At 69.2% G+C, this 55,520-nt stretch carries 56 protein-coding genes, 1 tRNA gene and 3 pseudogenes (1 of these 60 running past the window's edge); 27 read left to right on the forward strand and 33 right to left on the reverse strand.

The genetic code is table 11. The features are described from left to right. Positions 1-175 precede the first annotated feature (175 nt). The 4 genes from ACWDR4_RS06455 to ACWDR4_RS06470 all read left to right on the forward strand — a co-directional run bounded on the left by ACWDR4_RS06455 (position 176) and on the right by ACWDR4_RS06470 (position 5,710). The gene (locus ACWDR4_RS06455; RefSeq protein WP_450404669.1) at positions 176-1,573 is read left to right on the forward strand and encodes an FG-GAP and VCBS repeat-containing protein; all 1,398 of its coding nucleotides are present in this window, start codon (positions 176-178) and stop codon (positions 1,571-1,573) included. A 126-nt stretch (positions 1,574-1,699) separates the two neighbouring features. Further along, entirely contained in the window at positions 1,700-3,007 is a 1,308-nt protein-coding gene (locus tag ACWDR4_RS06460; protein WP_450404671.1) for an FG-GAP repeat domain-containing protein, read from the forward strand. A gap of 173 nt (positions 3,008-3,180) precedes the next feature. Then, positions 3,181-4,566, forward strand: coding sequence for an FG-GAP and VCBS repeat-containing protein (locus tag ACWDR4_RS06465; protein ID WP_450404673.1), 1,386 nt, complete (start codon positions 3,181-3,183; stop codon positions 4,564-4,566). Positions 4,567-4,630: 64 nt separating this feature from the next. Further along, positions 4,631-5,710, forward strand: a complete 1,080-nt coding sequence (locus ACWDR4_RS06470) for a Yip1 family protein (protein WP_450404675.1) — start codon at positions 4,631-4,633, stop codon at positions 5,708-5,710. 48 nt (positions 5,711-5,758) lie between these two features. On the opposite strand, the gene ACWDR4_RS06475 is transcribed toward ACWDR4_RS06470, so the two are convergent. The 3 genes from ACWDR4_RS06475 to ACWDR4_RS06485 form a co-directional block, all read right to left on the reverse strand. After that, the gene (locus ACWDR4_RS06475; protein WP_450404678.1) at positions 5,759-6,256 is read right to left on the reverse strand and encodes a phosphoribosyltransferase; all 498 of its coding nucleotides are present in this window, start codon (positions 6,254-6,256) and stop codon (positions 5,759-5,761) included. A gap of 5 nt (positions 6,257-6,261) precedes the next feature. Further along, a complete protein-coding gene (dcd, locus tag ACWDR4_RS06480) occupies positions 6,262-6,837 on the reverse strand; it encodes a dCTP deaminase (RefSeq protein WP_450404680.1) in 576 nt (191 codons plus the stop codon). A gap of 109 nt (positions 6,838-6,946) precedes the next feature. Then, the gene (locus ACWDR4_RS06485; protein ID WP_450405152.1) at positions 6,947-7,138 is read right to left on the reverse strand and encodes a hypothetical protein; all 192 of its coding nucleotides are present in this window, start codon (positions 7,136-7,138) and stop codon (positions 6,947-6,949) included. A gap of 317 nt (positions 7,139-7,455) precedes the next feature. Between ACWDR4_RS06485 and ACWDR4_RS06490 the strand changes: the two genes are divergently transcribed. Then, positions 7,456-7,529: transfer RNA gene (locus ACWDR4_RS06490), tRNA-Gly, on the forward strand. A gap of 265 nt (positions 7,530-7,794) precedes the next feature. Here the strand turns inward: ACWDR4_RS06490 and ACWDR4_RS06495 are convergent. The 5 genes and pseudogenes from ACWDR4_RS06495 to ACWDR4_RS06515 all read right to left on the reverse strand — a co-directional run bounded on the left by ACWDR4_RS06495 (position 7,795) and on the right by ACWDR4_RS06515 (position 12,012). Beyond that, entirely contained in the window at positions 7,795-9,093 is a 1,299-nt protein-coding gene (locus tag ACWDR4_RS06495; RefSeq protein ID WP_450404682.1) for an MDR family MFS transporter, read from the reverse strand. Beyond that, positions 9,090-10,199: a PLP-dependent cysteine synthase family protein gene (locus ACWDR4_RS06500; protein ID WP_450404683.1), complete on the reverse strand. Its 1,110-nt coding sequence runs from the start codon at positions 10,197-10,199 to the stop codon at positions 9,090-9,092. The genes ACWDR4_RS06495 and ACWDR4_RS06500 overlap by 4 nt, the downstream gene beginning before the upstream one ends. A 107-nt stretch (positions 10,200-10,306) precedes the next feature. Further along, a complete protein-coding gene (locus tag ACWDR4_RS06505; protein ID WP_450404686.1) occupies positions 10,307-10,753 on the reverse strand; it encodes a hypothetical protein in 447 nt (148 codons plus the stop codon). Positions 10,754-10,900: 147 nt separating this feature from the next. Further along, the gene (locus ACWDR4_RS06510) at positions 10,901-11,380 is read right to left on the reverse strand and encodes a hypothetical protein (RefSeq protein WP_450404688.1); all 480 of its coding nucleotides are present in this window, start codon (positions 11,378-11,380) and stop codon (positions 10,901-10,903) included. Positions 11,381-11,603: 223 nt separating this feature from the next. Beyond that, positions 11,604-12,012 (reverse strand): annotated as a pseudogene (locus ACWDR4_RS06515) (DUF305 domain-containing protein). On the opposite strand from ACWDR4_RS06515, the gene ACWDR4_RS06520 reads away from it, so the two are divergent. Beyond that, positions 11,903-12,148, forward strand: coding sequence for a hypothetical protein (locus tag ACWDR4_RS06520; RefSeq protein ID WP_450405189.1), 246 nt, complete (start codon positions 11,903-11,905; stop codon positions 12,146-12,148). The pseudogene ACWDR4_RS06515 and the gene ACWDR4_RS06520 sit on opposite strands and share 110 nt — an antisense overlap. A gap of 179 nt (positions 12,149-12,327) precedes the next feature. On the opposite strand, the gene ACWDR4_RS06525 is transcribed toward ACWDR4_RS06520, so the two are convergent. Beyond that, positions 12,328-12,750, reverse strand: coding sequence for a DUF6153 family protein (locus ACWDR4_RS06525; RefSeq protein WP_450404691.1), 423 nt, complete (start codon positions 12,748-12,750; stop codon positions 12,328-12,330). A gap of 172 nt (positions 12,751-12,922) precedes the next feature. Here ACWDR4_RS06525 and ACWDR4_RS06530 point away from each other — a divergent pair, with 172 nt between their 5' ends. The 5 genes from ACWDR4_RS06530 to ACWDR4_RS06550 all read left to right on the forward strand — a co-directional run bounded on the left by ACWDR4_RS06530 (position 12,923) and on the right by ACWDR4_RS06550 (position 16,409). After that, on the forward strand, positions 12,923-13,291 hold the full coding sequence (locus ACWDR4_RS06530; protein ID WP_450404693.1) for a BlaI/MecI/CopY family transcriptional regulator: 369 nt from the start codon (positions 12,923-12,925) through the stop codon (positions 13,289-13,291). Next, the gene (locus ACWDR4_RS06535; protein ID WP_450404696.1) at positions 13,288-14,199 is read left to right on the forward strand and encodes a M56 family metallopeptidase; all 912 of its coding nucleotides are present in this window, start codon (positions 13,288-13,290) and stop codon (positions 14,197-14,199) included. Before ACWDR4_RS06530 ends, ACWDR4_RS06535 begins: the two co-directional genes overlap by 4 nt. Before the next feature lie 162 nt (positions 14,200-14,361). After that, on the forward strand, positions 14,362-15,387 hold the full coding sequence (locus tag ACWDR4_RS06540; protein ID WP_450404699.1) for an NlpC/P60 family protein: 1,026 nt from the start codon (positions 14,362-14,364) through the stop codon (positions 15,385-15,387). 71 nt (positions 15,388-15,458) lie between these two features. Beyond that, entirely contained in the window at positions 15,459-15,734 is a 276-nt protein-coding gene (locus ACWDR4_RS06545; protein ID WP_450404701.1) for a hypothetical protein, read from the forward strand. 417 nt (positions 15,735-16,151) lie between these two features. Continuing rightward, on the forward strand, positions 16,152-16,409 hold the full coding sequence (locus tag ACWDR4_RS06550; RefSeq protein WP_450404702.1) for a hypothetical protein: 258 nt from the start codon (positions 16,152-16,154) through the stop codon (positions 16,407-16,409). A 71-nt stretch (positions 16,410-16,480) separates the two neighbouring features. Here the strand turns inward: ACWDR4_RS06550 and ACWDR4_RS06555 are convergent, their stop codons facing one another. The 4 genes from ACWDR4_RS06555 to ACWDR4_RS06570 form a co-directional block, all read right to left on the reverse strand. Further along, the gene (locus ACWDR4_RS06555; protein ID WP_450404704.1) at positions 16,481-18,097 is read right to left on the reverse strand and encodes a multicopper oxidase family protein; all 1,617 of its coding nucleotides are present in this window, start codon (positions 18,095-18,097) and stop codon (positions 16,481-16,483) included. A 75-nt stretch (positions 18,098-18,172) separates the two neighbouring features. Beyond that, the gene (locus ACWDR4_RS06560) at positions 18,173-18,604 is read right to left on the reverse strand and encodes a DUF6153 family protein (RefSeq protein ID WP_450404707.1); all 432 of its coding nucleotides are present in this window, start codon (positions 18,602-18,604) and stop codon (positions 18,173-18,175) included. 734 nt (positions 18,605-19,338) lie between these two features. Further along, positions 19,339-20,646 carry an MFS transporter gene (locus tag ACWDR4_RS06565; protein ID WP_450404709.1) on the reverse strand — a complete coding sequence of 436 codons (1,308 nt, stop codon included), beginning with the start codon at positions 20,644-20,646 and terminating at the stop codon, positions 19,339-19,341. Beyond that, the gene (locus ACWDR4_RS06570) at positions 20,643-22,001 is read right to left on the reverse strand and encodes an MBL fold metallo-hydrolase (protein ID WP_450404711.1); all 1,359 of its coding nucleotides are present in this window, start codon (positions 21,999-22,001) and stop codon (positions 20,643-20,645) included. Before ACWDR4_RS06570 ends, ACWDR4_RS06565 begins: the two co-directional genes overlap by 4 nt. A gap of 97 nt (positions 22,002-22,098) precedes the next feature. Between ACWDR4_RS06570 and ACWDR4_RS06575 the strand changes: the two genes are divergently transcribed. From ACWDR4_RS06575 to ACWDR4_RS06585, 3 genes are all read left to right on the forward strand, one after another. Beyond that, positions 22,099-22,767, forward strand: a complete 669-nt coding sequence (locus tag ACWDR4_RS06575) for an ArsR/SmtB family transcription factor (protein WP_450404713.1) — start codon at positions 22,099-22,101, stop codon at positions 22,765-22,767. Then, positions 22,764-23,927: a cysteine desulfurase family protein gene (locus tag ACWDR4_RS06580; RefSeq protein ID WP_450404714.1), complete on the forward strand. Its 1,164-nt coding sequence runs from the start codon at positions 22,764-22,766 to the stop codon at positions 23,925-23,927. Before ACWDR4_RS06575 ends, ACWDR4_RS06580 begins: the two co-directional genes overlap by 4 nt. Before the next feature lie 81 nt (positions 23,928-24,008). Beyond that, positions 24,009-24,311, forward strand: coding sequence for a sulfurtransferase TusA family protein (locus ACWDR4_RS06585; protein WP_450404717.1), 303 nt, complete (start codon positions 24,009-24,011; stop codon positions 24,309-24,311). Between the two features lie 24 nt (positions 24,312-24,335). Here the strand turns inward: ACWDR4_RS06585 and ACWDR4_RS06590 are convergent, their stop codons facing one another. After that, positions 24,336-24,776, reverse strand: a complete 441-nt coding sequence (locus tag ACWDR4_RS06590; RefSeq protein WP_450404718.1) for a MarR family winged helix-turn-helix transcriptional regulator — start codon at positions 24,774-24,776, stop codon at positions 24,336-24,338. Between the two features lie 84 nt (positions 24,777-24,860). On the opposite strand from ACWDR4_RS06590, the gene ACWDR4_RS06595 reads away from it, so the two are divergent. The 3 genes from ACWDR4_RS06595 (at position 24,861) to ACWDR4_RS06605 (ending at position 29,417) form a co-directional block, all read left to right on the forward strand. Continuing rightward, positions 24,861-25,535, forward strand: a complete 675-nt coding sequence (locus tag ACWDR4_RS06595) for a class I SAM-dependent methyltransferase (protein ID WP_450404720.1) — start codon at positions 24,861-24,863, stop codon at positions 25,533-25,535. A 1,035-nt stretch (positions 25,536-26,570) separates the two neighbouring features. After that, entirely contained in the window at positions 26,571-28,865 is a 2,295-nt protein-coding gene (locus ACWDR4_RS06600) for a hypothetical protein (protein WP_450404721.1), read from the forward strand. A 105-nt stretch (positions 28,866-28,970) separates the two neighbouring features. Further along, complete coding sequence (locus tag ACWDR4_RS06605; protein ID WP_450404723.1) at positions 28,971-29,417, forward strand: hypothetical protein; 447 nt, start codon at positions 28,971-28,973, stop codon at positions 29,415-29,417. 221 nt (positions 29,418-29,638) lie between these two features. Here the strand turns inward: ACWDR4_RS06605 and ACWDR4_RS06610 are convergent, their stop codons facing one another. The 3 genes from ACWDR4_RS06610 to ACWDR4_RS06620 form a co-directional block, all read right to left on the reverse strand. Then, positions 29,639-30,049 carry a PIN domain-containing protein gene (locus ACWDR4_RS06610; protein ID WP_450404726.1) on the reverse strand — a complete coding sequence of 137 codons (411 nt, stop codon included), beginning with the start codon at positions 30,047-30,049 and terminating at the stop codon, positions 29,639-29,641. Then, positions 30,046-30,267, reverse strand: coding sequence for a type II toxin-antitoxin system VapB family antitoxin (locus ACWDR4_RS06615; RefSeq protein WP_450404727.1), 222 nt, complete (start codon positions 30,265-30,267; stop codon positions 30,046-30,048). Before ACWDR4_RS06615 ends, ACWDR4_RS06610 begins: the two co-directional genes overlap by 4 nt. 405 nt (positions 30,268-30,672) lie before the next feature. Continuing rightward, entirely contained in the window at positions 30,673-31,557 is an 885-nt protein-coding gene (locus ACWDR4_RS06620) for a helix-turn-helix transcriptional regulator (RefSeq protein WP_450404730.1), read from the reverse strand. A gap of 249 nt (positions 31,558-31,806) precedes the next feature. Between ACWDR4_RS06620 and ACWDR4_RS06625 the strand changes: the two genes are divergently transcribed. Then, on the forward strand, positions 31,807-33,255 hold the full coding sequence (locus ACWDR4_RS06625; protein WP_450404733.1) for an MFS transporter: 1,449 nt from the start codon (positions 31,807-31,809) through the stop codon (positions 33,253-33,255). Between the two features lie 290 nt (positions 33,256-33,545). On the opposite strand, the gene ACWDR4_RS06630 is transcribed toward ACWDR4_RS06625, so the two are convergent. Then, positions 33,546-34,265, reverse strand: a complete 720-nt coding sequence (locus ACWDR4_RS06630) for a GntR family transcriptional regulator (RefSeq protein ID WP_450405155.1) — start codon at positions 34,263-34,265, stop codon at positions 33,546-33,548. Here ACWDR4_RS06630 and ACWDR4_RS06635 point away from each other — a divergent pair. From ACWDR4_RS06635 to ACWDR4_RS06650, 4 genes are all read left to right on the forward strand, one after another. Then, positions 34,179-34,370, forward strand: a complete 192-nt coding sequence (locus ACWDR4_RS06635; RefSeq protein WP_450404734.1) for a hypothetical protein — start codon at positions 34,179-34,181, stop codon at positions 34,368-34,370. The genes ACWDR4_RS06630 and ACWDR4_RS06635 overlap by 87 nt on opposite strands. An 81-nt stretch (positions 34,371-34,451) precedes the next feature. Then, positions 34,452-34,859: an NUDIX hydrolase gene (locus ACWDR4_RS06640; protein WP_450405156.1), complete on the forward strand. Its 408-nt coding sequence runs from the start codon at positions 34,452-34,454 to the stop codon at positions 34,857-34,859. A gap of 16 nt (positions 34,860-34,875) precedes the next feature. Then, on the forward strand, positions 34,876-35,334 hold the full coding sequence (locus ACWDR4_RS06645) for an ATP-binding protein (RefSeq protein ID WP_450404737.1): 459 nt from the start codon (positions 34,876-34,878) through the stop codon (positions 35,332-35,334). Beyond that, positions 35,328-35,723, forward strand: coding sequence for a hypothetical protein (locus ACWDR4_RS06650; protein ID WP_450404739.1), 396 nt, complete (start codon positions 35,328-35,330; stop codon positions 35,721-35,723). The genes ACWDR4_RS06645 and ACWDR4_RS06650 overlap by 7 nt, the downstream gene beginning before the upstream one ends. Positions 35,724-36,098: 375 nt before the next feature. Here ACWDR4_RS06650 and ACWDR4_RS06655 read toward each other — a convergent pair whose 3' ends face one another. The 3 genes from ACWDR4_RS06655 to ACWDR4_RS06665 all read right to left on the reverse strand — a co-directional run bounded on the left by ACWDR4_RS06655 (position 36,099) and on the right by ACWDR4_RS06665 (position 39,742). Then, a complete protein-coding gene (locus tag ACWDR4_RS06655; protein ID WP_450404740.1) occupies positions 36,099-38,312 on the reverse strand; it encodes a hypothetical protein in 2,214 nt (737 codons plus the stop codon). Positions 38,313-39,035: 723 nt separating this feature from the next. Continuing rightward, a complete protein-coding gene (locus ACWDR4_RS06660) occupies positions 39,036-39,479 on the reverse strand; it encodes a PIN domain-containing protein (protein WP_450404743.1) in 444 nt (147 codons plus the stop codon). Next, a complete protein-coding gene (locus ACWDR4_RS06665; protein WP_450404745.1) occupies positions 39,476-39,742 on the reverse strand; it encodes a ribbon-helix-helix domain-containing protein in 267 nt (88 codons plus the stop codon). The genes ACWDR4_RS06660 and ACWDR4_RS06665 overlap by 4 nt, the downstream gene beginning before the upstream one ends. An 85-nt stretch (positions 39,743-39,827) precedes the next feature. Between ACWDR4_RS06665 and ACWDR4_RS06670 the strand changes: the two are divergent. After that, positions 39,828-40,125, forward strand: a pseudogene (locus ACWDR4_RS06670) (IS5/IS1182 family transposase); the annotation flags it as partial. On the opposite strand, the gene ACWDR4_RS06675 reads toward ACWDR4_RS06670, so the two are convergent. Then, positions 40,088-40,957 carry an alpha/beta fold hydrolase gene (locus ACWDR4_RS06675; protein WP_450404747.1) on the reverse strand — a complete coding sequence of 290 codons (870 nt, stop codon included), beginning with the start codon at positions 40,955-40,957 and terminating at the stop codon, positions 40,088-40,090. The pseudogene ACWDR4_RS06670 and the gene ACWDR4_RS06675 sit on opposite strands and share 38 nt — an antisense overlap. 28 nt (positions 40,958-40,985) lie before the next feature. Continuing rightward, positions 40,986-41,687, reverse strand: coding sequence for an SDR family oxidoreductase (locus ACWDR4_RS06680; RefSeq protein ID WP_450404748.1), 702 nt, complete (start codon positions 41,685-41,687; stop codon positions 40,986-40,988). Positions 41,688-41,822: 135 nt separating this feature from the next. Between ACWDR4_RS06680 and ACWDR4_RS06685 the strand changes: the two are divergent. Next, positions 41,823-42,230: pseudogene (locus tag ACWDR4_RS06685) on the forward strand (transposase); the annotation flags it as partial. 681 nt (positions 42,231-42,911) lie between these two features. Here the strand turns inward: ACWDR4_RS06685 and ACWDR4_RS06690 are convergent. Continuing rightward, the gene (locus tag ACWDR4_RS06690) at positions 42,912-43,775 is read right to left on the reverse strand and encodes a helix-turn-helix transcriptional regulator (protein WP_450404749.1); all 864 of its coding nucleotides are present in this window, start codon (positions 43,773-43,775) and stop codon (positions 42,912-42,914) included. Positions 43,776-43,905: 130 nt separating this feature from the next. Here ACWDR4_RS06690 and ACWDR4_RS06695 point away from each other — a divergent pair, with 130 nt between their 5' ends. Then, positions 43,906-44,865: an NADP-dependent oxidoreductase gene (locus tag ACWDR4_RS06695; RefSeq protein ID WP_450404751.1), complete on the forward strand. Its 960-nt coding sequence runs from the start codon at positions 43,906-43,908 to the stop codon at positions 44,863-44,865. Positions 44,866-44,875: 10 nt separating this feature from the next. Here the strand turns inward: ACWDR4_RS06695 and ACWDR4_RS06700 are convergent, their stop codons facing one another. After that, the gene (locus ACWDR4_RS06700; protein ID WP_450404754.1) at positions 44,876-45,373 is read right to left on the reverse strand and encodes a MarR family winged helix-turn-helix transcriptional regulator; all 498 of its coding nucleotides are present in this window, start codon (positions 45,371-45,373) and stop codon (positions 44,876-44,878) included. A gap of 99 nt (positions 45,374-45,472) precedes the next feature. On the opposite strand from ACWDR4_RS06700, the gene ACWDR4_RS06705 reads away from it, so the two are divergent. Continuing rightward, entirely contained in the window at positions 45,473-46,438 is a 966-nt protein-coding gene (locus ACWDR4_RS06705) for a zinc-binding dehydrogenase (RefSeq protein WP_450404756.1), read from the forward strand. 55 nt (positions 46,439-46,493) lie between these two features. Continuing rightward, entirely contained in the window at positions 46,494-48,302 is a 1,809-nt protein-coding gene (locus ACWDR4_RS06710; RefSeq protein WP_450404757.1) for an FAD-dependent oxidoreductase, read from the forward strand. A gap of 658 nt (positions 48,303-48,960) precedes the next feature. Here the strand turns inward: ACWDR4_RS06710 and ACWDR4_RS06715 are convergent. From ACWDR4_RS06715 to ACWDR4_RS06750, 8 genes are all read right to left on the reverse strand, one after another. Then, positions 48,961-49,422, reverse strand: coding sequence for a nuclear transport factor 2 family protein (locus ACWDR4_RS06715; protein WP_450404759.1), 462 nt, complete (start codon positions 49,420-49,422; stop codon positions 48,961-48,963). A 42-nt stretch (positions 49,423-49,464) separates the two neighbouring features. Then, complete coding sequence (locus ACWDR4_RS06720; RefSeq protein ID WP_450404762.1) at positions 49,465-49,755, reverse strand: GNAT family N-acetyltransferase; 291 nt, start codon at positions 49,753-49,755, stop codon at positions 49,465-49,467. 40 nt (positions 49,756-49,795) lie between these two features. Next, positions 49,796-50,959 (reverse strand): M24 family metallopeptidase, encoded by a 1,164-nt coding sequence (locus tag ACWDR4_RS06725; protein WP_450404764.1) that lies wholly within the window; start codon positions 50,957-50,959, stop codon positions 49,796-49,798. A 232-nt stretch (positions 50,960-51,191) separates the two neighbouring features. Further along, positions 51,192-52,142, reverse strand: coding sequence for an oligopeptide/dipeptide ABC transporter ATP-binding protein (locus ACWDR4_RS06730; protein WP_450404766.1), 951 nt, complete (start codon positions 52,140-52,142; stop codon positions 51,192-51,194). Beyond that, positions 52,139-52,933, reverse strand: a complete 795-nt coding sequence (locus ACWDR4_RS06735; protein ID WP_450404767.1) for an ABC transporter ATP-binding protein — start codon at positions 52,931-52,933, stop codon at positions 52,139-52,141. The genes ACWDR4_RS06730 and ACWDR4_RS06735 overlap by 4 nt, the downstream gene beginning before the upstream one ends. Next, the gene (locus ACWDR4_RS06740) at positions 52,930-53,796 is read right to left on the reverse strand and encodes an ABC transporter permease (protein ID WP_450404770.1); all 867 of its coding nucleotides are present in this window, start codon (positions 53,794-53,796) and stop codon (positions 52,930-52,932) included. The genes ACWDR4_RS06735 and ACWDR4_RS06740 overlap by 4 nt, the downstream gene beginning before the upstream one ends. A 32-nt stretch (positions 53,797-53,828) precedes the next feature. Beyond that, positions 53,829-54,890 (reverse strand): ABC transporter permease, encoded by a 1,062-nt coding sequence (locus tag ACWDR4_RS06745; RefSeq protein ID WP_450404772.1) that lies wholly within the window; start codon positions 54,888-54,890, stop codon positions 53,829-53,831. A gap of 4 nt (positions 54,891-54,894) precedes the next feature. Beyond that, positions 54,895-55,520: the end of an ABC transporter substrate-binding protein gene (locus ACWDR4_RS06750; RefSeq protein WP_450404775.1), read on the reverse strand. It continues 940 nt past the right edge of the window; the window shows 626 of its 1,566 coding nt (coding positions 941-1,566); its start codon lies beyond the right edge, outside the window; the stop codon is at positions 54,895-54,897.

Here is a 55,520-nt window from a genome sequence, read left to right on the forward strand (position 1 = left end):
GCACAAGGGCCCGCACTCAACGTCGGGAGTGACCCAGATGCCGGCCCACCGCGGGTGGCGGTCGGTGACGGGTTTGCCGCAATCCGCGCAGAGCATACCGAACTCCCGTACAACCATTGCCACTTGTCATAGGTCTCCTCATCGCCCCGGTGATCACCGCAAACTTGGAGACCCCTTGCGCTCCCGTGCCTCCCTCCTGGCCACAGCTCTCGTCGCCGCCACCCTGAGTCCGCTGGTCCTCGGCGCCCCGGCCTCGGCCGCCGCGGCGAAGCACGTGGACGACTTCAACGGCGACGGTTACCGCGACCTGCTTCTCGGTGACCGGACCGCCACCGTGGCCGGGAAGAAGAACGCGGGCGCCGTCGTCGTCATCTGGGGCTCGGCGACAGGGCTGAACACCGCCAAGCGCTCGGTCATCACCCAGAACAGCCCCGGCATCGCGGGCGTGGCCGAGGCGAAGGACGGCTTCGGCGCGAAGGTCACCTCGGCCGACCTGAACAAGGACGGCTACGCGGACGTCGTCGCAAGCTCCCCCGGCGAACTGCACGCCGGCCGCCACGGCACGCTCACTGTCCTCTGGGGCTCCAAGTCGGGCCTGACGAAGGGCAGTACGTACGCGTCCCCGGGCAGCAAGAAGGAGCCCTTCGGCCTGGACGCCGCCATCGGCGACTTCAACGCCGACGGCCATCTGGACATCGTGTCCGTGGACGGCGAGTTCGTTTGGTTCCTGCGCGGCCCGTTCACCAAGGCCGGCGGGCGCGGCAAGGCCACCAACCTCGACCCGTGGGACGGCGAGGACATCAGGGCCGAGATGGTGGTGGCCGGCAAGGTCACCAAGGACGGCACGGCCGACTTCGCGCTCATCGGCTACGACCTGGACACTTACACCAACCGCGTCTGGTTCTACAAGGGCGGCAAGAACGGCCCCGCCAAGCCCTGGAAGCGCACCCTGCCCGCCTCCGCCGACCTCAGCGGCTCCAGCGCCGTGATCGCCGACTTCGACCGCAACGGCTACGGCGACCTCGCGATCGGCGTCTCCCGCTCGGGCCGGGGCGGCGCGGTCCGTGTCCTGCCCGGCACGGCCACCGGCCCCGCGGGCAAGCTCCTCACCCTCACCCAGAACACCGCGGGCGTCCCCGGCAGCGTGGAGGACGGTGACCTCTTCGGGTACGACATCTCGGCCGCCGACATCAACGGCGACGGCTACCAGGACCTGGCCGTCGGCGCCGCCTACGAGGCGCTCGGCAGCAGCTACTGGGCCGACGGCTCGATCACCGTCCTGCGTGGCGGCTCGACCGGCCTCACCGGCCGGAACGCCCGCCAGTACGACCGTACGACCCCCGGCCTGCCGAACGTCTCCCCGGACAACGCCTGGCTCGGCGCCTCTCTCCTCCTGCGCGACTTCAACCGCGACGGCCGCGCCGAGCTGATCGCCACGGCCAACGAGGGGGGCCGACTCCATCTCCTCCCCGGCACCTCGTCCGGCCCGACAGGCACCGGATCCCGGACGCTCGCCGTCCCCCAACTGGGCCTGGGGGCAAGGGCGTTCATGGCGGCGGAGCTGGCGGACTGACCGCCGTACCAGCCGGGCACCCCTGTGTCGTGTTCCGCACCGGCACAGGGGTGTCTTCACCTCTCGAACACGTGCATCATTACTGAGTCGTTGCCAATGGGGTCAATGGTCCGGACGAGGTGCAGGGTGCGCGTGCGAAGAGGCGGCTGGGGTACGACGGCCGGCAGCGGGTTGGCAGCCATCGGCGCCCTGGTGGCACTCACCGCCTGCGGCCCCGCGACAGGGGACGCCGGCGCAGCCTCCCAGACCCCCGTCCAGGCCGCCAAGGCCCCCGCCCAGCGCCCGATACCGCAGGGCGACGGCAGCGAGGTCGCCGACGACTTCAACGGCGACGGTCACCGTGACCTGGTCCTCAACGACCTCGTCAAGGACCAGCTCCACACGGACGACGCCGGAATCGGCATCGTCTACGGCTCACCGACCGGACTCGTCCCCGGCGCCCGGCAGTTGCTGAGCCCGGCCCGCCAAGCGGCGCGTACGAAGGGCCAGTTGCCGGCGGTCTTCGACGCGGAGGCGGCCTGCGACCTCGACGGCGACGGCTTCACCGACCTGGTCGTGTCCACGGACCCGCCCTACGACGGCCAGGGCCAGCCCCCCGTGCCTCTCCAGCTCCTCTTCGGCTCCCCGGACGGCCTCACCGGCCGCGCGGTCGCCCTCGCGATCCCGGGGCGGGCCCGGGCCGGCAACGACTGGCCCGACCAGCCGGTGTGCGGCGACTTCGACGGGGACGGCGCCCAGGACCTCGTCGTCCACGCCTCCGACGAGCAACTCAGCTATCTGCGCGGCCCGTTCACCCGCAAGGGCGCCCCGGGCAAGGCCGGCACCCCCATCGCCGCCCCCGGCAACGTCCCGACGGGCCCGGCGGCCGACGTGAACCATGACGGATACGACGACCTGGTCGTCCGTACGGCGGAGGGCACCGCCAAGTCGGCGGTCGTGCTGGGCGGTCCGGACGGTCCGACGCGCACCGGGACGGCACTGCCCGAGGGCATCGACGTCGCCCTCGGCCGCTTCGGCAAGGGGCGCGACCTGGACGCGGCGGTGGGCGCGATGGGCGAAACGTCCCTGCGGTACGACCTCCCCGACGCCGCCTCCGGCACCCTCGCCTCCCCCGGCTCGATGCTCGACACCGGCGACTTCGACGGCGACGGCCGCGACGAACTCGTCTCCAGCGGCTCCCGGTTGAGGGTGTTCCGGGCGCCCAGCGCGGCGGCGGGCATCTCGGCGAAGGGCATGGTCACCGTCGCGCCACCGGCGAAGGGCACGACGCGGGTACTGACGGTCGGCGACTTCGACGGCGACGGCCGGGCGGACCTGGCGGTACGGACGTACCGGGGAGAGACCTGGGACGAGGTGGCCGTGTACGCCGGGGTCAAGGGTGACCTGGTGGCGGCGGAGCCGTCGGTCACGTTCTCCAGCTCGGAGTTCCTGTAGGAAGTGGAGTGTCGTACTCCCGTAACACCTATAACACGTGTAGTGAAGTGCCGTACTCCACACAACCATTGGTCACGACCGTGGGTCTCCCACGTGCTCACGGACGCGGACTGACCACCGCGCCGAACGAGCCGATGTAGACGATTCAGACAAAGCAAACGGGGAGATCAACCATGCGCAGACGCACCACCACCGCGGCCGTCGCCACCGCCCTGCTCGCCACGGCCCTGACGCCGCTGGCCCTCGGCACACCCGCCGCCGCTGCCGCCGCCAAGTACGCCGACGACTTCAACGGCGACGGCTACCGCGACTACGCCGAGTACTCCTACGGCGCCGACTACGAGTTCCCGGGCGGCGCCGTCAAGGTCACCTTCGGCACGGCGAACGGGCCGGGTACGAAGGTCCAGTACGTCAGCCAGAACAGCGCCGGTGTCCCCGGCTCCGACGAGGCCGACGACTACTTCGGCGAGGTCCGGGCCGCCGCCGACTTCAACGCCGACGGGTACGGCGACCTGGCCGTCGCCGCCACCGGCGAGGACCTGGCCGGACGGGTCAACGAGGGCACGGTCACCATCCTGTGGGGCAGCCGCACCGGCCTGTCCGGCGGTACGGACATCCCGGCGCGCACGCACACCGCGTACGGCCGCATGGGCGCGGACCTCGCGGTCGGCGACTTCAACGGGGACGGCAAGAAGGACCTGGCCGTCGTCGCGGGCGGCAAGGCGTGGGTCTACCGGGGCACCATCTCCCGCTCGGGCGTGGCCGGTTCGGTCACGTCGTACGACAAGGACGGGATCTACTACGAGGTCACGGCACTGATCGCGGGCAATGTGACCGGCGACAACAAGACCGACCTCGTCGTCATCGGCGACGTCGTCACCGACACGTACATCGCCTCCGACGCCTGGTTCATCAAGGGCGGCGCCACCAAGCTCGTCCCCGGCCGCACCCTCCGGCTGGAGAGCAAGAACGGCAGCGGCGGCGAGAGCGAGCGCGGCGGCGACGGCGTCATCGCCGACTTCAACAAGGACGGCAAGGGCGACATCGCCATCGGCACCCCGCTCTTCTCGTCCTACCGGGGCGAGGTCAGCGTCTGGTACGGCGCGGCGGCCGGCCCCGCCAAGTCCGCCCGCTTCACCCAGAACACGGCGGGCATCGCGGACAGCGCGGAGACGTACGACCACTTCGGCGGCAGCCTCGCCGCCGGCGACATCAACGGCGACGGCTACCGCGACCTCGCGATCGGCGCGTACGGCGAGCGGATCGCCGGCAAGCCGTACGCGGGCGGGTTCCACGTGCTGTACGGCCGCGCCGGGGGCCTCACGACCGCCGGCTCGCAGTGGCTCGCCCGCAGCTCGGCGGGCATCCCGGGCGATGTCACCGACGGCGACATGTTCGGCGCGAAGCTCCGCCTGCGCGACGGCAACCGCGACGGCAAGGCCGACCTGTACGTGTCGGGCGGCACGGGCTCACTGCGGCTGCTGGGCTCGGCGACGGGGATCAGGACGACGGGGGCCACGTCGGTGCCGGAGAGCCTGATCGACGGGATGCTTCCGTAGCTCTCAGGTTCAGCCCTCAGGTTCTCCAGGTTCCCTAGGGGAAGTGTGAAGAGCCCCTTAAGGGATGTCACAGGTCGGCAGCAAAGGGGGCCGCAAAAGCCCGGGCCCCACCCGTCACTCTCCGGGACCAGGTACGTTCGATGACGTGGCTGGATTCAGGATCGGACGCGGCGGCCGGGACAACCGCCCCCCGCAAGCGCGACCGCAACAAAACCCGCGGCAGCAGCCGTACGGCCAGCAGCCCCCGCAGGGCGGCCCGTCGTACGGCTACCCGTCCGCGCCTCAGCAGCAGCCGTACGGCGGCGGACAGCCGTCGTACGGCGGCCCGGGCGGCGCGGGACGGCAATGGCCCCCGCAGGCGACCGCGGCGAGCGGCGGTTACAACGGACCCGGGGGACACGGCGAGCCGGAGTACTTCGGCGACGACGGACACGACGGGCACGGCGGGCAGCACGGGCACGGCCCGCAGGGGCATCCCAACGCCCCCGTGGACCCGTACGCGGCCAACAACCCTGGTCACACACAGGCGTTCACGGTCGGCGACGACGGGTACCACCAGGGCGACACCTACCGCGCCGGCGCCGCCTCGTCCCCGCCGACCGGTCCGCGACTGCGCTGGAAGGAACTGCTGCGGGGCATCGTCACCTCCCCCGACCGCACGTTTCTCCAGATGCGCGACTACCAGGTGTGGGTGCCGGCCCTCGTCGTCACGTTCCTGTACGGCCTGATCGCCGTCTTCGGGTTCGACGACACGCGCGAGGACACGATAAACGCGACGCTCAACAACGCGATCCCGATCGTGCTGACGACGGGCGTGGCGATGGTCCTGAGCGCCTTCGTCCTGGGCGTGGTCACCCACACCCTGGCCCGCCAGCTCGGCGGCGACGGCGCCTGGCAGCCGACGGTGGGCCTGTCGATGCTGATCATGTCGATCACGGACGCCCCCCGCCTGCTCGTCGCGATGTTCGCGGGCGGCGACGCACCCTTCGTACAGATCCTGGGCTGGGCGACCTGGGTGGCGGCAGGCGTCCTGCTGACCCTGATGGTCCGCCGCTCCCACGACCTGCCGTGGCCGAAGGCACTGGGGGCGTCGGCGATCCAGCTGATCGCACTGCTGTCGATCGTGAAGCTGGGGACGTTCTAAGAGAAGCAACTGGGATACGAGGGCGTGCGTGTGCCCCCGTATCCCAGCTCAGGCGTCGAGAACCTGGCCCGCGCGACGGACGACCGGGGGCTCGACGGACCACGGGAAGTTGATCCACTCGTCGGTGCGCTTCCACACGTACTCGCACTTCACAAGGGACTGCGTCTTCTCGTAGATGACGGCGCTGCGCACCTCGGCGACGGCGTCCAGACAGAAGTCCCGCACCAGCTTGAGCGTCTTGCCGGTGTCGGCGACGTCGTCGGTGATGAGGACCTTCTTCTCGGAGAAGTCGATGGTGTTGGGGACGGGCGCGAGCATGACGGGCATGGGGAGTGTGGTCCCGACGCCGGTATAGAACTCGACGTTCACAAGGTGAATGTTCTTGCAGTCGAGGGCATAGGCAAGCCCGCCAGCCACGAACACACCCCCGCGCGCGATGCTGAGCACGACGTCGGGCTCGTACCCGTCGTCGGCGATGGTTTGTGCGAGTTCGCGAACGGCGACGCCGAACGCCTCGTAGGTCAGGTTCTCCCGTATGCCGCTCACGGCGCTCAGACCTGCGTCCGGTGGAAGTTGAGGAAGGACCGGGAGGCGGTGGGCCCGCGCTGCCCCTGATACCGGGAGCCGTACCGGTCGCTGCCGTACGGGAACTCGGCGGGCGAGCTGAGCCGGAACATGCACAGCTGGCCGATCTTCATACCGGGCCAGAGCTTGATGGGCAGCGTCGCGAGGTTGGAGAGTTCGAGCGTCACATGCCCGCTGAACCCCGGGTCGATGAACCCGGCGGTGGAGTGGGTGACGAGCCCGAGCCGCCCGAGCGAACTCTTGCCTTCGAGCCGGGAGGCGAGGTCGTCAGGAAGCGAGATGACCTCATAGGTGGAGGCGAGCACGAACTCCCCGGGATGGAGGATGAACGGCTCGTCGCCCTCGGGCTCGACGAGCCGCGTGAGATCCGCCTGTTCGATCGACGGGTCGATGTGCGGATACCGGTGGTTCTCGAACACCCGGAAGAAGCGGTCGAGGCGCACGTCGACGCTCGACGGCTGCACCATGGATTCGTCGTAGGGATCGATCCGTACTCGCCCGGCGTCGATCTCGGCCCGGATGTCCTTGTCTGAGAGAAGCACGCCCCGAGGATACGCAAGGCGCGCGGACCCGCCACAATCGGACGGCCCCGCGCGCCTACACCTGCTTCTACTTCTGCTTCTACTTCTGCTTCTACATCACTACTTACTGCTACTTACTGCTACCGCTGCGATGCGGCTGATGTTGCCGCTGCTCCAACGTCACCGGCACCACACTGCGCAGCCGCGCGCAGCGGGGACACCGGACCAGCCGGCCGGGGCCAAGCCGCTCGGCCTGCTGCATCGGGAACGAAGCGGTGCTGAACACGTGCCCTTCGGCACAACGGACGACGGTGCGCTCGATCAAGTCCTCAGAGTCCCTTCCCCAAGAGCCGTCGCCGGTCACTGTCGAGACCAACGAGGAAAGCCACATTACGGGACGAAAAGGGCGGTCTCCAGACGGCACTCCGATCCCGCCGGACCCCTCTTCCGCGCCCCCACCGTACGCCCCAACTCCGGCCGCCCGCAGCCCGGCCACCCCGCGAAAACCCACCCGGCCGACACTTGGAACACCCCCGGAATCCTCCGGAAACGGGGGCAGGCCCCACGGCTCGGCGCCGGGGGCCTGGCATGCGGTAGAGTGACTGAGCGTTCCGACACCGGCTCAGACCGGCGTCTTACGCGGGTGTAGTTTAGTGGTAGAACATCAGCTTCCCAAGCTGAGAGTGCGAGTTCGATTCTCGTCACCCGCTCCATATGAAACCCCCAGGTCATCGACCCGGGGGTTCTTTGTTGTCCAGGCCGGTGGGCTGGTGCCGCACCACCGTCGCACCATTGGCTCTCGGCGGCGACCTCCCGCTGCCGCTCCTCGTCGACCGGCAAGGTGCGAAGGACCCGACGATCGTGGCCCGCCGCAGTACGACCGGTGAGCCGAGAGAGGCCCGTGCCGCAGAGGCATTCGGGGAGGGGCGGGGCGAGCGGCGTCGGGCCCCTCGCCCCGCCCCGAGGACGGGTTCTGGGTCAGACCACCGTCGGCTGAGGCTCGGGAGCCTCACGGGTCAGGTGGCCGGCCCTGTTCAGTCCGTAGAGGGACCCGGCGCAGGCCAGTCCCAGGACGAGCAGCGCCAGCCAGGGCAGTGCGGACATGCCGGCCGACCGCGCGGCGTCGAGGGCGGCCCCGGTGAGGAGGTTGCCCAGGGTGATGCCGACCCCGCAGATGGTGTTGTAGAGGCCGTAGTGCGTGGCGACCAGGCGGTCGCCGGAGAGCCGGACGATGGTGTCCATCTCGAAGGGGTACGCGATCATCGTGCCCAGTGCCAGCAGCAGCGCGGCCAGTGTCGGCGGGACGGCGGCGAGCAGCAGGCGCCCCAGTCCTTCGTCCGGGACGGGCAGGGCCGTCGCCGCGAGCAGCGGTACGAAGGCCACGCCCATGGTCAACAGCCCCCAGGCCAGGGCCTGTCCGGGCTCCAGTCGGGCCTTGCACCAGGCGGTCACCCGGGTCTGGCCGAAGATCGTGGCCAGACCCGAGACCGCGAAGAGCACCGCGACGGCCGCGGTCGTGAACTCACCGTCGCCGCCCAGGCGTCGGACCTCCAGGGGCAACGCCAGGTAGACCTGGAAGGACAGGACGTACGAGCCGATCATGGCCGTGGAGAAGAGCAGGAACGCGCGGTTGCGCAGGATCCCCGCCCACTGGGCCAGTACGCGCTCGCGCCCGTCGGGTTTCGCGTCCGCCGCGTCGTCGGCCCGCCGGGTGGGCAGTGAGCGGATCTGTACGACGCTCAGCAGCGCGAAGACCGCCGCCGCGACGAGGCAGGTGATCCGGAAGTCGAAGCCGGTCAACAGCATCCCCACCAGCGGGCCGAGCAGGATGCCGGCCTGGTAGAAGACGTTGAAGAGGGCGAACGCCTCGATCCTGCGCTCCCCCGCGTCGGCCGCCAGATAGGCGCGTACGGCCGGGTTGAACAACGCCCCCGCGAAGCCGGTGGCCGCCGAGGCGGCGAGCAGCGCGGGAACCGAGTCGACCAGGCCGAGGGTGGCGAAGCCGACGGTGCGCAGGACGCATCCCGCGACTATCAGCGGCTTGTAGCCGAACCGGTCGGCAAGGGTGCCGCCGATGAGGAACATGCCCTGCTGGCTGAAGTTCCGTACGCCCAGGATGAGTCCGACGAGCCAGCCGGCCAGGCCGAGGGAGCCGGACAGGTGGGCGGCCAGGTACGGCATCAGCATGTAGAAGCCGAGGTTGATGGTGAACTGGTTCACCAGGAGGAGTTGGACGCTGCGCTCGTAGGAACGGACCTGGGTGAGCGTCGTCTTCACTGTGCCCCGCCTTCGGCTCCGGTTGCGTCCGCCATCAGGGAGACGGGGTCGCTGACCGTCGTGCAGCGGGTCCAGCGGGTGACTTCCTTCTCGTTCGGCCTGCCCACCACTTCCGGTTCTGGTGCGGGTGTCACCCCCAACAGCCCCTGTTCGGCGCAGTATTCGTCGTCATAGACGGTCTCCAGGTACCGCTGGGGTCCGTCGGGGAAGACCGCCACGATGCGGGTGCTCGCAGGAGTCGTACGGGCGAGCCAGCCGGCCACCAGGGCGACCGCGCCGACACTCCACCCGCCCGTGGCGTAGTGCGAGGAGGCCAACTGCCTGCACGCCCAGACGGATTCGGCCGGTGCCACCCAGTGCACCTCGCTGAAGTTCTCGTACGCGACGTTGCGCGGGTAGATGCTGGAGCCGAGACCGCGCATCAGGCGGGGCCGGGCGGGCTGGCCGAAGATGGTCGAGCCGACGGTGTCCACGCCGACCAGACTCATCCCGGGGTACAGCTGGCGCAGGACACGCGAGATGCCCGCGGAGTGGCCTCCTGTCCCGACGCTGCAGACCAGGGTGTCGATGTGGCCCACCTGCGACGCGAGTTCGAGGGCGAGCGGAGTGTACGCGGACACGTTGTCCGGGTTGCCGTACTGGTCGGGACACCAGGCTCCGGGGCTTCGTGCCAGCAGTTCGGCGACCCGGTCACGGCGGGCCTGTTGCCAGCCACCGGAGGGGTGCGGCTCGGGGACCATGTCGACAGTGGCCCCGTAGGCCGTGAGCAGCCGGGTCATGGACGGTTCCAGGCCAGGGTCGGTGACCAGGGTGACGGGGTGCCCGTAGACCATTCCGGCCAGTGCCAGGCCGAGGCCGAGCGTGCCGCTGGTCGACTCGATGATCGGGCATCCCGGGCGCAGGGCACCGCGGGCTCGGGCCCGTTCGGCCATGTGCAGTGCGGGACGGTCCTTGATGCCGCCGGGGTTGAAGCCCTCCAGCTTCGCCCAGAAGCCACGGTCGGGCGGGGAGAAGGGCTGGGACACACGCAGAACAGGGGTGTTGCCGACCAGCCCGGGGAGGGTGGAGACGGCGGGGGTGAAGTCACTCGTGGTCAGGGAGTGCATCTCTTTCGCTCTCGTTCGATGCGGACGTGCGCGGATGCTCGTCTCGCGCGCCGGCGGATGCGCGGCACGCGGCGGGTCCGGCCTGAGCCGACCTGCCAGGGCGACGCCTATATGCGCCACTGGCAGAGGGAGATGAGAGCGGACCGGCCGCCGCTCGGCGGGAGTCTTCGCGCGGCGTCACGCGGATCGTGCGAGGGGCGGTTCGCCGCGTCCGTCAGCGACACCGCGTCGGCGGTCGCAGGCGATGAGACGGGAGCCGAGGACTTCGAGAACGCGGCTGCCTCGGAAGGGGCGTCGTGACAACGGTCGGGAATGTCCGATGAGTCGAGGATCCCGCCCTCGGAGCCGTCCGGGGGCGACGGGGCTTCACTCGACGCGGCGGCCAAGTGACCGTACGGCTGCTCCGACGTATGGAGCTGATCGCTGAGACACGTCAGCATCGCGAGCAGCAGGGCGTACAGCGTGGCCCAGACGAATCGGTTCTTCCGGAGCGAACACGCCGGGTGGGCATGCGGGTGGGCGTGGATGGGGACGGTGGCAGGCGTGGGGGGCACAAGTCCTCCGTGCGGCACTGTCCTGGCCGGAAGGATCACGGCAGGGACAGAGATCAGGGGGGTGGTGGTGGAAACGGTCGTCGACCATCCCCGCACCGCGCCGAAGAACGACAGGCGGAGGAGGTCAGACGCCAGGAAGGCGCTGACCTAGATACGCAGAACCGCGGAGTCAGCAGCACACGCCATCGGGGCTGCGAAGTCCCGGGCCGCGGCATGGCCAACGTCCACCAGCCGGGGCAGGCCGTCGCCATCGCTCTCCGAGCTCAGCGAAGACAGGCAGGGCACACCGACACCGGGCCCCTGCGGAGGCTGCCCCAGCGCGCACTCCCCACCGGCATGGTGCTGCCCGTGACCGTCGTGATGGTCGTCCGACGGATCGTCGGGCGTCACGCCCACAGACACCGCCGACGTGGCAGTCGCAACCTTCTTACGGTCCGCGATGGGCTCGAAATGAACGTCGGCCACTGCGGCGCCTTCGCCGGAAGCGACGTGACGCACCGTGGCATCGGGGCTGACGGCGTGCGTATACAGCAGACCGAAGAGGAACAGACCCAGGCCCAGCACACGCCACAGAACCGCTGTCGAGCGGCTCCGCTGCACACCGGAAGGCGACCAGGCCGTAATCACGCCGTGATCCTAACCCGCCTCAGGAGCCCTTGCGCTTTGAGCGGTGGGAACGCTGCGTGAACAAGCCATGTGCGCCTGAATCTGCCGCCCCGTGAGACCAATCACAGGGACAGGGAAGGCACTTCACCGACTGCAAACAGTCGGTACGGTGCCTCGCGACAAACACGAAAGCGGTGGGCCGCCGGGGTGAGTCCTCGACGGCCCACCGCTTGTTGGCGATGTGTCAGCTCTCGCCGAGCATCTTGTTCATCTGCTCGATCTCGGCAGTCTGGGCCGTGATGACGTCGTCCGCGAGCTTCGTCGCGGGGCCGTACTTGCCGTCGGCCTTCTCCGTCCTGGCCATCTCGATGGCGCCCTCGTGGTGCTGGACCATCATGTCGAGGAACATCTTGTCGAACTCGGTGCCGGAGGTCTTCCCCAGCTTGTCCATGTCCTCGCTGCTCATCATTCCGGGCATGCCGGACGACATGTCGTGGCCCTCCATGCCGGACATGTCGGCGGGGACCTCCTCGCCCCCACGAGGTGAGCCAGCCGGACATCGTCCTGATCTCCGGGTCCTGTGCCGCCTTGACCTTCGCGGCGAGGTCCTTGACCTCCTGCGAGGAGGCGCGGTCGGCGGCCAGTTCGGCCATGTCGACGGCCTGGCGGTGGTGCTGGATCATCTCTGTCGCGAAGGAGACGTCCGCGTCGCTGCGCTCGCCCGCCTTGGCCGAGGCGGACGCGGACGCGGACGGGCTGGAACCGGTCTTCATGGAGCCCATGTCGTGACCGCCGCCACCACAGGCGGCGAGCACGAGGGCAGCCACTCCCGCGGCGGCGGCGAGGGCGGTACGGCGGATGAGCTTGCGGCGTGCGGTCATGGTCGAACTCCTGGGATCGGATCTGTGAAGGGCATGCCGATGCGCGGCGCCGCGCCCTCTTGGGCATGCGGCGTCGCGCGGGCCGCTCTAGATCCGCAGGAGCTGGAGTTCGGAGAGTGAAGGCGGCGCCCGGCCGCCGTCGGGGCCCCTGCCGCCCGGAGAAGTGACCACGCGCGGCACTCCGGCGCAGGCCACCACGTCGGGCAGCAGTACGGGCACCACACCGGGTGCCCCGCTCACCGACGCGGAGGCACAGGTCGGGTCCGCATGCGTCGCGTGGCCCTGGCAGTCACCGCCGTGATCGCAGCCGGCGGGCATGGACACCGTGGCCCCCATGTCCGTGCCTGCGGGCGCCACCGTCCGGTCGTGAACGCGCACAACAGCCGCGGGGTCCGGCACCGGTCCGAGACCGTGCATGCCGAGCAGGCCCAGCATCAGAGCACCCACGAGCAGCCCACAGGACCGCAATACCGATTGCGGTCGAGGGGCGAACTGTACGAGGCGCGTCACGGCGCCATCGTAGGCACGGGCCATTGATCCCCTGCATCTCGGACGTACGCGAGTGCTACGAACAGACCGGGCGGGTGCGCATGTCCGCCACCGAGGAAGTCCGAGAGACCAGCCGTCTACTATGGCCCTGCGTACTCACTTGCGCATTCGGTGGCGAAGAGGAGTCAGGGCCATGCGACGGCTGGGGGATCTCGAGGCGGAGATCATGGATCGCCTCTGGACATGGAACCGTCCGGCCACGGTGCGTGAGGTCGTCGACGACATAAACAGGACCCGCCCCGTCGCGTACACGACGGTGATGACCGTCACCAACATCCTTTACAACAAGGGCTGGCTGCTGCGCGGCAAACAGGGACGCGCCTGGCTGTACAGCCCGGTCCGCAGCCGTGAGGCGTACGCCGCCGCGCTCATGGAGGACGGCCTGGGAGCGAGCAAGGACCGTCCGGCCGCGCTGGTCCACTTCGTCGAGAACATGTCCGAGGAAGAGGTGGCCGCCCTGCGCAAGGCCCTGCGAAACGCCGGACGGCAGGCGAAGGCATGAACGCGGCCCCCGTCCTGGCCGGCTACACGGTCGCGGTGGGTTTCGTCGCTCCGCAGTTGATGCTCCGCAGCAGCTGGCCGCACCGGGCTCCGGCCCTGGCTGCGGCGGTGTGGCACGCACTCGCGGTCTCGTTCTCGATCGGGGCGGCACTCTTCGCATACAACCTCGCCATGCCGACCGAGCACCTGCACGCCGGCATTGTCGGCCTGCTGCACTCCTGCGGGCTCGATGTCGGTGCGAGCGGGCCCGACCCCGACACGGCGAACCGGCTGGCTGACGGCGTGCCCGCCGCCATCGGGATCGCTCTCGCGGCCGGCTTCGTCTTCCACATCGTGCGGGCCCGGCGGGCGCGCACGCGGCACCGGGAGGCCCTCGACCTGGTGGGCCGCCACTCGGCACGCCTTTGCGCCACCGTCCTGCCCTACGACATCCCCGCCGCGTACTGCCTGCCCGGCCGTCGCCCCCGGATCGTGATCAGCGACGCCGCTGTCCGTCAGCTCACACCGGAACAGCTCGGCGCCGTACTGGAGCACGAGCAGGCGCACATCGCGGGCCGCCACCACCTCGCCCTTGCCGCCATGGAGGCATTCCACTCCGTGTTCCGCCGACTCCCGCTGGCCCACCACGCCCGGGAGCAGACGGCACTGCTGCTGGAGATGATCGCGGACGACCGCGCCCTGCGCAGTCACTCCCACGAGGCGCTGGCCACCGCGATGTACGAGATGGCCGCGGCCCGCGCTCCCAAGGGCGCGTTCGCCGCGGGTGGCCACGCCGTCCTCATCCGCGTGAAGCGGGTTCTCGGTCCGCGCAAGGCGCCCCACCCGACCCTGTGGGGTTGCGTCGCCGCCGCGGCCGTGGCGGTTCCGCTGCTGCCACTGCTGGTTGCCTGCCTGCCCGCGCTCGGCTGACCGGTTTCGTGTGAGACACCTGCGACTCGGACTCGCTTGCGATACCGGCTACTAAGCTACTAAGTTTTATCTTGCTTGACGGGTCGGCGCACTGTGCGCCGGTACGACGGCCGCCGCAGCCCGTCGCCTGGTACACAGACCGCGTAGAGGAGCCACCCCACGATGGGAACCCACCGTCGGCCGAAGCCCCCCAGCCGTGCCCGGATAGCCACCCTCGGCATGGCCGCCGGCGCAGTCAGCCTCCTGCCGACGCAGAGCCAGGCGGCTCCCGAGCCCACGGTGGACGAGGTGCGCAAGCAGGTCGAGAAGCTCTACGAGGAGGCCGAGGCTCCCACGGAGGAGTTCAACGCCGTCAGCGAGAAGCAGGAGAAGCTGCAGCGCGAGGTGGACGGCGCGCAGGACCGGCTGGCCCGCAAGCAGCAGGAGGTCAACGAACTGCGGGAGAAGATCGGCCCGTTGGCAGCCGCGCAGTACCGCAGCGGCGGCATGGAACCGAGTGTGCAGTTGTTCTTGTCCGGCGACCCGGACAACTACCTCGACCAGGCCGAGATGCTCGACCGTACGACCAGCCGGCAGGCCGACGCCCTGCGGGCGATGCGGACCAGGCAACGCGAACTCACCCAGGAGCGGGAGGACGCCCAGAAGCGTCTGAAGTCCCTCGATGAGACGCGCGCCGAGGCCACCGCGAAGAAGGACGAGGTCCAGAGCAAGCTCACGGAGGCCCGCAAGCTCCTGAACAGCCTGACCGCCGAGCAGCGCGCCAGGATGGAGGCCGCCCAGGAGCGCGACGACGCCTCCGCGGGCGCCAGCGACTCCCCCTCCTCCTACAACGGCCCCGCCAGCGGTCGCGCCAAGACCGCCATCGAGTTCGCGTACGCCCAGCTCGGCAAGCCGTACGAATGGGGTTCGACCGGCCCCGACTCCTACGACTGCTCAGGACTCGTGGGAGCGGCCTGGCGCTCGGCGGGCGTCTCCCTGCCCCGCACCGTCCAGCAGATGTACGACGCGGGCCGCAAGGTGTCCAGGTCGGACCTGCAGCCGGGCGACGTCATCTACTGGTACAACAGCACCCAGCACAACGGCATGTACGTCGGCGACGGCAAGGCCATCCACGCGCCGCGCACCGGCAAGAACATCGAGATCGTCCCCCTGGACTCCATGCCGTTCTTCGCCGCGTCCCGGCCCTGAGCACCAACACCCGTATCGCTCAAGGAACTTCAGCGACCGCACGCCCGGCCGTCCGTAAGCTGCTCGCCGTCGTGGGCGCCTCGATCGCCTCCCTGGCCCTCGCCGGCTGCGGTGGCGGCTCCGCGGGCACAGGCACGGCGGCAGACACTTCGGACCCGTCCGGGAGACTCAGCGGCAGCGCGGACGGCGGCAAGACGTGGAAGCAGCTCACGACCGTGCCCGGCGGACAGCCCCAGGCCCTGACCGCGGTTGACGCCGAACATGTTCTCGCCGCGACGCAGACCGCCGTCTGCGAATCCCTCGACGGCGGAAAGACCTTCACCGAACTCACGCCCCTCGCCTCCTGAAAAGCTCCAGCCCTTGCAGCCCGTTACCGACGGGCCCCCAGACCGGCCGCCCGGTCGTCCAGGACCGCCGAACGCTCCCCCCACTCGCGACTCCTGCTGCTTGTGTCATCCGTAGTGGGTCAGCCCTCTCGGCTTGAACACCGAGAGCGCCACGGCCACGAGCAGCCGAACAGCCCCCACGTGGTCCAGAGCGCCTGGACGAGCCCGGCACCGAGGAGAAGCCCTCCGCGCCCGCTTCCGAGTCCCAGCACCGGAATCCAGTGCCACCACCGAGGAGAAGTCCGGCCAGGCCGAGGACGGCCACAGCCACTGACGGCCAAACGACGCCAGAACCAATCATCTACTAAGACGCTTAGCTTTGTTCGGCTAGCGTAGACGTCGTCCGCCCCCTTTCAACGGGGAAGAACCGGAGGGGATATGACCGGATTCACCGACACCTACGCGTCGAGTAGCATCCTCGGCGCCATTCAGGTCGCCTCCGACACCAAGGAGGACCAGAGCGGATTCCTGTCGGGGGTATCCACTCTCGGCACCATCGCAACGGTGGTGATCATCGCCTTCGCCGTGGCCCTGGTAGCGGAGCTGGCATGGCGGGAGAGGCGGCAGCGCAGGCGGGAAGAGGCGACGGCATCCGCCCTTGAACCCGCTCCCCATGAGGGGGACATCTCGTCGTAACCGCCTGCACGCCGCGTCCGGACACACCCACCGTCGGCCGATGGGTCCGCCCGGACGGCGCGAGGAGAACGTCAGGCCCGATAGGCCACGTTCGCCATCATCCCGGCCTCGCCGTGGTACGCGTTGTGGCAGTGCAGCATCCACTGACCCGGGTTGTCGGCCTCGAAGAAGACGGACAACTTCTTCCTGGGCAGCACGATCACCGTGTCCTTGCGCGGCCCGGAGTCGCCCAGTTGGTACGTGTGCCCGTGCAGGTGCATCGGATGCCACATGTCGGTGCCGTTGACGAAGTCCAGCCGCACGCGCTGGCCCTCCTCGATGAGGATCGGATCCGCCCCGGGGTCCTTCATGTCGAACGGCCTGCCGTTGATGGCCCAGTTGTACTTGCCCATGCCGCCGGTCAGCTTGATCTGGTGCGTGACGTCGGTCTTGCCGGACCCCAGCCGTACGTCGTCGGCGGCACGCAACTGCGGCGCACTCATGATCATGCCGTCGAGTTCCTTCGGGCGGACGGTCGCCTTCGGGGCACTCCCCGAGCCGGTGCGGACGAGGGCGAGACCGTTCGCGTTCTTGCCCTCGGCCAGCGCTACGAGCGGGAAGACCCCGTCGCCGAGGGTGACGAGGACGTCGTACCGCTCGCCCATGCCGACCAGCAGGGCGTCCACGTCCTGGTGCTGGACCGGGAAGCCGTCGGTGTGGGTGATGGTCAGCCTGTGGTCGCCGAGAGCCACCCGGTAGGCGGTGTCCCCGCCCGCGTTGATGATCCGCAGGCGCACCTTCCTGCCGGGCTTTCCGGTGTAGACGTCCGGGTCGGCCGACACCCTGCCGTTGATCAGGTGGTGCGGGTACTTCACGTCGCCGGCGTCACCGCCGAGCAGGTCGCTCTCCGCACCCATGAGCATGAACCTCATCGACATACCGTTGGACGAGGCTGAGGGGGACTCCGAGTCGCCGCCCATGTCCATCCCGCCCATGTCCCCCATGTCGTGGCCCTCCATACCACTGGAGCCGGGACTGGCGCTCTCCCCCATGCCCATGCCGCCCATGCCCTGCTTCAGCTCGGCGAAGACCTCGTCGGGGGTGCCGGAGACGCCGTCGACCCAGTCGTCGAGGAGGACGACCCACTCGTCGTCGTAGGCGAGGGTCTCCTTGGGGTCCTCGACGATCAGCGGCGCGTACAGGCCTCGGTCGAGCTGGACGCCGACGTGCGGGTGGAAGAAGTACGTGCCCGGCGCGTCGGCGACGAACTCGTAGGTGAACGTGGAGCCGGCCCGGACAGCGGCCTGGGTGGCGGGCGGCATGCCGTCCATGTCATTGCGCAGCGCGATGCCGTGCCAGTGGATCGACGTGGCCGTCCTGTTCGGGAGCTGGTTGGACAACTCGGCGACCAGGGTGTCGCCGACGGAGAGGCGGACCTCCTTGCCGGGGGTGCGGCCGTCGAACGCCCAGGTCCTGGGCATGACACCGCCGCCCAGGTCGATCATGGCGGGCGCCGCGGTCAGGGTGAGCTTCTGCCGGCGTCCGGTGCCCTTGCGCTTCTTCTCGGCGGCGGCGACCGCCGAGCCGGAAGGGTTCACCAGTGCGTTGCTGCCACCGGAGCCGGAGCCGCTGCTGCACGCGGCGAGCGCACCCGCCCCGGCGGCTCCCAGTCCGGCGAGCAGGACGGAGCGGCGGTTGATGCTGTTCATTGTGTTGTGTCCTCTGGATCGAAACTGCCGATGTGGTCGCGGAGGGACGGCACATCGCGCGCCGTCCGGCGCGGCCTATATGCGCAGTTGCGAGAGGACGGACAGATCTGGCGGGGCTCGGCCGAGCGTGGCGCCGGGTGCACGTCCGGCTACGGCCTGACTCAGGTGCGCCAGCGGGTCGAACGCGGCCCGAGCGGGAGCGGCGAGCTGCACGGAGTCGATGCTCGCCGTGGCGCAGTGCTGCATGCCGGGCGCGGCACACGTGCCGTTGTCGTGGGCGCTGTGGGAGGAGTCGTCCGAGACCGACGGTGCCGTCTCATCCGGCATCACGTGAGCGGCATGGGCCATGCCCGGCATGACGGCATGTGCCGCGCTCGGCATGGACGAGACGCCCATCGCGGACGTCTCGTGGTGAACGAGCACGGCCAGCGCGACGCACACGGTGAGGAACACCCCGTACGCCCAGCGGACGGCTATGCCGCCGCTGCGAGCCGTTCGTGCCGTCATGAGATCCACTCGTCCTCACCGGTGACCGGAGTCCACATACTACCCCCAGGGGGTACCTGAGCAACCCGACCGATGCCGCCCGGCCAGGTCACCCCTGGGGAGGACCTCGCGGTTGTTCCGGAGACACGGCCGTGGACGGCGCCAGCACCACGTGCTGCTTCCTGTTGCACCGCCCACGACCACACCCGTCGCCCGGTCGCGCACAAGCGCGACCGGAGCCCGCCCGCCGCCAAAGAAGGCGACGGTGAACCGGGGCGACGAGACTACGAAAATTACTAGTAGACACACAGAGCCTGACACAAGGAAACTCCCATGCGTGAGACCTCACTTGAATCAGGAACTCCATTCACTTGCCACACGTCTACTAATACACTTAGATCTTTAGGAAATGGAGACGGCCCCATGGGACAGCGCCCGACACCACGGCTCACGCGCCGGATCGTGCAGCCGCTCGCACTCGCCTCGGCCGCCGCCGTCCTGCTCGGCGCGTGCAGTTCCGGCGGCAAGGCGGACAGCGGTGCCGACACAGCGGCCGACGCCGGCAAGAACGGCGGGGCGTCCGCGATTGAACCGCTCCGGGATCGGTGGAGGCTCGATGAAACTCGGGGCAGCTCAGGGCAACCCCTCACGAGTTCGAATCTCGTATCCTCCGCCAGTGCCTCACCGGGCACGATGTCGAAGGGCCCCACCGTTCGCGGTGGGGCCCTTCTTCGTGCGTGGTCTCAGTTTTGGTCTCAGTTGTCCGCCGGAGCGGGTCGCGGGTGGGTTTCGTACATGCGGACCGCGACGACGAGGCCGGAGGCGGCGGTGAGGGCAGCGACTGTCCAGATGGCGGTGGTGAGGCCGTAGGCGTCGGCGAGGACTCCGGCGAGCAGGGCCCCGACGGCGAAGCCGCCATCGCGCCACAGGCGGTAGACGCCGACGGCGCGGGCGCGCCAGGCGGGGTGGGCGACGTCGCCGATGACGGCGAGGAGGGTCGGGTAGACCAGCGCGGTGCCGATGCCGAGCAGGATCTGGGCGGTGGCCCACACGGAGAAGGTGGTTCCGGCTGCGACGAGGGCGATGGCGGCGGCCTGCAGCAGCATGCCCGCGGTGATGAGGTGTTTGCGGCCGATGTGGTCGGACCACCAGCCGGTGAGCATCTGGCCCGCGCCCCACACGGCGGGATAGAGCGCGGCGAGAACGCCGATCTGGGCGATGGACAGGCCGTGGGCGGCGAAGAGCAGGGGAAAGATGCCCCAGGCGAGGGCGTCGTTGAGGTTGTTGACCATGCCGGCCTGGCTGGCGGCGGACAGTGCCTTGTCGCGGAGGCTGGTGAGGCGGGCGATCTGGCCGGTGGTCAACTCGGCTTCCGAACCCGTTTGTGGGGGGTGCTGGGCGGCCTCGGCGCGGGCGTGGTCGCGGGTCTCGCGGACGAAGATGGTGGACAGGCCCAGGGCCAGGACGACATAGGCGGCGCCGAGGAGGAACGGCTCCGGCCGCAGTCCGGTGTGTTCGGCGATGGCGCCGGTGGCCATGGCGGTGGCGGCGACCGCCACGTAGCCGGCGGCCTCGTTGAAGCCCATGGCCAGGCCGCGGCGTTCCGGGCCGACCAGGTCGATCTTCATGATGACGGTGGTGGACCAGGTCAGGCCCTGGTTCATGCCGAGCAGGATGTTGGCGGCGATGATCCAGGCCCAGGTCGGGCCCCAGGCGAGCATGGCGGGTACGGGCAGGGCGATCAGCCAGCCGGCGATCAGGACGGGCTTGCGGCCGTAGCGGTCGGACCAGGTGCCGGCGAAGAAGTTGGTGACCGCTTTGGTGGCGCCGAAGGCCAGGATGTAGGTGAGGCCGGCGGTGTAGGCGGACAGGTGGAAGACGTCGTCGGCGAGCAGCGGCAGCACGGTGCGCTCCTGGCCGAGCATGCCGCCGACCAGGGCGTTGACCGCGACGAGCAGGGTGAACTGGGCGAGGTTGGCGCGCAGTCCGAACCGTATGGCGCCGGGGGTGGCAGATGGGGGTCCCCCCTGTTCGAGCGGAGCCGAGAACTTGGGGGAGGTCACGCGCCATCCTCCAGCGTGCGGCCGGTGGCCTTGGCCCAGTCGCCCGGTCCGCCGTCCAGGACGGCGAGGTCGTCGTGTCCGGCACGCGCGAGGAGGCTGGCGGCGGTCATGGCGCGCTCGCCATGCCCGCAGGCGACCACGACGCCGGCCGGAGCTTCGTCGGCGTGCCCGGCGAGGTCGCCGAGTTCGATGTGGATCGCGTCCGCGATGTGTCCGGCGATGTGCTCGGCCCGCTGCCGGATGTCGAGGACCGGGCGGTCGGCGATGCGGTCGGCGGTGAGCAGATCGATGGTCTGCTGCTTTCCGCCGTCCGCCTGCCACGCGGGCCACTCCAGGTGTCCGGCCAGTCGCTCGTACCCGATCTTCAGGGCCTGCCAGGTGAGTTCGGCGAGGTCCTGCCCCGGCGCGGTGACGAAGACGAGCGGGGTGGCGTCGGGCAGCAGCCAGCCGAGCCAGGTGGCGAACTGGTCGCGCAGCGGGATGGAGATCGCGCCGGGGATGTGGCCGTGGGCGAAGTCCGTGACGGGGCGTACGTCGATGGTCTGCGCGCCTTGGCCCAGCAGTTGGCGCGTCTCGGCCGCCGTGAGCGTGGCGAGGGTGGGGGCGGTGCCGAGGACCGTGGGACCGCGCCGGTTGATCTCGCCCAAGCGGTCGAAGTAGGCAGGGTAGGAGCCGAGGCTGTCCAGCAGTTGCCGTACGAAGGTGTCCTCGTCCGGCGCGGTGAGCAGGGCGTTGGCCTGTTTCTGGGCGCCGATGGTGGTGGTGCGTTCGGCGCCGGGCGGGGCGGAGCAGAAGGAGCCGGCGCCGTGGGTGGGCCATACCGCAGTTTCGTCCGGGAGTTGAGCCAGCCGCCGCAGCGACTGGTACTGGGCGCGGGCCAGTTCCTCCGCGCGGTCGGCGCCAAGCAGGTCGGTGCGGGCGGCGGAGCCGACGATGAGGGATCCGCCGGTGAAGACGCCCAACTCCCTTGTGCCGTCAAGGAGCAGGAAGGACAGGTGCTCGTCGGTGTGGCCGGGAGTGGCCAGGGCGCGCAGTGTCAGTCCGCCCAGGTCGGTCTCGTCGCCGTCGGCGAGCGCGGTGTGCGGGAAGGCGCGATGTCCGGCGGCGGAGGCCAGGACCGTCGCGCCGTCGTCGGCGGCGAGTTGGAGTGCGCCGGTGAGGAAGTCGGCGTGCAGGTGGGTGTCGGCGGCGTAGGCGACGCTCAGCCCGCGCCGCTCGGCGGCGGTGCGCAGGGCACGCAGATCCCGGCTCGCGTCCACCGCCAAGGCGTGTCCGTCGCCCAGGTCGACGAGGTAGGCGCTGTTGCCCAGCCCCTCGTCGACCAGCGGTATCAGGTGATCGTCGGCGAAGCCCATCAGGTCCTCCTGGTGTCACGGTAGGTGCTGGATGGCCGCTGGGTGGTCACAGCACCCGCCTACAGATACAATATTCCATGGATTTATGGAGGATGCCATGGGAGACCCCGCGCGCAAGTCGGCGCTGTACGACGCCTTCGCCCACACCGGTAAGGCACTGAGTAGTGGGAAGCGTCTGGAACTGCTCGATCTGCTGGCCCAGGGCGAGCGCACCGTCGACGCCCTCGCCAAGGCCGCCGGACTGAACCTGACCACCGCCTCGGCCCACCTGCAGACCCTCAAACAGGCCGGACTCGTGGCCACCCGCCGCGAGGGCGTACGCATCCACTACCGGCTGGCCGGAGACGACGTCGCCGCCCTGTACGCCCTGCTGCGCCGGGTCGCCCAGAGCCACCAGGCAGGCGTCGAGGCCGCCCGCGCGGCCTACCTCGGGCACGACCACTCGGAGGGAGTCGGGCGCGAGGAGCTGCTGGCCCGCGCGCAGGCCGGCGAGGTCGTCGTCCTGGACGTGCGTCCGGCCGAGGAGTACGCCGCCGGTCACATCCCCGGCGCCATCTCCATCCCGGTCGGGGAACTCGCCGACCGGATCGCCGAGTTGCCCGTCGGCACCGAGGTCGTCGCCTACTGCCGCGGCGAGTACTGCGTCCTGGCCCACGACGCCGTACGGCTGCTCAACGCCCGCGGGCGGCGAGCCGTACGGATGTCCGACGGCATGCTGGAGTGGCGCCTCGCCGACCTGCCGGTGGCCACCGGAGAAGCCGCGTGATCCCCGCGCACCCGGGGCTGCGGGGCGGGCCGATCTATCTGGACTACAACGCCACCACTCCCGTCGACCCCCGGGTGGTCGACACGATGCTGCCTCACCTGGGGCATCACTTCGGCAACCCCTCCAGCGGCCATTCCTACGGCGACCAGCCCCGCCACGCACTCGATCAGGCACGCGCGCAGGTCGCGGCCCTGATCGGGGCCCGGCCCGACGAAATCGTCTTCACCGGCTCCGGCTCCGAGGCCGACAACCTCGCCCTGCGCGGCACCGTGCTGACCGCCAGGACCGACCGCCCGCATGTGATCACCCAGGTCACCGAGCACCCGGCTGTCCTTGAGACCTGCCAGGCCCTGGAACGCCTCCACGGCACCGAGGTGACGTACCTGCCCGTCGACGGCGACGGCCTGGTCGACCCGGTGGCGCTCGCCGCTGCCCTCACCGAGCACACCGTCCTGGTCTCGCTCATGGCTGCGAACAACGAGACCGGCGCCCTCCAGCCCATCGCCGAACTGGCCCGCATCACCCGCGCCCACGGGGCGCTCTTCCACTGCGACGCCGCCCAGGCGGCCGGGAAGATCCCCTTGGACGTACGGGAGTTGGGCGTTGACCTGCTGACGGTCGTCGGCCACAAGATGTACGCGCCGAAGGGCATCGCCGCCCTGTACATCCGCCAGGGCGTCGCCCTCGAACCGCTCGTCTACGGCGGAGGGCAGGAAGGCGGCCTGCGCGCCGGAACGGAGAACGTCGCGCTCGCCGTCGCGCTGGGCACGGCCGCCGAACTCGCCGCCGGAGAACTCGCCGATGGGACACCGGGCCGTATCGCGGCACTCCGGGACGGCCTGCACCGGCGCCTGGCCGGCGCCCTGCCCAGGCGCGTCCACCTCAACGGACCCGACACGGGACGCCTGCCCAACACGCTGAATGTCAGCATCGACGGCACGCTCGGGCACGAACTCCTCGCCGCCTCACCCGGCCTGGCGGCCTCCACCGGCTCGGCCTGCCACAGCGGCACCCACACCCCCTCCCCCGTCCTGACCGCCATGGGCCTCGACGCGGACCGAGCGCTCGGGGCCCTTCGGCTGTCCTTGGGCCGCTGGAGCACGCCCGAGGAGATCGAAACGGCGGCGACCGCGCTGCTCAAGGCGGTTGTCGCGCTGTGAGAACGGGGCCACCGCCCCCTGCGGGAGCAACGAGAAGGGGCCGACGGCCTCACCGTGAGAACGACGACGAGCAGGAGAGGCATGACCGACACCGCCGAAATCACGGTGGACGGCACCGGTCTGCTCTGCGTCACCCTCCTGCTGAAGCTGCGGGCCCGTATCGACGGGGCCGAGCCCGGCTCGGTCGTCCACCTCATCGCCACCGACCCCGCCGCCCCGCTCGACCTGCCCGCCTGGTGCCACATGACCGGCCACACCTACCTCGGGCTCGTCCCCGACCCCGACCGGGATGTGTACGCGCTCCGCCTGACGGGCGGCGCCCTGGATACCCGGCCCGACGCGCCATGGCACCCGGGCGGCCGACAGGAGCAGACCCGGGGCTGAACGCGGCGACGGCATCCGGCACGTTCACCCCATCGCCCGCAACCGCTCGATCACGACCTCCAACCCACCCTGGAACGCCTCCAGTTGCGTGGCGGGCATGTCGCCGAACAGCTCCGCGGCCATGGAGTTGCGGCCACCCCGCAGGGCAGCCGTGACCGTACGACCCTTCGCGGTCAGGGACACCAGGGTCGCGCGCCGATCGGTCGGGTGTGCCTCGCGGGCCACCAGCCCGTCGGCCTGCAGAGCGTCCAGCAGTCCGGTGACATTGCGCGGAGTGACCCCCAGCCGTGCGGCCAGCGCCCGCTGGGTCATCGGCCCGTCGTGCAGCAGGGCCCACAGCAGGCCCGCCCGGGCCGTCGTCAGCCCGCGCTCGGCGACGCCGCGCGCCATCATCGCGCCAAGCACCTCGGCCAGTTCGAAGAGCCGGTCCAGCGAGACACTGGCGGACGCGTCACCCTCGGGCATATCGTGAAGTGACTTCACTATGTAGTACCTCCGCAAAATATCGTAGTCCCGAGGCACTGATGTCGAGCAGGACGGTGACAAGCCATGACCCAACAGATCTCTGCGCCGGCCAGGCGCCATCCGGTCTTCGCCCGCTTCTACGCGAAGGTCGCAGGACCCGCCCTGGACAAGGCCGGCATCACGGAGCACCGCAAGCGCCTGCTGTCCGGCCTGACCGGCGAGGCCGTCGAGATCGGCGCGGGCAACGGGCTGAACTTCGCCCACTACCCGCCGGAAGTGAAGCGGGTGCTGGCCGTCGAACCCGAGCCGCGCCTGCGCGCCCTGGCCGAGCAGAGCGCCCGCACGACATCGGTCCAGGTGGACGTGATCGACGGGATCGCCGAGCAACTGCCGCTCCCAGACGGCTCGTTCGACGCCGCGGTCGTCTGCCTCACCCTGTGCTCGGTGGCCGACCCGCACGCCGCCCTCGCCGAACTCCACCGCGTCCTGCGGCCCGGCGGACAGCTCCGCTTCTTCGAGCACGTACGCGCCGATTCGCCCGCGACGCGGCGTGTGCAGCGCGTCGTGGACGCCACCGTCTGGCCCCTGTTGATGGGAGGCTGCCACACCGGCCGCGACACCCAAGCGGCCATCAGCGCCGCCGGGTTCACACTCACCTCGCTGGAGAAATTCGCCTTCCCCGAGACCCGCGTGCCCTCGCCTGCCGCCACCCACATCCTCGGCACCGCCGAGCGCCCCCGACCGGGCGGCACCTCGTGACCGCCCCTGCAATGGCGCCCTTCCGCCCAGCGCTCGCTTCCAGAGTTCGGCAACTCCTCAGCACCAAGAGGGGCTCCCGGCGACCCCGATCGGACGGCGTGCCCATAGCGTGCCCGTAAGACCGGTCAACCACGGTGCGATCCTGCACCTTCGGGCGCCACGCCCGGCGACATGTGCGCAGGTCAGAAGCCATCCGGCCGCCCAAGCGCCGTAGCTTCCCAAGCTGAGAGTGCGAGTTCGATTCTCGTCACCCGCTCCAACACGAACCCCCAGGTCGATCACCCGGGGGTTGTTTGTTGTCCAGACCGGTGGCCGAGAGGCACCGCGCCAGAAGTCCTTCGCACATTCGGCGCGGCCGTCTGTGCCCAGGAAGACCGGACTTCGCAAGCAGTCGCGTCCCTGAGTGTCGTGCCCGACCGTTTGGGCAAGGCATGTCCGACTTCAAGGCGGCTGCGTGAGCCCGGCACCGCGGCTCCGCGGACTGCCGTCCCCACCGGGAAAACGGGCCACCACTGAGTCACTCACTTACCGGTACGGTGCTCAGCGCCCAGGGATGCCGTGACATCTGCGGATCTCCCCCTCGTACCCCGGAGTGTTGCAGTGGCGCAGTACGCGTCGGCCTCGGACTTCGCGCGCATCGTGCAAGCAGGCGGAGATGTGGTGCTGCACGGTGAGCGCGCGCCGTACGAGCTCAGGATGTGGCCGTCGTCCTCGCAGACGTTGTCGGCCGAGGAGGCGTGCGCTCAGCCCAGCCGGTTGCTCCGAGCCGGGCATGAGATCGTCGATTTCGTCGGCCGGGAGACCGAATTGGACACCCTGCGCTCTTGGCGGGACAGCTGTCGAGGACGCCCGCACGCCGCGTTGCGGCTCATTCATGGGCCAGGGGGGCAGGGCAAGACGCGACTGGCCGCTCAGGCCGCCCGGATATGGCGGCAGGAAGGGTGGAGCGTCTTTCGCGCGGTCCCGCGGCCTTACTCCTCGACTGGTCCCGTACCGGAGATCGCGCCGGTTGGAACCACCTCAGGGGCGCTGATCGTGGTCGACTACGCCCAGGAGTGGGACACCGATGATCTGCTCCGGCTCATCCACGACATGTCCTCCCCCGCAGCAGCACCGGTGCTGATATTGCTGCTGGCGCGGTCAGCAGGTACGTGGTGGCAGATGCTCGAATCTCGTGTCACCAGAAATTTCGACATGGCGCCGGAAGCGCTCCGGCTCGAACCTCTCGTCAGTCGGCCGTCGGACCGAGCGCCCCTCTTCTCCGAGGCCTTCCGTCATTTCGCCGCCGCTCTCGAGGCCCCCGCCGCGCTCCTCCCCCGCCCCCCTTCCGGCCTCCAGGACCACAGCGCCTACGACCAGGCACTGACGTTGCACATGTCCGCCCTCGCCAACGTCCTCGCGGCCGTGCAGGACAGCACCGCGCCCGACGACCCCGACAAGCTCTCGGCCTACCTCCTGGCACGCGAGCGCGACCATTGGGCGCGCCTGCACGAACGTGGCCTGCTCAAGGCCGACCCGAACGCGATGTCCCAGGTCATGTACATCGCGGCACTGACGGGGCCGTCGTCGTACGCGGATGGGACAGCAGCTCTCCGGGCTGCTCCCGTCGAGTCGTGGGAGCATCCGGGAAGGCTCATCAAGGATCACGCGGTGTGCTACGCACCGAGCCGAGCGGACTCCGTGCTCGAACCCCTCTACCCGGACCGGCTCAACGAGGACTTCCTGGCGCTGATGACCCCAGGGCACGACTGCGCGTTCCCGGCGGACCCGTGGAGCGCTCAGGCACTCGGTCTTCTCCTGAAACCAGGCGGCACCCCCTGGACACGTACCGCACTCACCACATTGGCCGAGACGGCCAAGCGATGGCCCCATGTCGCACGCGAACACCTCATCCCCCTGTTACGCGAGCACCCCGGGATCTGTCTGGAAGCGGGAAGCGCCGCGATCGTCGCCCTCACCGAACTGCACGACCTCGACGGCGTGCTGGTACTCGACTTGTACGAGCTTCTCGCACAGCGTCGTCCCGTCGACCTCAATGCCGGCTACGTCGCCCTCCTCACCTGGCTGTCGAACAAGGCGCACCTCTTCCCTGACGACCAACGGGCGCTCGTGAATGCCGCGTTGGGCACAGCACTCGGTGAGAACGGCCGCTATGCGGAAGCTGTCGACCATGGTGCGGCGGCCGTCGCTCTTCTGCGACGGCTCATGGCAGACGGTGCGGAGGACTGCCGCACTCCTCTCGCCGGCGCTCTGTCCAATCTCTCCGAACACCTCTCCTTGACCGGGGCGAGCCAGGCGGCTCTGGATGCCGCACGGGAGGCGGTCTCCCACTATCGGAGCCTCGCTCGCCATACTCCTGGCGAGTTCGAACTCCGGCTGGCCGTCGCACTCAGCAACGTCGGAAACTGTCTGGCCGTACACCTGGACAGAGGGTCGGAAGCACTGGCTCCCGCCGACGAAGCAGTCCGCATCCTGAGGGACCTCGACGAGACCGACCCGAACACCCATACCGAGGCACTCGCCACGGCGCTGGCGACCCTCAGCCGAGCAGCCGCCGCCTGGGGCAACGACACTCTCGCTCTCGATGCTGCGGAGGAGTCCCTCAACCTCCGCAGACGCCTGGCCGAGGCCCACGGAGCCGTTTACTCTCCAGTCCTCGCCAATGCCCTTGACACCTTCGGCAGGGCCCTGTGGAGAACAGGCCGGACGGACGAGGCACTTGCATCCCTGGAGGAATCCGCCGCGATCGCAAGGAAACTCGCCAGGATCGTGCCCGACCGCTTTGAACCCCTGCTGAAAGGCCAACTCCACTACCTCTTCGCGCGCTACCGGGAGTTGCGACATCGCAAGAAGCTGGTACCCATCGCCGAGGAACTGGTCGCGCTGGACCAACGCCGGGTCGACAGAGGCCGTCAGGAATACCGGCCCGCTCTGGCCATCGCGACGTACACCCTCGCAGTCGCACGGGGCGGAGCCGAGCAATGGGACGAGGCATGCTCGACGGCAGACCTTGCGGCCGACCTGATCCGTCCCCGGGCCACCCTCGGTGTCGTGGCTGCGGAGGTCGCACTCGTCCGTTTCCTCTGCGGAGCCGCCCTGATACGCGTGGAAGGACGGAGGAATCCGGGTGGGGTGCCGGACAGGATCAACGAAGCGCTCGCGGTCTATTCAAGGCTCCCCGTCATCCTCCCGGCGTACCTGCGGCGTGAATGCCTCGACGCTTTCGAGGTGTTGGAGGAATCGCTGGAGGCCGCAGGAGACCGTGGCTCGGCACTCGAACTGAGGAGACGACGCATGCGCCGCACTCCGAATGATCAGGTCAACTTGTAAGTGTGACGGTGAATATGAGGGGAGAAGCCATAGAATTTTCCCTGAGCGCACGGGTGTTCAGCCACATGCCTGTCGCAGGGGGGAACGTCGCGACCGGGGGAGCACATGGATCCACAGTTTGTGCAGTTCACGCAGACCGCTGGCACGACCGTGGTCGCGCTGATGGCCACAGAGGCGTGGAGCGCGACGCGCGACCGGGTTGTCACGCTGTGGCGGCGTTTCCGGCCGGCCGACGCCGAGGCCGTCGAGGCCGCTCTCGACGAGACGCGGGAGCAGGTCGTCCTTTCGCGTGAGGGTGAAGGCGAGGCAGAGGACAGGTTGGCCGACGAGTGGCAAGGGCGGATGATGCTTCTGCTGGCGACCGACCCCGCCGCGGCACCCGCCCTGGAGCAGGTTCTGCGTGAGGCTCGTGAGCTCCTTCCTCCCGGTGAGCAGTCGTCCATCGGCTCGGTGCGCATCTCGGCCCACGCGACCGGAAACTCCCACGTCTACCAGGCAGGGCGCGACCTGCACATCACCGACCGGAGAGTCAGCCGCCATACGGGCCCGTGACGTCCGTGTCCGGGCAGGGTGTTCTGTGCCCAGGGCGACCAGCACATCGAGGAACATCACCACCACTGTCCGGCCAAGCCCGCGAATGAGTGGCTGGGCCCGGTGCCGCACTCCGTCCGAGTGCCGCCGACGGCCGAGCTGGGTCACATCGCGCGGGAGAACGCTCGGCCGCCTATTCGGAAGACTTCCCCGTCTACAACCTGTGGAACGGCGCAGGCACCTCAGGCGATGTCGTGGACGTTGTGCTCGCTCAGGTCGGATGCATGACGGGCGATAGCGCGGTAGTCGGCATCGTCATGGAGGACAGCCAGACCGTGATGGGCCGCGGTGGCGGAGATGACGAAGTCCACCGCCGACGCACTGCGATGTTCCCCAGCCTGGGCCATGCGGTGTTGCACCGCGCCGATCCAGCGCCCCGCGTTCTTCGGCACCGACACGTCCGGGTAGAGATCAGTGAACATCTCCGTGATCTCGTCGTACTCGCGTCCGTTCCGGGCGCTGTGGAGGAACTCGGCGCGTTGCACGTAACAGGATGCGATGGCCCCGGCATCGATCGCGTCGTACCAGGCCGATTGCAGCTTTGGATCGCGGAGCAGCCGGACCAGGCCGGATGTGTCGAGCAAGTAGATCACCGGCTGTGCTTCTCCGCCTGGTGCAGGCGCTCGGCGTCCTCGACGGCACCCCACTCACGCGCACGTTCGAAGTGACGGCTGATGCGCGCCGCACGCTCCTGCTGCTCGGCGTAAAAGTGCAGGGCGAGATTGACCGCTTCCTTTTTGGTCCTGACCTTGGACAGAGCCATCGCACGTTCCAGGGCGTCATCGTCGATGTCGATCTGGGTTACAGACATGTGGCGCCTCCCTCGCAATGTTGGTGATGTACATAGAAGAATACGTCACCAACATTCGCGGGTCCAGCTGTGCTCACACATGCCCTGGTCACTGATGGCACCCGTGCCCATAGCGTGCCCGTAAGAGCAGAGAATCACGGTCAACAGCGGTGAAGCTCGACCCGTACAAGCAGCTCACCAAGAAGCCATCTGCACAGGTCAGAGCGGTAGGACCTGTCCAAGCGCCGGGGCTTCCCAAGCTGAGAGTGCGAGTTCGATTCTCGTCACCCGCTCCAGAATTCGCCCCCAGGTCAGCGGCCTGGGGGTTGTTTGTTGTCTCGTGCAGTTCGGGGGTGGCGTGCCCTCCGATCGGGACGGCCCACCGCAGATCTCCTGGACGGCAGCCATGCGCGGCTGGATCTCGTCTCAGCGCCGTACCGCGGTCGGGTCCTCCGCCACCGGAGCCGTCACGCTGCCGAGGAGCCGCAACGCCGCCTCCGACGGTGAGCCGGGCTCGGCCGTGTAAGCGATGAGGCGCTGGCCGGAAGCGCCGGGGATGACGAGGTTCTCGAAACTGAGGTCCATCGCGCCGACCATCGGATGACGCAGATGCTTCACCCCGGAAGTGCAGGTGCGTACCGGGTGCCGGGCCCAGCGGGATGCGAACTCGTCGCAGTTCATGACGAGTTGGCCGATGAGCTCCGCGAGGGCACGGTCGTGGGGGTGACGGCCCGCGACCAAACGCAGGGAGGCCACGCCGAGTTGGGCCTCCTCGTTCCAGTTCGTGAACAACTCCCGGTACTGCTCGTCCAGAAAGAGCATCCGGGTCAGGTTGGGGCGGGTCGCCGGCGTGTCGGGGCTCTCGGGCGCCAGGTGTCCGGCGAGCAGGGCGTGCCCCATCCGGTTCCAGGCGAGGACGTCGTTGTGCCGGTCCAGGACGAGGGCCGGTACGTCGCTCATGGCCGCCAGCAACTGTCGGGCCGAGGCACTCGCATGCGCCACCCGGGGCGGAGCCGGCCGGGACGAAGCGACGGCTGGACGGGCGAGGTCCTTCAGATGGGCCGTCTCGTCGTCGGACAGGCGCAGGGTACGCGCGATCGACTCCAGCACACCGTCGGAGGCGTTCAGGGCACGCCCCTGTTCGAGCCGGGTGTAGTGGGTGATGCTGACGCCCGCGAGCATCGACAGCTCCTCACGGCGGAGGCCGGTGACGCGGCGGCGGTTCGGATGCGGGGTGATGCCGACGTCCTCGGGGCGGAGCGCGGCGCGGCGGGACTTGAGGAAGTCTCCCAACTCGGACCGGGCGTCCATCCATGCCTCCAGGTCGGCGGAGTGCGACAGGCCGTGGCCACTGACTTCCCATGATGCCCGGCTGTCCCGAGGGCCGGGGGCCGTGAGGGTGGTCCTGTGATGACTACCCTCCCGCCGGCTGTTCGGGACAGGGTTCTGGCTGGCGGTCCGGGCAACGACGAGCCTCTTCTCCGTAACCGCGCGTGATGTGACCGAGTGTGCGCGGGTGTCAGGAACCATCAGGGACCTTGAGGAAAGGGACTCGACGTCATGTCTGTCACTGATGCGGAGGCCGCCGGTACCGCGTCCGGCACCGCCGCCGACACGCCATCAACCGTGCTCACACCCAGGCTCCGGCTGGTACTGGTGCTGCTGCTCGCCTCCCAGTTCATGCTGGCCGTGGACTTCTCCATCCTGAACGTGGCACTGCCGGTGATCGGTGAGGGTCTGGGCTTCTCGCTCGGGCACCTGCAGTGGATCGCCACCTCGTTCGCGCTGTGCGCCGCCGGCTTCACCCTCCTCTTCGGCCGGGTCGCGGACCTGTTCGGCCGTCGCCGACTGTTCCTCGGCGGCCTCGTCCTCCTCGGCGCGGCCTCGCTCGTGGGCGGCCTGGCGCAGAGCCCGGAGGTACTGATCGCGGCCCGCGTCTGCCAGGGTCTGGCCACCGCCGCCGTCACCCCGGCCGGGTTGTCGCTCCTGACGACCTCGTTCCCGGAGGGCCCGCTGCGCGAGAAGGCGCTCGGCCTCAACGGGGCGTTGATGTCCGCCGGGTTCACCACCGGAGCCATCCTCGGCGGCCTGCTGACCGACCTGCTGTCGTGGCGCTGGGCGTTCTTCATCAACGTGCCCGTCGCCCTCGCAGTGCTGATCATCGCCCCGACGGTCATCAAGGAGTCCCGGCCCGACAAGCGCCCGAAGCTGGACCTGCCCGGTGCCATCAGCGTCACGCTCGGCCTGCTGGCCATGGTCTTCGGCCTCACCCAGGCCGGTGAAAAGGGCTGGGGCTCGGCGGACGCGCTGCTGCCCCTGGCGGCGGGCGTGGCGCTGCTGCTCGTGTTCTACGCCGTCGAGCGCAAGGTGTCCGCGCCGCTGGTCCCGCTCAGTGTGCTCGGCAGGCGCTCCGTGGCCTGGGGCAACGTCGCCGGTCTGATCGCGTTCCTCACCGAGACCTCGCTGGTCTTCCTGCTGACCCTCTACCTCCAGGAAGTGCTCGGTTTCTCCGCTCTCGCCGCCGGCCTGTCCTTCGGCGTACTGGGCATCGGAACGGTCGTGGGTGGATCCACGGCACCGCGGGTCATCGGGAAGCTCGGCACCAGGCAGACGCTGATCGTGGGCGGCATCCTGCAGACCGTGTTCACCGTGGCCCTGCTCGGCCTCGGCGACGACCGCTCGTGGATGTGGCTGCTACTGGTCGCCACCTTCGCCGGCGGGGTCGGAAACATGCTCGTCATCGTGGGCTTCATGGTCACCGCCACCTCGGGCCTCGCCGACCACGAACAAGGCCTGGCCACCGGCCTCGCCACCATGACCCAGCAGGTCGGCATCACCATGGGTACGCCGATCATGAGCGCCGTCACCACCGCCGCGATGACCGGCAGCGGAGCGTCCGCCATCCTCGGCGGTCTGAAGGTCGCGATCGCGGTGAACGCCGCCCTCGTGCTCCTCGGCACCCTCACCAGCGCCCTTTTCCTGCGCGGCGCCCGGTCGAGCGCGCACTGACGACGGGCGGTACGGGCCCCGGGCGGTGGGGGCTGGGGGCTCGGGGCTGGGGGCTGGTCTACTACCCCCCGGCCTCCGTATGCCTCGACGACCCACGGCGCGAGGAGGTCGGCCGGCCCGGCCCGAACCCGTACGGCTGGCCGATGCGGGCGCACGGCGGCAGTCGGCAGGCGGGGTTCGTGAAGCGCCGGCACGAACCGGTCATGGACCTCGCCCGGCCTTCAGGCTCACGCGGATCACCCTGACACAGTTCGGAGAAGCAGCTCCGCGCACCACCGCCCGCCATGCGTTCACGTCGCCGGTAGCTGGTACGACAGCACGTACGCGTCCGCCGCCATGACGGTGTCGCAGACCTCCACGGCCCGCCCCTCGGTGTCGTACGCGGTACGGATGAGGTGGATCACGGGCACCCCGGAGGCCAGCCGCAGCGTCTTGACCTCAGCCGGCGCGGGCATCCGGGCCCGGATCTCCTCCTCGAGGTGGTCCAGCCGGTGGCCGAGTTCCTCAAGCCGGGCGTAGATGCCGCCGGGCCCGGGGTTGGGCTCGGCGATGGGCGTACCGCGAGCGATGTCGAGCGGGAGGTAGGAGGCGGCGAACTCAACCGGCTTCCCGTCGAGGAGATACCGCCGACGACGAACCAGCACACGCCGTACGGAGCCGAGCCGGGCGGAGACGTCCTGTCCGGCCTTCTCCTCCTTGACCTCAAGACTGTCGACCTGCGCATGACTCCCGGCCGCGTCGGCCTCGACGATGAACGCGGACTTCCCCTGCTCTCTGTGCCGCCGGGCGAACCGGTCGGAGGCAAGCCGCCGCACGGGCGGCCGGGGCCGCACGAACACGCCCTTCCCGTGCTCGGCGTGCACGAGCCCCTCCCCCTGGAGAACGGAAAGGGAGTTTCGGACGGTCATCCGGGAAACCCCGTAGTGCTCGACAAGCTCAGCCTCGGAGGGCAGCTTGGCGCCCTCGGTGAACCGCCCACCGTCGATTGCCTCGCGCAGCTGGTCGGCGATCTGCCGGAAGACCGCACGATCGCTCGTGGGGTCGAGATCACCGAGCAGACACGCGGTACGGGAGTGAACTCACGCGGACTCCTTTTTAGACATCTAGAGGAGTGAGTGGGTGAGTGCTGTTGCTACGGTGATGAGCCTAGCCACCCGGGAGGCCCAAGGAACGTGACCGCCGATCGTCCGCACTCCGTGAGCGTTGCCGGAGTCATCGTCGACGACCAGGGCCGCGCCCTCCTGATCCAGCGCCGCGACAACGGCCAGTGGGAACCCCCCGGCGGCGTCCTCGAACGCGAGGAAACCATCCCCGAGGCCCTGCAACGCGAGGTCCTCGAAGAAACCGGCATCACCATCGCAGTTCCGGCGACCCTCACCGGCGTCTACAAGAACATGACGGCCCTGATCGTCTCGCTGGTCTTCCGCTGCGAGGCCGACAAAGGCACCCCCACCACCGGAACCGAGACCCGCGCACTGCGCTGGGCCACCCGTGAAGAAGTCTCCGAGCTTGCCGACGAGGCATACGCGATCCGCGTCCTGGACGCACTCGACGCCACCTCCCCGCCGGCCGTCCGCGCCCACGACGGCGTGAAACTCGTCTAGCCCGAACCCGCTGCACATGGCGGCCTGCCAGCCCGAAGAAACTTGTACGTACGGGTATACGAGCACGGCGCGGGCCTCGGGACTCACTTGCCCAGGTTTCCCGGAAGGGATCAGCCGAGCCCGCCACTGGACCCGCGACATCCTGCACGGCTCACCCCTGGCCGACGACGCCGAACTGATCGTGAGCGAGCTGAGCACGAACGCGGTCCTCCACACGGCCAGCGGCCTGGAAGCGGGAAGCTTCCATCTGGCGCTCGCGGTCTCGGCACAGGTGATCGCCCTGTCCGTCACCGACGACGGGGGCACGGGCACGGCCCCGAAGGTCGAGCACCGGGACCAGGAGGCGGAGCACGGCCGGGGCCTGGGCATGGTCAGCGCGCTCGCCCACCGGGTCGTAGTCCACGGCAGCCAGGGCGGCTACACGGTCACCGCGGAACTCTTCACCGACACCCGCCCGGGAGGCCACCCATGCTGACCAACTGGCCCCGCCGGGGCTTCTGGTGCGAGTGCTGGACCCAGGACCTCACCGAGACGGAGCCACCCGCACTCCGGGGATCCTTCGACGCCTACTCGCCACCCCAGGCGGACAGGTGGATCGCCGTTGCGTTGCGCACCATCTCACCGGCACTCGACTCCGACGCGTCCGACGAGGCCTGGGCTTGGCTCTACGAGGGACGCATCGAAACCAGGAGTGCCCTGCTGCACGCGAAGCCCTGCACGGTGTCAGTCACCCACGCCGACACACGCATCACCTGGACCGTCCGACCGGCGCTCTTCCTGCCCCTCGCACACCGCCACGGAGTCGAACTCCCAGCCTGCGCACACGACTTCAAAGCCCCCACCAGCCACAGAACCGAGTACTGAGTTACAACTTTCTCTACTGGTTCAAGGCGGCTCGCTCCGCTCCCCGCGCGCGGCCCGGCCCCCGGCCGGGCCTGCACTCCTGTCTCCGCCCCGCTCCAGCCCGGCCGGCGCCCGCGCCACGCGCACAGCAATCAGCCATCTGATGCCAGAGAAGGGAGATGTCGTGGTTGGGGCGGTCGGCACCACGGCTTTACGGAGCCACCTTGACGCGAGCCTCGAAGATCATGGCCCCAACGTCGTGCTTTACCGGGCAGGCCCACAGACTGCCCGACGCACCAGAAGCTTACGGGGCCATGATCACTCGCGCCAAAGCAGCGCCACCCCAAAGCCGCTCCACCGACCTCTCAGCACCCCATCACTGGCTATTCACGTAACTCAGCTATCTTCTTGGCCATTTGCAGAGGAAATACTTTCCAATACTTCCTGTTCAACCAAAGCAACTCCCCCTTCAGCAATCCTCCCCCTGGCCGACTTAAGGCGGTTCACCGTGTCTCGGATCTTTCTGCGAAGTACTCTCCCAGGAAGATTGCCGTGTTCGGTTCGCACCTTCTCAACCACTTGCATTATATGAGGCGAGACGCCTTCCAAGAATGATACGTCCAGCATCACTGGCAGCTCGCTGCGCATATTCTTGGAAATATGCCCACGCATAGGACCGACCTCTAGATACCTAAGCAGGAAGTCCGGACTCATCACCGGCGAGAGCGGCGGCTCCCCAGCGAGCCTACCTCTCAGCAGTTCGTTGACCTTAAAAGCAGTCCCATCCAGAGTGAGCCACCATGAATTGAAACCCAGCGGGGTCTTGTTCTCTTTCTTCCTTCTCTGCACTACGCCTAGATAACATTCAACATCATGGTTGACTAGGATCTGAATCGTCGCAGGAGCGAACTTATTCAGCCTTCGCTCGCGCGCTTCATACCAGATTTCCTGCACCGCTCCACGAAGCTCGATATCTGCCTTGTCGGCCTCATCATTGAGCTCCTGCACTCGGATCCCGTGAACTTCACTCAGATAGTCGGCCACGTCCTCTAGCGGCTGCTCTCCACCACGAAAGTTCTCCAGCCAGCTGCCCAGTGCCGCAGTTTCCTTTCCGCTGGCCGCATGAGCTGCGGCGAGGAAAGGCACGTCCCCGTCCCATAGCTTGCCTTGTCCAGCAACACGCGCATAAGCAAGAGATCGACGCATATGCGAAGCTACCTCCTCAACGATTCCGCTGGTTACGCGCAAGGAGATACTGCATTCACGTGCAGCTTCCAGCAATCGAGTGAAGGATCTATTTTCATCGTCCGCTAGCTCTTCCGCCAGCACAGGAAGAATGAGGTTGGTATCAAGCCAAATCGTGCCCCCACTGAACAGCTTCACTACGGTTTTTTGGACGTCAGGCGTAGCCTGCAAGAGCGAGAAGAGGGTATACGATTCAACACGACCTCGCATATATTCGCGAGTCGCACCCAAAGAGTTGTTAACGATCGAGGAGATCGCGTATGAGACAATTTTTCTAATCTTGTTTACGGGAGCCTTTCCCGTATCACGCATGGCGCGATCGATAAGCGGTTCAAGACTCTCTGATTGATAGTCAGAGATCCGCGAAGCGGTGAGCGCGTCTGCGAACGATTTTCCTCGCTCAAGCAGAATTCTATCCAAAGCTGCCTCAATGAGACCGCACGCCACGGCCATCTCAGCGGTCGAAAAATTCTCGTTCTCGACATTAACCATTTCGGTCACGCGAGATTGCACTTCTTCCCTGAATTTCTGTTGAATTAGGGCGTAAGACGTCATACGGTCTTTGAGGAGCAAGGCTGCGTCGTGCGAAAGGCAGAACTCATCGGACCGTGACCAGTGCCGAACAGCCCCCTTCGTCAAGCGCTTTAGCGCTCCGTCGATAAGATTACCGTAGTCACTTCCACTGGGCAGCATTCTAGCTACGCGTTCATGCACCTCCTCGCGAGTAATTCGATTATCCGAATCGGTATCCCGCAAAGCAGCCCTAGCGAGGGATTCAAATCCCACCTTCGTCAGACCCTTATGTCGATCTTCGTCGCCATAAGCAAGTTCAAGAAACAGAGCCGCTTCTTGCTCCTCAGCGGAGGAAAGCGATGGCAGGGATGAGGTTATCCCAAGCGCTGAGGCAGCTAGTGGGTCGACCTTAATCTTTGCCAGTGATTCAGCTGCCTCCTCTGTCTGAGAATGCAAGTTCACTCGATCAAGGAACCAGGCCCTGTCCCAGACGTCCAGAGATAGCTTGTATTCTTTCCTCAGCCTCCGTTTCACGTCATCGACTTTTGTCCCGACCTCCTGACTCGTTACGTAAATCAGCTCCCTAGCGCTAGGAGCGGTTTTCTTTAGCCTCTCCGCAGTGCGAAGAATCTTTCCCGAGAAGTCGACGGTAACCGAATACTGAAAGATCACCGTGTCGTCATCGACAGGCGAAAAGAGTCGAGCGTCCCTTCCTCCATCCCCCCCTACCGAAGCAACAGTCCGGAGTTCCCCAAACTCCAGAACGGCGAATGCCGAAGCAAGCTGCTCGAAAAGCGCGCCATCATGAGCACTAAGTTGCTTGAGTGCGAGCTCAAAGCGATCGCGATGCATCAGACCCCTCCAGAGGCCGTGTCGGCGCCGATTCAGCGCACCATCCCCATGCAAAGAGTAGTGGCATAGCTACGGGAGCAACACGTAGCCATGCAGGACCGCTCCAGGAACGTCATCGAACACTGCGACCGGGCCGGTCTTAAGTGCCATATCGCACGGGTATTTGATCCGTAGGCCGGGCCTGCCACTGTGTCGAGCGTTCGTTGGCTGGGGCTCAACGGCCCCGCTCAGGGCACTTCAACGAGCCAGGAGAGGCGAGAGTCGTGCCAGTCACGTGCCAGATCCTGCGGGGACTCTCGGGGAACAGCGGGGACCAGAACAAAAGATCATGGGTTCTGAGCGCCGTTCCGCCGCAGGTCAGTGCGGTAGTCGCTCCCCGAAGACCCAAGCTTCCCAAGCTGAGAGTGCGAGTTCGATTCTCGTCACCCGCTCTTCTTGAAGCCCCAGGTCAGTGGCCTGGGGCTTGTTTTGTTGGGGAGCCGTTGCTGCGTTTACGAGTGCCTCTGTACCCCGAGATTGGGCACGCAGAGGGCACGCGCGCCTTGAGGGGCCACCCCAATCGCGTCGCAGCGTGGCGCTGACCTGCATTTTCGCGTAGATGAGCCGGAGGCGAGCCCGCTGTTCCTGGGCGATGGCGGATGCCCCGTCCTGCACCCGTGCTTCGTCGTATGCGGTGCACAAGCCCCTTGCGGGAGCGGGCACTTGACCGCCGAGGGTCCTGCGTCAGAGCGGGAGGTCGTCGGGGAGTACCCGGAACGCCTTGTAGCGGCCCAACGGTCGTACGGCCCGGAAGTCTCGTCGGTCGAGGGTGAGAATCGCATCTGTGTCGTAGTCGGCGGCAAGCGCCACGTTCACCGCATCGGCGAGGTCGAGGTCCAGCGCACGGTAGCGGACTCGGACAGACTGGGCGGCGCCCAAGTGGTCCTCCGTGATCTCCGGTATGACGACACGACCCCGGCTCATCCAGCGCCGCAGGTCGTCAACTGCGCTGAGGGCAGCCTCCCTGCCGAGCTCACGCGTCGCCACGTGATCCAGTTCGGCCAGTAGGAGCGGGGACATGACCAACAGGCCGGCCGCCATGATCGCCTCGTTGGCCGCCACGTGGTCCTGGTGAGTCTCGTCCAGGGCCGCCAGGAGGCCGGAGGTGTCGGCGATGACAATGATCACGCGGCAGTTCCGGAACCTGAGTCGGTCTCACGCCGGACGGCGTCGGCAACTGCGTCACGGACCTCCGACTTGGACGGTGTGCGCCCCCACCCCTCGAAGGTGCGCGAGAACAGGGGCTCGTCCCAGACCCTGTTCGCCATGGCCGCGAGGTGGATGCCCTGGCGGATGATCTCGGCCTCGCTTATGCCCCGGCGCTTGGCAGCCTCCTTGATGATCGCCAGGTCCTCGGGGTCGGCGTATACGTTGGTGCGCTTCATGGACATGTACCAAGAGTAGTCCATGTACCGGATTGATGTATCCGCGCGCTTCCCCCTCTCCCGTTGGCGAGGACCAGCCGAGCCGACCCCACAGGCCCTGTCCGAAGTTCTGCTCGCAGAGCTGAACGCGACCTCGCGACTGGACTGGTCCGACTGCGTGGTCGACGCCTCCCACCTCAGAGCTCCAAGAGGGGCCGGCACACGGCCCGCCCCCAGTCGACCGAGATCGGGCCGGCTCAAAGCACCACTTGATCACCGACGGGCACGGCACTCCGCTCGCACTCCAGCCGTACCGGTTCGGCGCCGTAGCGCCTGGAAAGCCGGCTCTCGTGAGGTCAGTGGTCCCGGGGGTCAGGCCACCGCGTTCAACAGGTCGGCCAGCACGTCGGGGCGCTCAAGGGCGATGAAGTGGCCTGCCTCGGGGACCTGTGTGAAGTCGGCGGCCGGAAGCAGTTGCTTGTTGGCTTCCCGGTCCGAGGGGCGGGACCAGTCCTTCTCGCCGTAGACGAGGTGAACTGGCGCCTTGACCTCGGGGCAGCGCGGGCGAGCCGCGATGAGGCTGGGCAGGGCCTGGTACACGCCCCGGGCGACGGTCGGGTAGCCGGGACGGGCGCCCGACTGGAGGAGTTCGTCCACATAGTCCTCGCGCAGTGCGCGCTTGTCGCCGAGGCCGCCCTGCAGGATCTTGCGGAGGGCGGGCCTGGGCTCCACCCCGGCGATCACCGGGCCCACCCCCGGGGCGAGGACACCGCTGATCACCACACGAGCGAGAAGGCTGGACCGGGCGATCCCGCCGCGGAAGTCGTACGGGTTCACCGCGACGACGCGCCGTACCCGCTCCGGCAGATCGGCCGCGGTGGTCAGGGCGAGCACCGCCCCCATGGACTCCCCCACCAACGTCACGTCGTGGAGGTCGAGTTCGGTCAGGAGCCGCTCGACGCCCGTGCGCATGGCCGATTCGTCGTACGACGCCCCGGGCACGATCTCGGAGTGGCCCATCCCCGGCAGATCGAGGGCGTACACGGTGTAGTGGTCCGCGACCAGGGGGATGAGGTGGCGGAAGTGCTCGGCCTGGGTGCGCACGGTGTGTAGCAGGACCAGGGGAGCGCCGGTGCCCACCTTGAGGTAGCGCAGCTGTCCCTCACGGCCGCTGCGAGGGGCGATGGTGTGGCTGGTGGTCCCAGGAATGTGGATCGTGGGACGTGACTCGTGGCTGGGCATCTCGCCGACTCCTTGGGTGTGAAGGGGGTTACTTCGCCAGTTGGGGGTACAGGCCGGCCAGGTTGCCGGCGAGGCCCGCCTTGACCTGGCGCGTGATGTCGTCGGCGAGCACCTCGTACGCGCCGGTCTCGACCCCGTCGAGGGCGAGTGCGGCGACGTCACGCGGGTCGGACTTGGGTGCGTCGACATCCGCCGCGAGGTCCGTGTCGACGTAGCCGACGTGCATTCCGGTGACGGCGATGCCGCGCGGCTGAAGCTCCAGGCGCAGGGAGTTGGTCTGCGACCACAGGGCGGCCTTGGAGGCGCTGTAGGAGCCGCCGAGCGCGATCCAGGAGAGCACGGAGTGCACGTTGAGGAGGTGGCCGCCGCCGTTGCGCTCGATGACCGGCACGAAGGCCCGGGCGACCAGGAGCGGGCCGTAGAAATTGGTCTCGAACTCCCGGCGTACGTCGTCGACCGGGGAGTCGAGGAAGGACGCGCCGACCAACGCGCCGGCGTTGTTGATCAGCACGGTGACGTCTTCCGCCTGCGCGGCGGCCGTCGCCACGGAGTCCGGGTCGGTGACCTCCAGCGCCACCGGGACGGCGTCGGGATGCGTCACACTGCGCGGGTCGCGGGCCGTGGCGTAGACCTTGGCGGCGCCGCGCGCGTACAGCTCCTCCACCAGCGCCTTGCCGATGCCTCGGCTGCCGCCGGTGACGAAGACGTTCGCGCCCTTCAAAACAGTCATGACTCTCTCCACAGGATGAGAAACCGATCGGTTTCCAGAAAAGTAAACCGATCGGTTTCCCGGCGCAAGCCCAAGCATCGGCCGATCCCCGCCGCGTCGGCAGGTGAGCTCGGGCCAGGGGCGACCCCGGAGCACATCCAGGGCCCTGTGCATCTACCGAAGGCCGGGCTGCGCGGCGGTCGGTGCGCCGGACACCGCAGGATCATCAACGGGATTCCGTACCGGAATCGGACCGGCGTGCCGTGGATGGTTCTTGCTTGCACGTTCCGCGAAGTGGAAGACCGTTTACGAGAGGCGCAGACGCTGGTCGGCGGACGGCACGCGGGGCAGGCTCTCGCGGCCGTCCTGGCTGCCGCCGACCCGCAGGGCCGATGCCGCCACCTGCCCGGCCCACCAGCACACGGCCGGGGCACGCAAGAAGACTCTGAGGGTGTCGAGAAAAGCGCACGCCCCGGCAGCACCGCCCCAACGAGGGTCTCCGGCCGCTCCCGGGGCGGCTTCACCAGCAAGCTCCAGCTCGCGGGCGAGGGCGGGCAACGCCCAAGAAGGGGCCAGTCATCCATGTGCACAAGCAATGGCTCCGCACAGTCGACCTCGGCACGGACGACCCCATACAAAAGGCGGGCCACTTCAGCACGGCACCTACCCCTAGGCAAGCGCCGTGCCCACAGCGCGCCCATAAGACCGGTGAACCACGGTCAACCATGGTGCGATCGTGCGCTCCCAGCCGCCACGTCAGAGTACGTATGCCCAGGTCATAGGCTATCCGCCTCCCCAAGCGCCGTCGCTTCCCAAGCTGAGAGTGCGAGTTCGATTCTCGTCACCCGCTCCATATGAAACCCCCAGGTCGTTGACCCGGGGGTTCTTTGTTGTCTGGACCAGTGGGCGGGGCTCGCACCACAACCGCACCATAAGGGCGCTGCCAGCTGCCGGTGGGCTTCTCCTTGTGGTGCTGTACGCCGGGTCGGGTACGACGCGGGCGGTGTCATGCTTCCCGCGTCAGCGGGGAAAGCCTCATCCATCAAGGTGATGTGGACATGCGCCGACCCTTCCAAGTTCAACATCACCGCCGCCCGAGAGGCCCTCGCCGGGTCTCAGTGCGGTGACGGGACCGGCGTGTTCACCGCCGAAATACCGCACGCCAATATTGCGGGTCCCCGAACTCAGCTTCTACCGCCAGTACTTCGACCTCGTCAGCGCCGGCACCAAGACCATCGGGGTGGGTCAAGGGGCACCCAGCAGGCCGGCGAGTAGTTGGAGTCGCTCGGCGTCGGGGCTGCCTTCTGCGGCGGTGCAGACCATGAGCGCGGGGCCGGGGTTGCCCGGTATCGGGTAGGCGTCCCAGTCCAGGTTGAGTTCGCCGACCCGGGGGTGGTTGAGGCGCATCTGGCCGCGGGTCGGTTCCTCCACGTCGTGCAGGGCCCACAGGGCCGCGAACTCGTCGCTGCGGACGGCGAGTTCACCCACCAGTTCGACGGCGCGGGGGTGGCCGGGATCGGCGGCGACCTGTGTACGCAGCATCCCGATGAGCTCGGCGACGGTGGCCGCCCGGTTCGGGCAGGTCCGGTCGGCCTGGGGGTGCAGGAACAGTGCCAGCATGTTCCGCTCCTTCTGGGGCTGGCGGGTGAAGTCGCCCAGCAGGGCGCCGCCGAGCGGGTTCCAGGCCAGCACGTCCAGGTATCGGCCGACGACCAGGGCGGGGGAGGTCATGGTGTGCAGCAGTCGTAGCGTGGTGTCCGGTACCTCCTCCGGCTCGTACGTGCGCGGGCTGCGGGCGGGGGTGCGTGCGGCGGTGGCGAGGCTGTGCAGGTGGCGGGTCTCCTCGGCGGAGAAGTTGAGGGCGCGCGCGAGGGCGTCGAGGACCTGTTCGGAGGGGCGTACGTCGCGGCCCTGCTCCATGCGCTGGTAGTAGTCCGAGCTCACCCCTGCCAGCAGCGCCAACTCCTCCCGCCGCAGCCCGGCGACGCGCCGTCGCGGGCCGGGCTCCAGGCCGACGTCCTGCGGGCGCAGCCGGGTCCGGCGGGTGCGCAGGAACTCGGCGAGTTCGCGTCGGGGATCGTCGCTCATGGCAAGGGCATCATCGGTCACGGCGTCAGTATGCGGCGTGCGCGGCTCGCGAGGGTGGGTCTGCCAGACCCAGGAAAAGGAGAACGACCGTGATGTCGCGTGCGGGGTTCAGGATCGGAGGCACCCCAGCCGGTCACGGAAGGACAGCGCCATGAAGGCCGTTCAGATCACGAGTTTCGGTACCGCGGACGTCTTGCAGGTCAACGAGGTCGACCGTCCCGCTCCCGGTGCGGGTGAGGTGCTGGTGTCGGTCGAGGCCTCCAGCGTGAACGGACACGACGTGATCGTCAGGGCGGGGGAGTTGAAGATGGTCTCGGGGCGCCGCTTCCCCATCGGTGTGGGGCTGGACTTCGCCGGCGTCGTCGCCGCGACCGGCGCCGGTGTCGAGAGCTACCGGGTCGGGGACCGGGTGTGGGGCATGGTGCATCCCCGGCAGAAGCACTCCGTCGCCGGGGCGGCCGAGTACGTCGTGGTCTCCGCGGAGCGGATCTCGCACGCCCCTGCCGACCTCTCCTCGGTCGAGGCGGCCTCCCTGGTCGTCGCGGGTTCCACGGCGCTGATCGCGCTGCGCGACAGTGTGCGTCTGGTGAGCGGCGAGAGGGTCCTGGTCCGGGGCGCGGCCGGCGGAGTCGGCACGGCCGCCGTGCAGTTGGCGCACGCCATGGGCGGCCACGTGACCGCCCTGGCCCGCGACCGCCACGCCGAGCTCCTCACCGACCTCGGTGCCGACGAGGTCCTGGACTACGGCTCCACCACCTCGGACCGGATCGGGCCGTTCGACGTCATCGTCGACACCGTCGGCACGGAACTGCACTGCTACCGGGGCCGGTTGGCCAAGGGCGGCCGGATGGTCACCGTCGGACTGTCCCCGTCGGCCATTGCCGCGATCGCCGCGTCGAGCGTGCACGGTTCCCGCCGCATCCGCACCTTCAGCGCCAACCCCGAGACCCCCGTGCTGCGCGATGTGGCCGGCCATGTCACGTCGGGGGCGCTGCGCCCGGTGATCGACCGTGTGTACCCGCTCGCGGACATCGCCGCGGCGCACCAGGCGTTCGAGCGCGGCGGCGTCGTGGGCAAGCACGTGGTGACGGTGCCGCGCAGCTCCGTCTGACGGGTTCCGGTCAGCGGGGCGTGGTGCGCAGGTCGATGCCACGGAGGTGGGCGTCGGCGGTCACGATCCGGGTCGCCATGCGGGAGAGCCGCTTCCGGTCGGTTTCGGGCAGCGGCGCGACACACCCCTCGATCCGCTCGGCGAACTGGGCGGCGACCTGTTCGACGAGCTGACGGCCGGCGTCGGTGATCGATACCTGGAACGAACGGCGGTCGACGGTGCTGACGGTGCGGGTGACCAGACCGCGGCGCTGCGCGCGGTCGACCAGGCCGGTGATCGAGGACTTGTCGAGGCCGAGGTGGCGGCCGAGCTGGTTCATGGTCGGCTCCCGGTCCCGCAGTATCCCGAGCATGCGGGTCTGGACGACGGACAGGTCGTGCTGCCCCGCGATCTCGGCCAGGGCGCTCTGCACCAGGAACGACAGCTGGGCGAGGCCGTCGACCAGCCCGAAGTCCTCGTCTGCGGGCGACCGTGCGGGCGGGGGTGGCATGTCGTGGGGCGAGGTCATATCCCGATCCTACTTGCAAAGGTACGTGGCACCTACTAATTTGATTCGCGCCACGTACTAAACCCTTGGCCTCACGTACCAAATCCGAGGAGAGCTCCCATGGACATCCGTGCCGCGGTGGTCCACTCGTTCGACAGCCCGCCCCGCTACGAGCCGTTCGACCTGCCCGCCCTTACCGACGAGGACCAGGCGGTGGTCGACGTTCTCGCGGTGGGCCTGCACCCCCGGGTGCGTACCGGTGCGTCGGGCAGCCACTACACGAGCACCGGGAAGCTGCCGTTGGTTCCGGGTGTCGACGGGGTCGGCCGGCGTGCGGACGGCCGCCTGGTGTACTTCGTCGCCGACGACGAACTGGTCGGCCCGATGGGCACCCGGACCGTCATCGACAGCCGGCACAGCATCCCGCTCCCCGACGGCGCGGACGTCGTGAAGATCGCCGCGGCGATGAACCCGGCCATGTCGTCCTGGGTGGCGCTGCGGCGCCGCGTCCCGATCGAGGCAGGGCAGTCGGTGCTGATCCTCGGCGCGACCGGCAACGCCGGACAGATGGCCGTCCAGGTCGCCAAGCGGCTCGGTGCCGGGCGGGTCGTCGGCGCCGGACGTGACCAGGCTCGCCTGGCGGCCCTGCCGGGAATCGGCGCGGACGCGACCGTCGCGCTCACCGACGACGCCGAGGCCACCGCGACGGCGCTGGCCAAGGAGGCCGCCGAAGTCGACCTGGTCATCGACTACTTGTGGGGCAAGCCGGCCGGTGACGCGATCATGGCGGTGCTGCGGGCCCGCTCCGACCGCGGCCGCGCCCTGAACTGGATCCAGATCGGCGCGATGGCCGGCCCCACCATCGAACTCCCGTCAGTGGCACTGCGCTCGGCGAACTTCCGCCTCCAGGGCAACGGACAGGGCGCCGTGTCGACCAGGACGTACCTGGAGGAACTCCCGTCCCTCGTCGAGGAGATCGAGAGCGGCGGTATCGCGGTCACCGCCAAGGCAGTACCCCTCGCCGACGTCGAGAGCGCCTGGAACGCGCCCGAGGTCCCGGGCGTACGCACCGTCCTGGTGCCCTGACCCCGGCAAGACCGTCATTCAGTACGTACTGGAATCACCCAAGGAGCTTGGAACCATGTCCCCCACCACAGCCACCGACGTCATCATCTGCGGCACCGGCGCGGCCGGTCTGACCCTGGCCATCGACCTCGCCCGCAGGAACATCGGATTCCTGCTGATCGACAAGGCGCCGCAGCCGTTCGTCGGCTCCCGCGGCAAGGGCATCCAGCCCCGCAGCCAAGAGGTGTTCGAGGACCTCGGCGTGATCGACCGGATCGTCGCCTCCGGCGGTGAGTATCCCGTCCAGCGCATCTACACCGCCGACGGGCCCATCGACCAGGTCGGCGTGGAGATGTCGGAGCCGACGCCGGAGGAGCCGTACCAAATACCGCTGCTCGTCCCGCAGTTCCTCACCGAGCGCCGGCTGCGCGAACGCCTGGCCGAGCTGGGCCACGCCCCGCACTACGGCCACGAACTCGTCGGCTTCGACCAGGACGGCGACGGTGTGACCGCGCGCATCGCCACCCCGGACGGCGAACAGGCCGTACGGGCAAGGTACTTGATCGGTGCCGACGGCGGATCCAGCTTCGTCCGCAAGACGCTCGGGATCGGCTTCCCCGGCAAGACCCTCGGCGTGCGGGCGATCGTGGCCGACGTGTACGTGGACGGTGTCTCGTCGGACGCCTGGCACCGCTGGGGCGAGGACACCGCCGGGCAGGTCTCGATGTGCCCGCTCTACGGCACCGACATGTTCCAACTCCAGGCCCCCGTCCCCTTCGACGTCGACCTGGACCTCTCGGCCGAGGGGCTCACCGCGTTCTTCCGCGAACGCACCGGCCGCGACGACGTCGTGATCCGTTCCGTGTCCTGGGCGTCCGCGTTCCAGATGAACGCCCGGCTGGCCGACACCTACCGGCGGGGGCGCGTGTTCCTGACCGGGGACGCGGCGCACTGCCACCCGCCGACCGGCGGACAGGGCCTCAACACCAGTGTCCAGGACGCCTACAACCTCGGCTGGAAGCTGGCCGCCGTGCTCGACGGCGCCCCGGAATCCCTGCTGGAATCGTACGAGCAGGAACGCCGGCCCATCGCCGAAGCCGTCCTCGGCCTGTCCGAGAAGCTGCTCGAAGCGGCCAAGAACCGCGACATCCACCGGGGTCGCGAGGTCAGTCAGCTCGACCTCGGCTACCTGAACTCGCCCCTGTCGCTGCACACCCCGGCGCGTGACAAGGGCGTACTGGCCGGCGACCGCGCGCCCGACTCGCCCGTGACCGGCACGGGCGGTCTCCCCACCCGACTGTTCAGCCTGTTCCAAGGGCCGCACTGGACCCTCCTCGGCCACGACGTCGACGAGGCCTCGGCCCCGGCAGCGCGCCCCGGCCTGCACATCCACACCACCGGCACCCGGGGCGACATCCTTGACAGCGGCGACCGCGTCCAGAACGCCTACGGACTGTCCTCCGAGCAGTGGGTGCTCGTGCGCCCGGACGGATACGTCGCCGCCGTGGTCGACACCACCGAACTCGGCGCCGTAGAAGCCTATTTGGACACCGTCGGCGTCCGCCCCCTCGCGGCGACGCGACCCACCACCACGGAAGCGAACACCGACATGCCCACAGAGACCCCTTCCGACAGCACCGGCACACCCCGCACCCGACGCGAGCACCGACAGGCCCGCACCGCCGCCGAGCAGCGGCTCGCCACCGCCCAACGCGAACTCCACCAACTCTCCCGCCAGGTCCAACGCGACCTGCGCAGCGTCCGACGGCACGGCGAGACCACCGCCATCGTCGCCCGCTCCAACTTCGCCGAACTCGCGGTCAAAAGCATCAACCGGCTGACCGCCAACCTCCGCACCGACCGCACCGACCGCACCGACCAGTAAGCGCTCAGCTCTCGCAGGGGTCTCCAACGACACCTCACGGCCTCGGCGGCAGTCGAAAGGTCAGCCTGTCTGCGCTGGAGCTGGAGACTGGCGGTCTCGCCCCGGCCGTGTCGCTGACGCGCACCTGCCGGGCCAGGAGCGCGGTCACAGTCCAGTGAGGGATCGGACGGCTGACGCCCTCCCCACAAATCCCCGAATTCCCCCCGTGGCGGCAGCCGTGTCCACCAGTCCCGTTGGGCTCCGCTGCCGGAGCCCTGTGCTTCCCCCACTTCCCGCAGCACAGAAAACGCGTACCCAGTGATCGACATCCGACATACAGCCGACGCCCTGCGCGGCGTGGACGTCTTCGATCGCGGCCTGCGCGGGAGCGACGGCGTGGAGTGCCGCCACGCGAACACCCGTTTTCCGCCGTCGCGTTCCACACGCGACGGAATCGGAACCCCGACAGCCGCAGCCGCCTGGTCGGCCACGGACGACGGTACGAACGCGTGAGGTCCAAGCTCGATCCACTGTCCATGGCGGCGATGGCGGTCACCGTGGTCTCCGTCTCGGCCACCGCCCCGCTCACCGCCGCAGCCACCGCCTCGCCGCTCGCCATGGCCTTCTGGCGCAACTGCCTGGGCTTCGCCGTACTCGGCTCCGGATCTCCGCCACGGCGCTACGCGTCCGGAGCGCTCTGGATGTCCTCGTGCAGATGCACGAGGAACCAGTGGCCGTCGTGGCGAGCGCGTCGCAGGACTGCGGTGTTGCGCGCCAGTTCCGGCAGGGCTGTGAGGAAGTCGACCCGCAGCCAGTAGCGGGCCACGGCCAGTTCTCCGAAGACGTCGATGACCTGCCCGTACGGCGTGAGACCGGTCTCGGCGGGGCCGCCGTCGGCCGTGGGGCGATTGTCCCGGACGCGGTCCAAGTCGGTTTTGCCGCAGAGCAGTTCGGGGGTGGCGGAGTCCCAGATGGTGGCATCCGGGTCCAGGTGGGAGTCGATGCGCTCGCGATCGCCTGCGGTGTAGCCCGCGTACATGTCGGTGATCACCGCCCACACTGCCGCCAGTTCGGCGGGTGCGCCGCCCGGGCGGGCGCCACTGGGTGCGGGCTGAGCGGTGCGGGGCGGGGAAACGGGCATGGCTGGGTCCTTCGGTGGGTGGCGGAGCGGGTGCGGCTCGGGTCAGGGGCGATCGTGGGCCCTGGTTCGCAAGGCAAGCGACCGTCCTTTGTCGACGGTGAGGATCGGCGGCTCGTCGGTGAGGTGGTAGCCCGTGGCCCGGGTCACCGCGGCGCGGGCCTCGGCCGGGTCGAACGGTGAGGCGAGCGGGGTCCAGTGCGCGATCTCGGGGTCGTCGAACAGGTCCGCCATGGCGGGAGGATCGGCCTCGGTCCACTCGCGCAGGACGAGGCCCTCGCCTGTCAGCCGCAGCTGTGCGGGGATGGCGGGCTGGGCCGTACTCTCGTGGGTCATCGCTGGTTCCTGTTTCCGGTTCCTGTGGGCGGGCGCAGGGTCAGGGGAGTACGACCAGGTCGCGGGCGGTGCGGTTGAGGCGCTCCCCGCCGTCCTCGGTGCAGATCACGATGTCCTCGATCCGCGCTCCGTACCGGTCGGCCAGGTAGATGCCGGGTTCGACGGAGAAGGCCATGCCGGGCTCCAGCGGGAGCCTGTTGCCGGCCACGATGTAGGGCTCCTCGTGGCTCTCCAGGCCGATGCCGTGTCCGGTGCGGTGGATGAAGTACGGCCCGTATCCGGCGTCGGAGATGATGTCCCGGCCGATGGAGTCCAGCCGCTCGGCGGTGATGCCGGGCCGTACGGCGTCGGTCTGGGCGCACTGGGCGCGCAGCAGTACGTCGTGGAGGCGGCGGAAGTCCGCGGGCGGCTCACCCGTCGCGTACACACGGGTGGAGTCGGAGCAGTAGCCGTCCTGGGTCGTACCGCCGATGTCGACCACCACGGGGTCGCCGGGCCGGATCGTGCGGTCGGACAGGTCGTGGTGCGGGCTGGCGCTGTGCGGGCCGGAGCCGACGATGACGAAGTCGACGCGGACGTGCCCCTCGGCGATGATCGCGTCCGCGATGTCCCGGCCGACCTCGCGTTCGGTACGTCCGGCCCGCAGCCACTCGCCCATACGGGCGTGCACCCGGTCGATGGCCGCACCGGCCCGGCGCAGGGCGGCTGCCTCCTGCGGGGTCTTGCGCATCCGCAGCTCGTTCAGCACGCTCCCGGCCAACTCCTGGTGCGCGCCCGGAAGTGCGGTGCGGAAGGCGATGGTCTTCTCCGCCCACATGTGGTTGTCGACGCCGAGGCGGGCCGTCCGGGAGGGCAGCCGGGCCGCGACGAGGGCGTAGGGGTCGTCGGTCTCGTGCCAGCCGGTGATCTCGATGCCCAGGTCACCGGCCGGGGATGCCTTCGCGGCGGATTCCTCCAGGGCCGGTACGAGCAGGAAGGGGTCGTTGTCGGCCGGCAGGACCAGGCAGGTCAGCCGCTCCAGCGGCAGGGCGTCGTAGCCGGTCAGGTAGCGCAGGTCCGCACCGGGGGAGATCAGCAGGGCGTCCAGACCTGCTCGGGCCGTGGCCTCCCGGGCGGTGCGGAGGCGGTCGGCCGGGTACAGGTTCGCGACCGGTTCGGCGGGGTGGCCGGGGTGGTTGTCGTCCGGCATCGGGGCGTCGGGCATCGGTTCTCCGTGAGGTGTTGTGCGGGCGGGACGGTCGCGCGCGGTGTGGCGCTCCCGCGGAGCCACCGGAAACGCAGCGGGCGGGCCGGGCGGCACCGTGGGCTGGGCGTGCAGCCCCGGGTGAGTCACCGGGCCGCGCGTACCCGGCGGACCCCACCCCGCAGGGCGTACGGACGGCCGGGTGGGCGCGCGAGGGCCGGCACCCCGCTCCTGGGTGGGCGTTCGGCCCAGGTCAGGCCGCGTACAGGCGGCACGCGACGCCCCCGGCGATCAGCTGCGGTTCCTCGCGGTCGCAGCCGTCGAATGCCAGCGGGCAGCGGGGGTGGAAGCGGCAGCCGCTCGGCGGGTCGGCGGGGTCGGGTACGTCACCGGGGAGTTCGGCGGGCAGCACTCCCGCCCCGTCGGGCTGCGGTACGGCGGCCAGCAGCGCCCGGGTGTAGGGATGCCGTGGGTCGGCCCAGACCTCGGCGGTGGGGCCGGTCTCCACGATCCGCCCGAGATACATCACGGCGATCCGGTCGGCGATCAGCCGTACGACGGACAGGTCGTGGCTGATGAACAGCAGCCCGGCGCCCGACTCGACGGCCAACGACCGCATCAGCGTGGCCACTTGGAGCTGGGCGGAGGCGTCGAGGGCGGAGATCGGTTCGTCTCCGACGAGCAGCCGGGGGCGGGCGGCGAGCGCGCGGGCGATGGCGATGCGCTGCCGCTGGCCGCCGGAGAACTCCTGGGGGTAGCCCTGTGCGGCGCTCGCCGACAGCCCGACCCGGGTCAGGAGGTCCTCGGGGGAGGTCGCCTCGGGCGCCTCACCTCGCTCGGCCGCGGTGCGGATGCCGTCGGCGATCTGCGCGCCCACCCGGCGGCGCGGGTTGAGGGAGCCGTACGGGTCCTGGAAGACCATCTGGACGCCGGTGAGGGCCGGGTCACGGCGGCGCACCCGCAGCGGGCGCACCGGTGTGCCGTCGAAGGTGATCCGGCCTTCAGCAGGTGCGGTGAGGCCGCAGACCGCGCGGGCCAGGGTGGACTTGCCGCAGCCCGACTCCCCTACCAGCCCGACGACTTCGCCCGCTCGCACCTGGAGGCTGACCCCGGCGACGGCGCGGGTGGGCGGCGCACCCGGCCGGTGGTACTGGACGACGAGGTCGTCGACCGAGAGGAGAGGGGCCGTCGGGTGGGAGGTCATACGGTGCTCCTTCCGGGGAGCGCGTCCAGGAGCGTACGGGTGTACTCGTGCTGTGGGTCGGTGAGGACCTGGCCGCGTGGGCCGGTCTCGACGACGAGGCCGTGGCGCATCACGCTCACCTCGTCGGCGATCGCGGACATCACGCCCAGGTCGTGGGTGACCAGCAGGACGGCCAGGCCGAGGTCGTCGCAGAGGCCGCGCAGCAGCCGCAGCACACCGGCCTGCACGGTCACGTCGAGGGCGGTGGTCGGCTCGTCGGCGATCAGTACCTTCGGCTCGCAGGCCAGCGCGATCGCGATGGCGATGCGCTGCCGCATGCCTCCGGAGAACTGGTGCGGGTAACGCCCCAGCGCCTCACGGGGGTTGGGGATACGGACCTGCGTGAGCAGCTCGGCGGCCCTCTCCTTCGCGGCCTTCCGGTCCAGCTTCAGGTGGTGGCGCAGGTGGTCGGTGAGCTGGTGTCCGATGCCGAGCATCGGGTGCAGGCTGGTGGACGGGTCCTGGAACACCATGCTCACCGACCGCCCGCGCAACGAGGCCAGTTGACGGCTCGGCAGGGTCAGCAGGTCGGTGCCCTCGAACTCGATCCGGCCGCCGGTACGGGCGCCGGGCGGCAGCAGGCCGAGGGTGGCGAGGCCGGTCATGGTCTTGCCCGATCCGCTCTCCCCCGCGAGCCCGTGGATACGGCCGGGCCGGAGGGCGAGGTCGACGCCGCCGAGGATGCGGCGACCGCCCAGGTCGAGGGTCAGACCGCTGATCTTCAGCACGTCGAGGGTGTCGCCGTCGGTCATGCCACACGCTCCTTCTCCGCGCCGATCGTGCGAGCGGTGCCTGGGTCGAGGGCGTCCCGCAGCGTGTCGCCGAGGAAGTTGAAGGCGAGGACGACGGTGAGGATGGCCAGACCCGGGAAGACCCCGATCCACCACCTGTCGAACTGCTGGGTACCGGCGGCCACCATCGCGCCCCACTCGGCGGTCGGCGGCTTGGCGCCAAGGCCGAGGAAGGACAGTCCGGACAGCAGCAGCGTCGCGGTCCCGATGTCGAGGGTGGCCAGCACCAGCAGCGGCCCGAGCACGTTGGGCAGGATGTCGACGCGCATGGACCTCCAGGCGGAGAAGCCCAGCAGCCGTCCGCTGAGCACGAACTCGCGGTTCCGCATCCCCATGACCAGGCCCCGGGTGACCCGGGCGTACGACGGCCAGGCCACCACCAGGACGGCCAGCACCGCGTTCTGCAGGCTGGCGCCGAGCGCGGCGGCGACCACCATCGCCAGGATGACGGTGGGGAAGGCGAACACCAGGTCCGCGATCCGCATCACGGTCTCGTCGACCCAGCGCCCGAAGAACCCGGCGCAGGCGCCCAGGATCCCGCCGATGAGCAGGGACATCGTCACGAGCAGCAGGGCGAGCGGGATGGACACCCGGGCCCCGTACAGCACCCGGCTCAGCACGTCCCGGCCCAGTTCGTCCGTGCCGAACAGGTGCCCGGCACCGGGGGCGGCCAGCCGGGGCAGGTCCTGCGCGAGGGGGTCGTGCGGGGCGAGCAGCGGGGCGGCGACCACGATCACCAGCCAGAACGCCGCGACCAGGCCGCCGGTGACGGCCAGCGGGCGGCGCCAGGCGGGCGGCAGCCGTTTCAACAGGTTGAGCCTCACCGCACCCTCACCTCTCACCGCACCCTCACCTCTCACTGCACCCTCACCCTCGGGTCGATCACGCCGTACAGCACGTCCACGGCGAGGTTGACGGTCAGATACACGATGCCGACGACCAGCCCGACCCCCATCACGGCCGGCAGGTCGAGCGTCGTCGCGCTCCGGTACGCGTACGCCCCCAGGCCCGGCCAGGCGAAGATCGACTCCACCAGGACGGTGCCCGACAGCAGCGCCCCGAAGGCCAGCCCCGCGACCGTGATGACGGGCACGAGGGCCGCCCGGAGCACGTACTGGAAGAGGACCGTGCGGCCGGGCAGGCCCTTGGCGCGGGCCGCCCTGACGTAGTCCTGGTTCAGCACCTCCAGGACGGCGGAGCGGGTGAAGCGGGTGAGCAGGCCGACGGTGTACGCGGTCAACACCAGTGCAGGGAGGGCCAGATGGCTCACCGCGCTCCAGAACTCCGGCCACTGCCCGGCGAGTGCCGCGTCGACCGTGTACAGGCCCGTGACCTGCGGTGGGGCGGTCATGCCGGGGTCGAGACGACCGCTGCCCGGCGCCCAGCCGAGTCGGTAGAAGAAGACGTAGAAGGCGAGCAGCGCCAGCCAGAAGGTCGGCACCGACACCCCCAACAGGCTGACCACGCGCAGGAGTTGGTCGGTGAACCCGTCCCGGCGCAGTGCCGCGACGACACCGAACGCCACGCCCACGACCAGCGAGACCACGATCGCGGCGCCGGCGAGTTCCAGGGTGGCGGGGACGGCCGTCGACAGGTCCGTCAGGACCGGCTGATGGCTCTGCTGCGACTCCCCAAGATCCCCCTGGAACAGATTGCCCAGATACGTGACGTACTGGACCGGCAGCGGCTTGTCGAGGCCGTAGTGGTGCCGGAACTGGGCCACGATCGCCGGGTCGCCGACCGCGCGCTGCCCGAGCGCCGCCGCCGCCGGATCGCCGGGCACGAGGTTGGTGAGGACGAACGTCACCAGCGTCACCCCGAAGGCCAGCAGCACGGCGACCGCGGTACGGCGGAGCAGGAACCGGGCGAGCGGGTAGCGGGCCAGCGGGTGGCGGGCGAGGAGCCGCCCGCCACCCACGCGCCTACTTCGCACCCAGGGCGGCGACATCGACCGTCCACACGGGGTTGTACGCGAGGCCGGTGACCGTCGAGGCCGACACCATGTGCCGGCTCGGCTGGATCAGCGGGATGAAGGGGCTACTGGCATTCAGGGTGGTCTGGATCTGCTCGTACAGCTTCTTCCGGGTCGCGGTGTCGGTCGTGGTCGCCGCCTTGTCGCCGAGCGCCGTCAGCGCCGGGTCGGCGCCCGCCTTGTAGCCCGCGCGCAGACCGACCAGGCCGCCGGGCAGGAAGACCAGGTAGTCGCTGGGGTCCGGGTAGTCCGGGCCCCAGTACCAGAGGCCGACCTCCTCCTTGCCGTTGCGGTAGTTGTCCAGCTCCGTCGTGGTCGGCGCCGGCGCGAGGGTCACCGTGATGCCGACCTCCTTCAGCTGGGCCTGCACCCGCTCGGCGAGCGTCTGCAGCGAAAGGCCGTCCACGCTGAGGTCGCTCGGGTAGCCGAGCTTCACCGTCGGGTTCTTGACCCCGCTCGCCTTCAGGGCCGCCTTCGCCCCGCTCAGGTCCCGCTGCTGCGCCTGGGAGGAGGGCAGCGCGCCGACGAACGTCGTCGGAATGAGCCCGGGCGCCTGCACCGCGCCGGTCCCGCCGA

Source organism: Streptomyces sp. NPDC000878 (assembly GCF_053599695.1).

Coding starts and splice junctions, on each gene's coding strand:
- ACWDR4_RS06605 (WP_450404723.1), top strand. CDS start 28,971: ATGGATCCACAGTTTGTGCAGTTCACGCAGACCGCTGGCACGACCGTG.
- ACWDR4_RS06735 (WP_450404767.1), bottom strand. CDS start 52,933: ATGACCGACGGCGACACCCTCGACGTGCTGAAGATCAGCGGTCTGACC.
- ACWDR4_RS06705 (WP_450404756.1), top strand. CDS start 45,473: ATGGACATCCGTGCCGCGGTGGTCCACTCGTTCGACAGCCCGCCCCGC.
- ACWDR4_RS06465 (WP_450404673.1), top strand. CDS start 3,181: ATGCGCAGACGCACCACCACCGCGGCCGTCGCCACCGCCCTGCTCGCC.
- ACWDR4_RS06645 (WP_450404737.1), top strand. CDS start 34,876: ATGGCGGCCTGCCAGCCCGAAGAAACTTGTACGTACGGGTATACGAGC.
- ACWDR4_RS06620 (WP_450404730.1), bottom strand. CDS start 31,557: ATGGACGCCCGGTCCGAGTTGGGAGACTTCCTCAAGTCCCGCCGCGCC.
- ACWDR4_RS06710 (WP_450404757.1), top strand. CDS start 46,494: ATGTCCCCCACCACAGCCACCGACGTCATCATCTGCGGCACCGGCGCG.
- ACWDR4_RS06585 (WP_450404717.1), top strand. CDS start 24,009: ATGACCGACACCGCCGAAATCACGGTGGACGGCACCGGTCTGCTCTGC.
- ACWDR4_RS06540 (WP_450404699.1), top strand. CDS start 14,362: ATGGGAACCCACCGTCGGCCGAAGCCCCCCAGCCGTGCCCGGATAGCC.
- ACWDR4_RS06560 (WP_450404707.1), bottom strand. CDS start 18,604: ATGACGGCACGAACGGCTCGCAGCGGCGGCATAGCCGTCCGCTGGGCG.
- ACWDR4_RS06695 (WP_450404751.1), top strand. CDS start 43,906: ATGAAGGCCGTTCAGATCACGAGTTTCGGTACCGCGGACGTCTTGCAG.
- ACWDR4_RS06555 (WP_450404704.1), bottom strand. CDS start 18,097: ATGAACAGCATCAACCGCCGCTCCGTCCTGCTCGCCGGACTGGGAGCC.
- ACWDR4_RS06625 (WP_450404733.1), top strand. CDS start 31,807: ATGTCTGTCACTGATGCGGAGGCCGCCGGTACCGCGTCCGGCACCGCC.
- ACWDR4_RS06530 (WP_450404693.1), top strand. CDS start 12,923: ATGCGACGGCTGGGGGATCTCGAGGCGGAGATCATGGATCGCCTCTGG.
- ACWDR4_RS06655 (WP_450404740.1), bottom strand. CDS start 38,312: ATGCATCGCGATCGCTTTGAGCTCGCACTCAAGCAACTTAGTGCTCAT.
- ACWDR4_RS06615 (WP_450404727.1), bottom strand. CDS start 30,267: ATGTCTGTAACCCAGATCGACATCGACGATGACGCCCTGGAACGTGCG.
- ACWDR4_RS06675 (WP_450404747.1), bottom strand. CDS start 40,957: ATGCCCAGCCACGAGTCACGTCCCACGATCCACATTCCTGGGACCACC.
- ACWDR4_RS06590 (WP_450404718.1), bottom strand. CDS start 24,776: ATGCCCGAGGGTGACGCGTCCGCCAGTGTCTCGCTGGACCGGCTCTTC.
- ACWDR4_RS06575 (WP_450404713.1), top strand. CDS start 22,099: ATGGGAGACCCCGCGCGCAAGTCGGCGCTGTACGACGCCTTCGCCCAC.
- ACWDR4_RS06570 (WP_450404711.1), bottom strand. CDS start 22,001: ATGGGCTTCGCCGACGATCACCTGATACCGCTGGTCGACGAGGGGCTG.
- ACWDR4_RS06720 (WP_450404762.1), bottom strand. CDS start 49,755: ATGACCCACGAGAGTACGGCCCAGCCCGCCATCCCCGCACAGCTGCGG.
- ACWDR4_RS06725 (WP_450404764.1), bottom strand. CDS start 50,959: ATGCCCGACGCCCCGATGCCGGACGACAACCACCCCGGCCACCCCGCC.
- ACWDR4_RS06535 (WP_450404696.1), top strand. CDS start 13,288: ATGAACGCGGCCCCCGTCCTGGCCGGCTACACGGTCGCGGTGGGTTTC.
- ACWDR4_RS06550 (WP_450404702.1), top strand. CDS start 16,152: ATGACCGGATTCACCGACACCTACGCGTCGAGTAGCATCCTCGGCGCC.
- ACWDR4_RS06650 (WP_450404739.1), top strand. CDS start 35,328: ATGCTGACCAACTGGCCCCGCCGGGGCTTCTGGTGCGAGTGCTGGACC.
- ACWDR4_RS06715 (WP_450404759.1), bottom strand. CDS start 49,422: ATGCCCGTTTCCCCGCCCCGCACCGCTCAGCCCGCACCCAGTGGCGCC.
- ACWDR4_RS06730 (WP_450404766.1), bottom strand. CDS start 52,142: ATGACCTCCCACCCGACGGCCCCTCTCCTCTCGGTCGACGACCTCGTC.
- ACWDR4_RS06665 (WP_450404745.1), bottom strand. CDS start 39,742: ATGTCCATGAAGCGCACCAACGTATACGCCGACCCCGAGGACCTGGCG.
- ACWDR4_RS06500 (WP_450404683.1), bottom strand. CDS start 10,199: ATGCACTCCCTGACCACGAGTGACTTCACCCCCGCCGTCTCCACCCTC.
- ACWDR4_RS06700 (WP_450404754.1), bottom strand. CDS start 45,373: ATGACCTCGCCCCACGACATGCCACCCCCGCCCGCACGGTCGCCCGCA.
- ACWDR4_RS06680 (WP_450404748.1), bottom strand. CDS start 41,687: ATGACTGTTTTGAAGGGCGCGAACGTCTTCGTCACCGGCGGCAGCCGA.
- ACWDR4_RS06595 (WP_450404720.1), top strand. CDS start 24,861: ATGACCCAACAGATCTCTGCGCCGGCCAGGCGCCATCCGGTCTTCGCC.
- ACWDR4_RS06470 (WP_450404675.1), top strand. CDS start 4,631: ATGTCACAGGTCGGCAGCAAAGGGGGCCGCAAAAGCCCGGGCCCCACC.